At 55.8% G+C, this 57671-nt stretch carries 52 protein-coding genes (2 of these 52 running past the window's edge); 23 read left to right on the top strand and 29 right to left on the bottom strand.

The genetic code is table 11. The annotated features are described in order from the left end of the window. The 4 genes from P3B99_005490 to P3B99_005505 all read left to right on the top strand — a co-directional run. Window positions 1–304: the end of a deoxyribonuclease IV gene (locus tag P3B99_005490; GenBank protein WYJ06665.1), read on the top strand. The gene continues 539 nt to the left of window position 1, outside the view; the window shows 304 of its 843 coding nt (coding positions 540–843); its start codon lies beyond the left edge, outside the window; its stop codon occupies window positions 302–304. Beyond that, window positions 301–1026 carry a hypothetical protein gene (locus tag P3B99_005495; GenBank protein WYJ06666.1) on the top strand — a complete coding sequence of 242 codons (726 nt, stop codon included), beginning with the start codon at window positions 301–303 and terminating at the stop codon, window positions 1024–1026. Before P3B99_005490 ends, P3B99_005495 begins: the two co-directional genes overlap by 4 nt. Window positions 1027–1144: 118 nt before the next feature. After that, window positions 1145–2047 carry a helix-turn-helix transcriptional regulator gene (locus P3B99_005500; protein WYJ06667.1) on the top strand — a complete coding sequence of 301 codons (903 nt, stop codon included), beginning with the start codon at window positions 1145–1147 and terminating at the stop codon, window positions 2045–2047. 24 nt (window positions 2048–2071) lie between these two features. Then, window positions 2072–3139, top strand: a complete 1068-nt coding sequence (locus P3B99_005505) for a Gfo/Idh/MocA family oxidoreductase (GenBank protein ID WYJ06668.1) — start codon at window positions 2072–2074, stop codon at window positions 3137–3139. A gap of 119 nt (window positions 3140–3258) precedes the next feature. Here the strand turns inward: P3B99_005505 and P3B99_005510 are convergent, their stop codons facing one another. Further along, a complete protein-coding gene (locus P3B99_005510) occupies window positions 3259–4467 on the bottom strand; it encodes a C39 family peptidase (protein ID WYJ06669.1) in 1209 nt (402 codons plus the stop codon). Window positions 4468–4659: 192 nt separating this feature from the next. Then, entirely contained in the window at window positions 4660–6204 is a 1545-nt protein-coding gene (locus tag P3B99_005515; protein WYJ06670.1) for a DEAD/DEAH box helicase, read from the bottom strand. 139 nt (window positions 6205–6343) lie between these two features. Between P3B99_005515 and P3B99_005520 the strand changes: the two genes are divergently transcribed. Continuing rightward, complete coding sequence (locus P3B99_005520) at window positions 6344–7384, top strand: hypothetical protein (protein WYJ06671.1); 1041 nt, start codon at window positions 6344–6346, stop codon at window positions 7382–7384. Here the strand turns inward: P3B99_005520 and P3B99_005525 are convergent. From P3B99_005525 to mutS, 3 genes are read right to left on the bottom strand one after another with little or no spacing between them, the layout of a single operon-like run. Beyond that, on the bottom strand, window positions 7353–8234 hold the full coding sequence (locus P3B99_005525; protein WYJ06672.1) for a glutamate--tRNA ligase family protein: 882 nt from the start codon (window positions 8232–8234) through the stop codon (window positions 7353–7355). The genes P3B99_005520 and P3B99_005525 overlap by 32 nt on opposite strands. After that, window positions 8231–9739: an excinuclease ABC subunit UvrC gene (locus tag P3B99_005530; protein WYJ06673.1), complete on the bottom strand. Its 1509-nt coding sequence runs from the start codon at window positions 9737–9739 to the stop codon at window positions 8231–8233. The genes P3B99_005525 and P3B99_005530 overlap by 4 nt, the downstream gene beginning before the upstream one ends. Continuing rightward, window positions 9739–12327 (bottom strand): DNA mismatch repair protein MutS, encoded by a 2589-nt coding sequence (gene mutS / locus P3B99_005535; GenBank protein ID WYJ06674.1) that lies wholly within the window; start codon window positions 12325–12327, stop codon window positions 9739–9741. The genes P3B99_005530 and mutS overlap by 1 nt, the downstream gene beginning before the upstream one ends. 79 nt (window positions 12328–12406) lie before the next feature. Here mutS and P3B99_005540 point away from each other — a divergent pair, with 79 nt between their 5' ends. The 9 genes from P3B99_005540 (at window position 12407) to P3B99_005580 (ending at window position 20305) form a co-directional block, all read left to right on the top strand. Beyond that, a complete protein-coding gene (locus P3B99_005540) occupies window positions 12407–12628 on the top strand; it encodes a zinc ribbon domain-containing protein (protein ID WYJ06675.1) in 222 nt (73 codons plus the stop codon). Window positions 12629–12648: 20 nt separating this feature from the next. Continuing rightward, complete coding sequence (locus tag P3B99_005545; GenBank protein ID WYJ06676.1) at window positions 12649–13590, top strand: hypothetical protein; 942 nt, start codon at window positions 12649–12651, stop codon at window positions 13588–13590. Beyond that, window positions 13569–14234 (top strand): site-2 protease family protein, encoded by a 666-nt coding sequence (locus P3B99_005550; protein ID WYJ06677.1) that lies wholly within the window; start codon window positions 13569–13571, stop codon window positions 14232–14234. Before P3B99_005545 ends, P3B99_005550 begins: the two co-directional genes overlap by 22 nt. A 1-nt stretch (window position 14235) precedes the next feature. Then, a complete protein-coding gene (locus tag P3B99_005555; protein WYJ06678.1) occupies window positions 14236–14502 on the top strand; it encodes an FmdB family transcriptional regulator in 267 nt (88 codons plus the stop codon). A gap of 135 nt (window positions 14503–14637) precedes the next feature. Beyond that, window positions 14638–15030, top strand: coding sequence for a hypothetical protein (locus P3B99_005560; GenBank protein WYJ06679.1), 393 nt, complete (start codon window positions 14638–14640; stop codon window positions 15028–15030). 94 nt (window positions 15031–15124) lie between these two features. Next, window positions 15125–17899, top strand: coding sequence for a preprotein translocase subunit SecA (gene secA / locus P3B99_005565; protein ID WYJ06680.1), 2775 nt, complete (start codon window positions 15125–15127; stop codon window positions 17897–17899). A 51-nt stretch (window positions 17900–17950) separates the two neighbouring features. Then, window positions 17951–18118, top strand: coding sequence for a hypothetical protein (locus P3B99_005570; protein WYJ06681.1), 168 nt, complete (start codon window positions 17951–17953; stop codon window positions 18116–18118). 102 nt (window positions 18119–18220) lie between these two features. Then, window positions 18221–19732 (top strand): sodium ion-translocating decarboxylase subunit beta, encoded by a 1512-nt coding sequence (locus P3B99_005575; GenBank protein WYJ08443.1) that lies wholly within the window; start codon window positions 18221–18223, stop codon window positions 19730–19732. Window positions 19733–19813: 81 nt separating this feature from the next. Beyond that, on the top strand, window positions 19814–20305 hold the full coding sequence (locus P3B99_005580; GenBank protein ID WYJ06682.1) for a DUF2062 domain-containing protein: 492 nt from the start codon (window positions 19814–19816) through the stop codon (window positions 20303–20305). A gap of 244 nt (window positions 20306–20549) precedes the next feature. Here the strand turns inward: P3B99_005580 and P3B99_005585 are convergent, their stop codons facing one another. After that, a complete protein-coding gene (locus P3B99_005585; protein WYJ06683.1) occupies window positions 20550–20774 on the bottom strand; it encodes a DUF4032 domain-containing protein in 225 nt (74 codons plus the stop codon). Between the two features lie 104 nt (window positions 20775–20878). After that, window positions 20879–22030 (bottom strand): glycoside hydrolase family 5 protein, encoded by a 1152-nt coding sequence (locus tag P3B99_005590; protein ID WYJ06684.1) that lies wholly within the window; start codon window positions 22028–22030, stop codon window positions 20879–20881. Window positions 22031–22185: 155 nt separating this feature from the next. Here P3B99_005590 and P3B99_005595 point away from each other — a divergent pair, with 155 nt between their 5' ends. After that, entirely contained in the window at window positions 22186–23184 is a 999-nt protein-coding gene (locus P3B99_005595; protein ID WYJ06685.1) for a LacI family DNA-binding transcriptional regulator, read from the top strand. Window positions 23185–23235: 51 nt separating this feature from the next. Here P3B99_005595 and P3B99_005600 read toward each other — a convergent pair whose 3' ends face one another. From P3B99_005600 to uxaC, 6 genes are all read right to left on the bottom strand, one after another. After that, entirely contained in the window at window positions 23236–23367 is a 132-nt protein-coding gene (locus P3B99_005600) for a hypothetical protein (protein WYJ06686.1), read from the bottom strand. 85 nt (window positions 23368–23452) lie between these two features. Beyond that, window positions 23453–23935 (bottom strand): peptidylprolyl isomerase, encoded by a 483-nt coding sequence (locus P3B99_005605; protein ID WYJ06687.1) that lies wholly within the window; start codon window positions 23933–23935, stop codon window positions 23453–23455. 12 nt (window positions 23936–23947) lie between these two features. Next, entirely contained in the window at window positions 23948–25777 is a 1830-nt protein-coding gene (gene ilvB / locus P3B99_005610) for a biosynthetic-type acetolactate synthase large subunit (GenBank protein ID WYJ06688.1), read from the bottom strand. 128 nt (window positions 25778–25905) lie between these two features. After that, window positions 25906–26844 (bottom strand): hypothetical protein, encoded by a 939-nt coding sequence (locus tag P3B99_005615; GenBank protein ID WYJ06689.1) that lies wholly within the window; start codon window positions 26842–26844, stop codon window positions 25906–25908. Then, window positions 26781–27401: a hypothetical protein gene (locus P3B99_005620; protein WYJ06690.1), complete on the bottom strand. Its 621-nt coding sequence runs from the start codon at window positions 27399–27401 to the stop codon at window positions 26781–26783. The genes P3B99_005615 and P3B99_005620 overlap by 64 nt, the downstream gene beginning before the upstream one ends. 105 nt (window positions 27402–27506) lie before the next feature. Beyond that, window positions 27507–28910 (bottom strand): glucuronate isomerase, encoded by a 1404-nt coding sequence (gene uxaC / locus P3B99_005625; GenBank protein ID WYJ06691.1) that lies wholly within the window; start codon window positions 28908–28910, stop codon window positions 27507–27509. Window positions 28911–29058: 148 nt separating this feature from the next. Here uxaC and P3B99_005630 point away from each other — a divergent pair, with 148 nt between their 5' ends. Further along, a complete protein-coding gene (locus tag P3B99_005630; protein ID WYJ06692.1) occupies window positions 29059–30048 on the top strand; it encodes a LacI family DNA-binding transcriptional regulator in 990 nt (329 codons plus the stop codon). A 22-nt stretch (window positions 30049–30070) separates the two neighbouring features. Next, window positions 30071–31165 (top strand): sugar kinase, encoded by a 1095-nt coding sequence (locus P3B99_005635; protein ID WYJ06693.1) that lies wholly within the window; start codon window positions 30071–30073, stop codon window positions 31163–31165. A 473-nt stretch (window positions 31166–31638) separates the two neighbouring features. Here P3B99_005635 and P3B99_005640 read toward each other — a convergent pair whose 3' ends face one another. Beyond that, window positions 31639–31998 carry a hypothetical protein gene (locus P3B99_005640; GenBank protein ID WYJ06694.1) on the bottom strand — a complete coding sequence of 120 codons (360 nt, stop codon included), beginning with the start codon at window positions 31996–31998 and terminating at the stop codon, window positions 31639–31641. A gap of 1 nt (window position 31999) precedes the next feature. Between P3B99_005640 and P3B99_005645 the strand changes: the two genes are divergently transcribed. Then, complete coding sequence (locus P3B99_005645) at window positions 32000–34438, top strand: beta-galactosidase (GenBank protein WYJ06695.1); 2439 nt, start codon at window positions 32000–32002, stop codon at window positions 34436–34438. 250 nt (window positions 34439–34688) lie between these two features. After that, window positions 34689–35519, top strand: coding sequence for a sugar phosphate isomerase/epimerase (locus P3B99_005650; GenBank protein ID WYJ06696.1), 831 nt, complete (start codon window positions 34689–34691; stop codon window positions 35517–35519). A 74-nt stretch (window positions 35520–35593) separates the two neighbouring features. On the opposite strand, the gene P3B99_005655 is transcribed toward P3B99_005650, so the two are convergent. From P3B99_005655 to P3B99_005685, 7 genes are all read right to left on the bottom strand, one after another. Next, on the bottom strand, window positions 35594–37840 hold the full coding sequence (locus P3B99_005655; GenBank protein WYJ06697.1) for an alpha-L-rhamnosidase C-terminal domain-containing protein: 2247 nt from the start codon (window positions 37838–37840) through the stop codon (window positions 35594–35596). Between the two features lie 138 nt (window positions 37841–37978). Beyond that, window positions 37979–38728: a 5'/3'-nucleotidase SurE gene (locus P3B99_005660; GenBank protein ID WYJ06698.1), complete on the bottom strand. Its 750-nt coding sequence runs from the start codon at window positions 38726–38728 to the stop codon at window positions 37979–37981. Next, complete coding sequence (gene gltA, locus P3B99_005665) at window positions 38709–40151, bottom strand: NADPH-dependent glutamate synthase (protein WYJ06699.1); 1443 nt, start codon at window positions 40149–40151, stop codon at window positions 38709–38711. Before gltA ends, P3B99_005660 begins: the two co-directional genes overlap by 20 nt. Window positions 40152–40161: 10 nt before the next feature. Further along, on the bottom strand, window positions 40162–42600 hold the full coding sequence (locus P3B99_005670) for a sulfide/dihydroorotate dehydrogenase-like FAD/NAD-binding protein (protein ID WYJ06700.1): 2439 nt from the start codon (window positions 42598–42600) through the stop codon (window positions 40162–40164). A gap of 2 nt (window positions 42601–42602) precedes the next feature. After that, complete coding sequence (nuoF, locus tag P3B99_005675; GenBank protein ID WYJ06701.1) at window positions 42603–44459, bottom strand: NADH-quinone oxidoreductase subunit NuoF; 1857 nt, start codon at window positions 44457–44459, stop codon at window positions 42603–42605. A 1-nt stretch (window position 44460) separates the two neighbouring features. Then, entirely contained in the window at window positions 44461–44913 is a 453-nt protein-coding gene (gene nuoE / locus P3B99_005680) for an NADH-quinone oxidoreductase subunit NuoE (protein ID WYJ06702.1), read from the bottom strand. A gap of 450 nt (window positions 44914–45363) precedes the next feature. Beyond that, a complete protein-coding gene (locus P3B99_005685) occupies window positions 45364–46665 on the bottom strand; it encodes a transcription antitermination factor NusB (protein ID WYJ06703.1) in 1302 nt (433 codons plus the stop codon). Between the two features lie 224 nt (window positions 46666–46889). Here P3B99_005685 and P3B99_005690 point away from each other — a divergent pair, with 224 nt between their 5' ends. From P3B99_005690 to P3B99_005700, 3 genes are all read left to right on the top strand, one after another. Continuing rightward, window positions 46890–48917, top strand: a complete 2028-nt coding sequence (locus tag P3B99_005690; GenBank protein ID WYJ06704.1) for a GreA/GreB family elongation factor — start codon at window positions 46890–46892, stop codon at window positions 48915–48917. A 348-nt stretch (window positions 48918–49265) separates the two neighbouring features. Next, on the top strand, window positions 49266–49694 hold the full coding sequence (locus P3B99_005695) for an Rrf2 family transcriptional regulator (protein ID WYJ06705.1): 429 nt from the start codon (window positions 49266–49268) through the stop codon (window positions 49692–49694). Window positions 49695–49810: 116 nt separating this feature from the next. After that, the gene (locus tag P3B99_005700) at window positions 49811–50737 is read left to right on the top strand and encodes a hypothetical protein (protein ID WYJ06706.1); all 927 of its coding nucleotides are present in this window, start codon (window positions 49811–49813) and stop codon (window positions 50735–50737) included. Window positions 50738–50819: 82 nt separating this feature from the next. Here the strand turns inward: P3B99_005700 and atpC are convergent, their stop codons facing one another. From atpC to atpB, 8 genes are read right to left on the bottom strand one after another with little or no spacing between them, the layout of a single operon-like run. Then, window positions 50820–51239, bottom strand: coding sequence for an ATP synthase F1 subunit epsilon (gene atpC, locus P3B99_005705; GenBank protein ID WYJ06707.1), 420 nt, complete (start codon window positions 51237–51239; stop codon window positions 50820–50822). Window positions 51240–51241: 2 nt separating this feature from the next. Further along, complete coding sequence (atpD, locus tag P3B99_005710; protein WYJ06708.1) at window positions 51242–52669, bottom strand: F0F1 ATP synthase subunit beta; 1428 nt, start codon at window positions 52667–52669, stop codon at window positions 51242–51244. 19 nt (window positions 52670–52688) lie between these two features. Then, window positions 52689–53585, bottom strand: coding sequence for an ATP synthase F1 subunit gamma (gene atpG, locus P3B99_005715; protein ID WYJ06709.1), 897 nt, complete (start codon window positions 53583–53585; stop codon window positions 52689–52691). A gap of 9 nt (window positions 53586–53594) precedes the next feature. Then, the gene (gene atpA / locus P3B99_005720) at window positions 53595–55127 is read right to left on the bottom strand and encodes a F0F1 ATP synthase subunit alpha (protein ID WYJ06710.1); all 1533 of its coding nucleotides are present in this window, start codon (window positions 55125–55127) and stop codon (window positions 53595–53597) included. A 19-nt stretch (window positions 55128–55146) separates the two neighbouring features. Beyond that, window positions 55147–55527 (bottom strand): F0F1 ATP synthase subunit delta, encoded by a 381-nt coding sequence (locus P3B99_005725; GenBank protein ID WYJ06711.1) that lies wholly within the window; start codon window positions 55525–55527, stop codon window positions 55147–55149. Between the two features lies 1 nt (window position 55528). Then, window positions 55529–56059: a F0F1 ATP synthase subunit B gene (gene atpF, locus P3B99_005730; GenBank protein WYJ06712.1), complete on the bottom strand. Its 531-nt coding sequence runs from the start codon at window positions 56057–56059 to the stop codon at window positions 55529–55531. 15 nt (window positions 56060–56074) lie between these two features. Next, window positions 56075–56305: an ATP synthase F0 subunit C gene (locus tag P3B99_005735; protein WYJ06713.1), complete on the bottom strand. Its 231-nt coding sequence runs from the start codon at window positions 56303–56305 to the stop codon at window positions 56075–56077. A 24-nt stretch (window positions 56306–56329) separates the two neighbouring features. Next, entirely contained in the window at window positions 56330–57268 is a 939-nt protein-coding gene (gene atpB, locus P3B99_005740; protein WYJ06714.1) for a F0F1 ATP synthase subunit A, read from the bottom strand. A 382-nt stretch (window positions 57269–57650) separates the two neighbouring features. On the opposite strand from atpB, the gene P3B99_005745 reads away from it, so the two are divergent. Then, window positions 57651–57671: the 5' end (the start) of an FAD-dependent oxidoreductase gene (locus tag P3B99_005745; GenBank protein WYJ06715.1), read on the top strand. It continues 1911 nt past the right edge of the window; only the first 21 of its 1932 coding nucleotides appear in the window; its start codon is at window positions 57651–57653; its stop codon lies off the right edge, out of view.

A 57671-nucleotide genomic window follows, 5' to 3' on the forward strand; every position in this document is an offset into this window, starting at 1 on the left:
CACCTGCCACGTCTTTTCCGCGGGCTACGACATCGTAAACGACCTCGACGAGGTCCTCGCAAAATTCGACAAAACGGTGGGGCTTGCGCGGCTCAAAGCAATCCACCTAAACGACAGCATGGCGCCCTTCGCCTCAAAGAAAGACAGGCACGAGACAATCGGCAACGGAAACATAGGTCTGGACGCCATAGTGCGCATAATCAACCACCCGCTTCTGCGGAATCTGCCGTTCTACCTCGAAACGCCGAACGACCTCGACGGCTACGCGCGGGAAATCGCCCTGCTGCGCTCAAAACGCGCATGAAACGCCGACGACGAAAGCCGAAAAACGCCGCGCTTAAAATCGCGCTCTGGGTTTTGAAACGCCGCTTTCTTGCGGCGTGCATTGCGGTTTTTATCGTGTTCGCGTTCGTCGGCAAATGCTCGAAAAACGAATATTCGGCGCGGACTCCCGAAGAAATCGCGTACCTGAAATCGCTCAGGGCGAAGTACGCGGGCGCGGGAAGGCGCGTCGATTTGCGCTCGGCCGAACACTCCATAGCCGAAGCTTGCGCGTTCATAGCCGCCGCCGAAAACGACGTCCCCGACTGGGACACCCCCGACGCCCGCGCCCTGCTCTTGGCGACCGCCGTTGTGGAAAGCGACCTCCGCGCAAGGTATCAGGACGGCGGCGGCGACGCAATCGGGCTGTTCCAAGTGGAGTACGGCACATACCGCGACCTCTGGCACAGGGCGATACGCTACAAACACCCACGACTCTACAAGGCAATGCGCGCGCGTTTCGGCGAGCCGCGCAGCGACGAAATCAGGTTCGAGGATTTGCAAAAAAACGACATTGTGGGCGCGATTTTCGCCCGCGTGAAATATTTCGAAAGCGGCGCGGAAATCCCCTCCGCCGACAATCCCGACGCGCAGGCGGCCGTCTACAAAAAGTATTACAACACGGCGGCGGGCAGGGGAGATGCGGAAATTTTCAAAAAAAAGACGCAAAAATACCTCCGCCCCGCCGCACAGGGCGGCAAATGATTATTCCGTTTTTTTAAATCATTGCACTATTTTGACTTTTTGTTTCGAAGAAAAGTTTTTTTGCTTTCCAAGCCGCGGGTTTCCCGCTTGAATGAACGCCCAGAAAAGGGGAAACGAAATGAACAAACTCGTCACCGAATTTACGGAAGATTCGCACTTGCAGGGCAACCGCTATTTCAGGGTGGTCCACGGCAAAACCGACAGGTCGCATTCGGTCGGGCTTCACAGGCACGATTTCGTGGAAATCATGTGGGTAAGAAGCGGCGGCGGACTCCTGATTTCGGGCGGCAAAACGCGCAAATTTTCGGGCAACTTCCTCTACATTTCGAAGCCCAACGAAGTCCACGTCTTGGAGGCGGCAAACGGGGCGCAAATGCACTTCACATACGTTGCGGTCGCCCGCGGGCTGATGGACAAATTCCTGAACGAAATCCTCGCAGAGGAGGACGAATTTTCGCGCGAAAGGATCAGGGGGCTTTCGCTCAAACTCTCGCCGTTCGAGACCGCGTTTCTCGACAGGGCGGCGTCGGAGCTTGCTTGGCAGAACGACTCTCTTGTGGCGATTATCCGCTTCCTTACAAACATCTACTGGCAGTTGAAAAACACATTCGCCTCGGCCCTCCCCGAAATGCCCGACTGGCTCTCCGACGCCTGCATGCGAATCCGCAACCCCGAAAACCTCGCGCTGGGGCTTCCCAAATTCAGGGAAATCTGCGGCAAGGACATGTCTTACATAAACCGCGCAATGCGCAAATACCTCGACGCAACCCCGACGGAATTTGTGAACGACGCCCGCCTGCGCTACGCCGCGTGGCTGCTCGAAACGTCGTCGTACTCGGCGAGCGAAATTTCCGAAATCTGCGGATTTTCCGACCTCCCCTATTTCTGCCGCAAATTCAGGGAGAAATACGAATCAACCCCAACGCAGTTCAGAAGCAGCGCGCTGGGAGCGGCGGAAAATTCGCACATCAACAACTCGTACAAAATGCGCAACGTAAAAAAAGTGGTGGCGCAGGTGTAAACTTTAACGGTAAGAATCAATATCATGAAAAAACTCAAAGTGCTTGTAATAGGCTGCGGAAACATGGGCGCCTCCCATGCGAGAGTCTACAATAAATTGGACGAATTCGAGCTTGTCGGAATCGTGGACAGAAAGCGCGAGGCGGTGGACGCCTTCAACAAGTCGGTAAACGGCAACTACGCGCATTTCGAAGACGTAGACGCGGCAATCGCCGAAACAAAGCCCGATGTCGTGGCAATCTGCACATACCCCAATTCCCACGAAGCCCTCGCGACAAAGGCGATAGAGGCGGGCTGCCATGTCTTCGTGGAAAAGCCGATTGCATCGACAGTCGAGGGAGCGAAAAGGGTCGCCGAGCTTGCGAAGTCGCGCGGCAAAAAAGTCGTGGTGGGCTACATTCTGCGCCACCACCCGTCGTGGATAAAATTCATAGACCTTGCGCACAAGCTCGGCAAGCCGCTCGTCATGCGCATGAACCTCAACCAGCAGTCGCACGGCAAGGCGTGGGAAACGCACAAAAACCTGCTGCACTCGCTCACGCCCATCGTGGACTGCGGCGTGCACTACGCCGACGTCATGTGCCAAATGACTCAGGCAAAACCGTTGAGGGTCAGCGGAATCTCCGCAAAAGTCTCCGACGAAATCGGCGCGGACGAACGCAACTACGGACAGTTCCAAGTGGCGTTCGACGACGGCTCGGTCGGCTGGTACGAGGCTGGCTGGGGCCCGATGATGTCCACAAACGCGTTCTTCGTAAAGGACGTGATTGGCCCGAAAGGCTGCGCGTCGATTTGCGCGAAGTCGGGCGAAAAATCGTCGGACGACATAGACTCGCACACAAAGACGAACACGATAAAATTCCACTCGGCGGAAGTCGCCGCAGACGGAAGCTTCGCAAAGGAGGACGAGTGGATTGACACGAAAGACGAACCAGTGCACGACGAACTCTGCGCGAGGGAACAGCTCTTCCTGCACAACGCAATCGTAAACGACGCCGACTTGTCGAAGCACATAGAGGACGCCGTAAACAGCCTGAAAATCTGCCTTGCAGCCGACGAAAGCGCAAGAACAGGCAAGGTCGTCGAGCTTTAAGCGCAACTGCCGCCGCCTGCGACGCCGAAAAAATCGGGGCGCGGACGGCTGAAACAAAAGCGGAAACTTCCGAAGCGAAGCTTCCGCTTTTTTTGCGCCGCGCAAAACGCCAAACGCCGCTAACGCGGGGAGACAAAGAAAAGCGGGCAGTCTTGCGAAACCGCCTTGAACGTCTCGAACGAAATCCACGAGGGCGCAACGTCGCCGTCGCTCCAAGAATCGGAAACCGCAAGCTCTTTCGTCGCCCTGTTGTAGCCAACGACAAGACACACATGCGCGGAATCGGCGTTCATGCCGCCTATTTTCGGCTTCCGCTCCTTGCGGCAAAACTTCGCCCACTCTTTGAAGTCGGCGGCTTCGCGCTCCTTTGTGCGAGCGCGGCGGGCGGAAACGTATTCGGCGGGCGAAAACATCAGCCACAGCATGGGAACGCCCGCGTCGATATTCTTGGAAATTTGGGAGAAATCGCGCTTTGCGCCGCCGAATTTCAGCTTGTTCGCGCGGGCGATTTTCGAGATGGCGTCGGCAGCGTTGTCGAGCGTTGTGCCTCCGCCGACGCCCGTTTTGAAGAGGTCGGCAAGCTTGTGCATGTCGATGTCGGCAAGCCCGTTATGGAGGAGCAGCCGCTCGACCGTGGCGGGAAAGCAGTAGCCTTTCGCGCCCTGATTTACCATGGGAACGTTGACCACAACGTCGCCGTTTGCCGACTTTTCGACGGAGTCGGCAAGATTCTTTTTGCCCGAAGCCTGCTGTTTTTCGGCGGGCTTTTCGGCAAGCGCGGCGGGCGGAACGGCCTGCATTATAATGAACTCTTTGTCCTCGAACGCCACGCGGATTGTCGCCGACGGGCAATTCCACTGCTTTGCGCGGATTTTCGCCGCACCGCCGCCGATGTGCGAGTTTTCGGCCGCGCCGAACGCCGCAGAAAGTTTTTTGAAAAGCTCCCTTGCGTCGGAGCGCATTTTTGCGGCGGTCCGGCTGTTCCATTTGCCGTCTTTTACGGAGTCGCCCTTGTTGAAAAAGACGATTTTCACCGACGAAATTTTGCCGTTGGCGTATTCGAATTTTATCTCGTTTGCGTCAACGCCGAATATTTTTTGACCTATGGCGCACGACAAAATTCCGCCGTCGCGCGTCTTGGTTTCGCCGCCGCCGATTTTCAGGCGCGATCTCAATTCTTCGGGCGATTCGCTCCAAATTTTTCCGTCGAGAAAAACGGGAACGCCCGCGACGGCGTCGATAGGCGGCGCGGCGAAAACCCGCGGCGCAAAAGCCGCAAAAAACAAGACAAGAAAAAACGCCGCCGCTTTAAAATATCCGCTTTTCATGGCGCAAAAATTAAACTTCCGCCAAAAAGACGCAAGACTTTTCGGGCAAGCAGCTCCTCCGAATTTCCCGCATTTTCTGACAAGCGCACAAAAACGCAATGGCATTCCAAACGCCGCGCACGACCGCTCGGCACAAAAAAAAGGCGCGTCGGTATTTGCCGATGCGCCCGTTGGGTTAGATGTTTTGCGCCTTTATTTGCGGAGGCTATCTCTTAGTTTTTGCCAGAACGACGCTTTCTTTTTTCCGCCGCGCGTCCTGTCGGGGAGCGAAGTCATGCCCGCCGCCTTCATTTTGCGTTTGAGCATGCCGCCGATTTTTTCGCCGCCGCGTTTGCCGTTTGGCTTTGCGCCTTTCGTTGCGCCCTTGGCGTTCTGCCCCGCGTTTTTGGCGTCGGGCTTCGCCTGTTGGCGGATTTTCTTTGAGGGCACGCTTCCGCCGTAGTATTCGCCGCCGTCGGATTTTTTCTGGCACGAGCCTTTTGTGCGCGCATAATTCTTTTCGGCGTCGCGCTTTTTCTGTCCGCCGCCCGAAAGCTTTGCGGCAAGCGCGGTTTTGAGCGTCGCCGCGTTCTGCGCCGCCTCGGAATGGAAGGGGTTGTCCGCCATCACGTCGATGCGCTTTTTTATGAACTTTTCCACCGACTTGAAAAGCGGAGCGTCGTCGGAGGTGCAGAACGAAACCGATTCGCCGTCCGCCTCGGCGCGGGCGGTGCGCCCTATTCTGTGGACGTATGTTTCGGGGTCTTCGGGGAGGTCGTAGTTGACGACAAGCGACATGTCCTTGACGTCGATTCCGCGGGCGGCGATGTCGGTCGCCACAAGAATGTGCGACTCGCGCCGCTTGAAGCGTTCGAGCGCGTTTTTGCGCGCCGACTGCGACTTGTTTCCGTGTATCGCGTCCGCCTCAATCCCGATTCGGCAGAGACGTTTTGCCAGCTTGTTTGCGCCGTGTTTTGTGCGGCAGAAAATCAGCGCGAGCGAATCCGCCGATTTTTCGAGCCGCGCTTTCATCATGTGTTCGAGCAGGTCGAACTTGTTTTCGAGGTTCACGAACGCGACCTTTTGCGCGATTTTATCGACGGTCGGCTTGTCGGGCGAAACCGAAATTTTTTCGGGGTTGTCCACAATGTTTTTCGCGAGAGCCTCGACCTCTTTCGAGAGCGTCGCGGAAAACAGCAGAGACTGGCGTTTTTTGGGAAGCTCGCGGCAGATTTTCCTGATGTCGTTTATGAAGCCCATGTCGAGCATTCTGTCAGCCTCGTCGAGCACGAGAAATTCCACGCCGCCGAATTCGAGCTTGCGCTGGTTGAAAAGGTCGAGCAGGCGGCCGGGGGTCGCCACAAGAATGTCCACGCCGTTTGCGAGCAGTTTCACCTGCGGGTTTTGCGACACCCCGCCGTAAATTTTGCAGTGGCTTAAATCCATGCTTCTGCCGAAGAGGGCGATGTTCGAGTCTATCTGCTCGGCAAGCTCGCGCGTGGGGGTAAGAATCAGGGCGCGGAACTGTTTGGGGCGCGGATAGTTTCCGCCCTCTTCGAGCATCTGCATAATCGGGAGCGCGAATGCCGCGGTTTTGCCCGTGCCCGTCTGGGCGCAGCCGAAGAGGTCGCGCCGCGCCAAAATCACGGGTATTGCGCGCGACTGTATCGGCGACGGTTTTTCGTAGCCCGCGTTTTCGACCGCGCGGAGCGTTTTTTCCGACAGCCCCAAGCCGCCGAAATTCGTTTTGTTTTCCATGTCTTTCCTTTCGGGGTTGCGCGCCCGAATGATAAATCGGAAACGTTCCGCAATCGGCGCGCCCGCACTCCGCCGCTTTCGGGCGTAAAAAATGCGATTGAACGACCATTTACAATTTGCTATTGCTTGCAACATTATTATGGAAAATTTTTCGGAAAAGATAACGTGGTTCATGCCGCGTCCGCCGCGCAAATTCCTCAAACGCGGCGCGGGTCTGCCGCGCGGGCGCGAGTTTTTTGCGTGCGGCAGGGACGCGTTGCGGAGGGCGTTAAAGCTCGAAAAATTTTGCCGCCCGCGCAGGCTCTGGATTCCCGAATTTTTCTGCCCGAGCGTTGCGCGTACGCTCCGCGCCGACTTCGACGTGCGCTTTTTTTGCGACCTGCCCTCCGAACCGGCTCCGCGCTTCGAAACAATAGGCGCAGAAGACGGCGACGCCGTTCTCATTGTAAATTTTTTCGGGCTTCGCGACGCCGAGACATGGAGCGAATGGCTCTCCGAACACGGCGGGGTTGTGCCGATTTTCGACCACTCGCACGCGCCGTTTTCAAGCTGGGCGGAATCGGAAACGCGCGGGTATTCGTTTGCGTCGCTGCGCAAAACGCTTCCGCTGCCCGACGGCGGCTTTCTGAAATCGGAAAGCCCCGCGAAGATGTTCCTTGCGGGCGGCACTCCCGCCGACTTCGCAGCCGACGCCGCGTCGGGCGAGCTGCTCGACTCGTTCGCGGGCTACGACGCCGCCGAGGCGTTCTACTATTCTGGCGAAAACAAGCTCGACGGACGCAGGGGGATTTCGAGAATGTCGAAGTACTCGCTTGCTGTCCTCGAAAATTTCGACGCGGGAAAGGCGGCGCGCGCTACGTTCCGCAATCTTAAAATTTTTTGCGAAAACCTCAAAGCGTCTAAAAACTACACCGAGCTGAACGCGGCGTTCGGAAACCTATCCGACCCGTTCCGCGCGTTCTCGCCCGCGCTCAAATTCGCCGACATGCGCGCGCGCGACAGATACCACAACGCGCTCTACGCGGCTGGCGCAAAGCCGTCAATCTACTGGGGCGGGCTGGGCAACGCGGTCTCGCCGCGCGCGCGGAAGGAAAGCGACACCACTTTCGTTATCCCGCTCGACTTCCGCCACTCGGAAGACGACGCGTTCAGGCTTGCGGAATTTGTGTCGAATCTCTGAGTTCGCGCAGTTTTGCGGCGTCGAGGTTGCAAATCAGCATTTTGTTTTCGGCGGATTTCGACATAGACGACTTCGAAAGTTTTGCGCCGTCGCCGCCTCGCACAAGCGGGCAGTGGAAAAATTCGGGAACGGAAAATCCCAACGCGCGGTACAGCAAAATTTGCCGCGCGGTCGAAAGAAGCAAATCCAATCCGCGCACGGCTTCGGTGATTTCCATGGCGGCGTCGTCCGCGACAACGGCAAGCTCGTACGACGGCTCGCCGCTTTTGCGCCACACGAGGAAATCGCCGAAATCCGCGCCAGCGGCAAAGGACATTTGCCCGCAGTTGTTGTCGCAAAATCCGATTTCCGCGCCGAACGGCACGGCGAAACGCCAGTTTGCAAAACGCGGATTTTCAATGTCGGCGGTTCGGCGCGGATCGGAGCGCATTTCGGGGGGAAAGATTTTTTCGGGCGAAGCGAAGTCGAATTTTCTTTCGGGGAATTTTCCAGCCGCGGCGATTTCCGCCCGCGACGCTTCGCAGGGATACACAAAGCCCATGTCGGAAAGTTTTTCCACCAAGCTCCAATAATAGCCTAAGCGCAGGCTCTGCTCGTAGGGAGCAAACTTTCCGCCGACGCCCCAGCCCTCGTCCCAATCCAAGCCGATTGCGGAGATGTCCCGCGCGGCGGCGGCGGAATATTCGGGGCGGCAGCGGGCGCGGTCGATGTCCTCCATGCGTAAAACGATTTTCCCGCCGCGCCTGCGGGCGCGTTTCCACGCGGTTATGAACGTTGCGGCGTGCCCGACGTGCAGAAGCCCCGACGGCGTGGGCGCGATTCTCCCGCGGTATGTCGCGGAACGGCTCATTGTTTGGGCGGGGAGGAGTCGGGAAAATTCGAGTCGAGAAATTCGCGCAGTTCGCGGGCGGTCTCGAAGCCTATTCCGTCAACCTCGCGCAGCTGCGCGATTGTCGCGGTCTTGATTTTCGCAATAGAGCCGAAATGTTTCAGGAGGGCGACTCTGCGCTTTTCGCCCAAGCCGCTGAAATCGTCGAGAATGCTCTCGCGGATTTTGCGCGAGCGCAGGGACTCGCTGAACGAGTTTGCGAACCTGTGCGCCTCGTCGCGCACGCGTTGCAGAAGCTTCAAGCCCTCGTGGCGGCGCGACAGCAGGATTTCCTCGAAATTGTCGGTTATAATTGTCTCTTCGCGCTTGGCAAGCCCCGCGATTGTCGGCGGCTTTATGCCCGCCTCGTCAAAGGCTTTCATCGCAGAAAACACCTGCCCCTTGCCGCCGTCGATTAGCACGAGGTCGGGCATGGGGCTGCCCTGTTCGGCGAGGCGCGAATACCGACGCCCGACGACCTCTTTCATTGCGCGAAAGTCGTCGTTGCCGACGAACGACTTTATCTTGAAGCGGCGGTATTTATTCTTTGCGGGCTCGCCGTCGTCGAAATGCACCATCGACGCCACGCAGAAGCTTCCCGAAATGTGCGAGATGTCGAAGCATTCTATGCTGCGCGGCTCGCGCGGAAGTTTGAGCGTCTTTTTGAGCGAGTCCATCGCGAGAATCGCGACGTCTGCCGACGAGCGCGAGATGTCCGCCGAAACTCCGCCGCGGGCGTTTGCCTCGCGCGTTTCGAGCACCGCGGAAACGAGGTCGCGCCACTTCGCCGCCTTTTCGTATTCGAAGGCTTCGGCTGCCTCGCGCATTTTCGCGGTGGCGTTTTCTATGATTTCGCCGTTTTTATCCTCCAAAAACGCGAGGGCGGCGGAGACGCGCTGCTTGTATTCCTCCTCCGACACCACGTTTTCGAAGCCCGAAATTTCTCCGCGGGCGTCGTCGTACAAAAGCCAGCGGCCGTCGTCGAGCCGCTTGGGGTGGGCGTCGGAAAGCAGAATGCCGAACTTCTTTTTAATTTCGTTGAGCGCGCCGCGCAACGCGGTCGTGCCGAGGTAGGGGCCGAAATACAGCGAGCCGTCGTCCTTGCGGTTGCGGGCGAACGTGAAGCGCGGGAGCTTCGAAAACATTTCGACGCGCAGGTGCAGGAAGTTTTTGTTGTCCTTTTCGAGCGTGTTGTAGCGCGGCTTCCACTGTTTGATTAGCTTGCTTTCGAGGATTAACGCCTCGGCTTCGGAGCGCGTGTTAACGAAGTCGAAGTCGGCAATGCAGTCTATCAGAGAGGAGACTTTCGGGTTGGACGCGCGGGTCTTGTACGACGCCGTGAAATACTGGCTCACCCTGCGGCGCAGATTCAGCGCCTTGCCGATGTATATCACGTTTCCGAGCGAGTCTTTCATGATATACACGCCGCTTGTGGTAGGCAAACGCCTGACCTTTTCCGAAAGGGTATGCCTGCCGTCGGAGTCCATCAGAAAAACGAGAGCTGTTTGAAGTTGCTTTCGCCGTCGGGCGGAGTCTGGCGCGGGCGGCGTTTTGCCTTGGGCTTGCGGACGCCGCCGAGGTTGTCAACAATGCCGTCGCCCTCGGCTTCAAGCTCGGAGAGAATGCGCTTTGCGCGGTCGATGACCTTTTCGGGAAGCCCCGCAAGCCGCGCGACCTGAATGCCGTACGACTTGTCCGCCGCGCCCTTTTCTATTCTGCGCACGAAAATTATTTCGTCGTTCCACTCCTTGACGCAGACGCGGTAGTTTGCCAGTCGCGGCAGGGTTTCCTCCAGCTTCGTGATTTCGTGGTAGTGCGTTGCGAAAAGCGTTTTCGGGCCCTGCGCGCCGTCGCCGTGAATGAACTCCGCGACAGCCCACGCGATGCTAAGGCCGTCGTAGGTGCTTGTGCCGCGCCCGATTTCGTCGAGAATGATTAGCGAGCGGTCGGTTGCGTTGTTCAAGATGTTCGCGGTTTCGTTCATTTCGACCATGAACGTGGAGTTGCCGCGCGAGAGTTCGTCGGACGCGCCCACGCGGCTGAAAATTCTGTCCACAACGCCCATGCGGCAACGCTTTGCGGGCACGAAACAGCCCGTCTGCGCCATGAGCGCGATGAGCGCGATTTGCCTGATGTACGTAGATTTGCCCGCCATGTTCGGCCCCGTAATCAGGGCAATCTGCTCGCCCGACGACGAAAGGAAAGTGTCGTTGGGCACAAAGGAATCGGTGCGGGCAAGCCCCATGCCGTCGCGGCGGAGCATTTGCTCCACGACGGGGTGGCGGCCGTCGTAGATTTCTATTGCGTCGGACTCGTCGACATCGGGCTTGCAGTAGTCCCACTCGCGCGAGAGCTCCGCCCAGCCCCTGAAAACGTCGATTTGCGCGAGCAGCTCGGAGGTCGCGGCGAGCGCGTCGGAATATTGCAGAACGTCGGAGACAAGCTGCTGGAAAATCGCCTCCTCGCGCCGCTTGGAAAGCTCCTCCGCGTGCAGGATTTCGCGCTCCTTTTGGCGGAGCGACTCCGTCGTGAAACGCTCGGCGTTTGTCATCGTCTGCTTCCTGATGTATTCGGGCGGGACTTGCGGGAGATAGGATTTTGTTATCTCGATAAAATACCCGAACGCGCCGTTGTATTTTACGCGGAGGTTTTTTATGCCCGTGCGGTTTTGCTCCTCGCGTTCGAGGTCGGCAAGCCACGTCATGTTGTCGCTCGAAAGCGAGCGCAGGCGGTCAAGCTCGGCGTCGAAGCCCTCGCGGATTGCGCCGCCGTCCTGAATTTTCGACGGAACGTCGTCGGAAAGCGCGCGCGAAAGAAGAGATTGCAGGGCGGAGAAATCGCCGATTTCAGCCGCCGCCTTTGAGCACAAAGAGCCGCCAACGCGCGACAAAATCTCCCTTATGGGCTCGAACTGCTCGACCGTCGTCTGTATCGCGGAAAGCTCGCGCGGGTTGCGCACTTTATTTTGCAGGCGCGAGAGTATCCTCGGAATGTCGCGAACCTGCGAAAGTCTTTCGGCAAGGCGCGAGCATTCGGCGGGGGCGGCGTAAAGCTCCCACACGGTGTCCTGCCTGCGCTTAATCTCGGCGGGTTCGATTGTAGGCGCGGAAAGGTACGCCTCCAAGAGCCTTGCGCCCGCCGCGGTCTGGGTTCTGTCCATGACGGAAATCAGGCTGCCCTCTCGCCCGCCGGTCGTCGCCCTGAAAATTTCGAGGTTGCGCTGCGTGGAAGGGTCGATAAGCACGCACTTTTTGCCCGAAAACTTGCGGAGAGTCCTTAGGTTTTGCGGACGCCCGCGCAGGTTCTCGGTTGCGTAGAAAACGAGCGCGCCCGCGGGGCCCGTCAGCCGCGAGCCGCGGGCTATGCCGAAGCCCTCCAAGCCCAAGACTCCCAAAGTTTCGCGGATTTGCGCCGCCCCCCACGCGGGTTCGAAGCGGTAGTCGTGCAGAAGCGTTACGGGGGTGATGTCTATTATCCCCCTGAACAGCGAGTTCCACATCGAAAGCGCGGGGTCATCGCCCCAGCGGCGCGACGCGTCCTCGGGCAAAACTATTTCCTTGGGGCTGCACGCCGAAAGTATCGGAAGGAAGTCGGCGGGTGTGTCGAACTCGGCGCAATAGAATTCGGCGGTGCTCAAATCGAGCCACGACGCGTAGAGTTTGTGCGCGGCGTCGATGTCCAACGCCATGACGAAGTTGCCGTGGCGGCTGTCGAGCTGGCTGTCTTCAATAGTAGTGCCGGGGGTGAGGATTCGCGAAAGCGAGCGTTTTACAAGCTGTCCGGGCTTGGGAATTTCGTTCTGGTCGCAGATGGCGACTTTCCTGCCCGCCGCGAGAAGCTTCGGAATATATTGGTCGGCGGCGTGGTAGGGAATGCCCGCCATGGGATAGTTCTGCCGCTTTGTGAGCGTTATGCCGAGTATGCGCGAGCCCTCCACGGCGTCGTCGTAGAACATTTCGTAGAAGTCGCCGAGCCTGAACAGCAGGATTGTGTCGGACGCAAGCGAGTTGCGCACGCTCCAATACTGCTCCATCATGGGGGTTTGTTTGTCGGACTTTTTTTCGCTCTTTGCCATTGAACTTTCCGTCGCTTATTATAGTCTGTATATTTAAAATTAATCCCCCGAAACATTCAACCATTGTTTCAACAAAAAAATGCCAATCTACGAATACAAGTGCAAAAAATGCGGCGAAAGCTTCGAAGCCCTCGTCCGCGGAACGCAAAAACCCGCATGCCCCAAATGCGGGTCGAAGAACCTTTCGAAGCTCGTGTCGGGCTTTGCGGTGTCGGTAAAATCGTCGGCGGCGTGCAAACATTCGGGCGGCGGCGGACACTCGCACGGCTGCTGCTGCGGACACTGCGGCTGCGGACACTAAGCCCAAACACCCGCCGCGCAATGCCGAAACTTTCCGACATCGTTCCCGCGCTTGCCGCCGCCGCGATTGCGACGGCCGGGCTTTGCTCGTGCTCGTCGGGCGACGCACCGCGCCCCGACAGGTCGGAATACGCCTACACGCTGTCGCAGAAAAAACTTCTCGACATCATCGAGGAGCAGGACAGGTTTTTCGAGCGCATAAGGGGAAAATCGCGCATGAGCCGCTCCGACGCGCTGTCGCTCAAAAGCAAAATCGACGCGCTTTGGGCGGAATATCTGGCTGAGTTTCCCGACGACGTGGACGCGCTTGTGCTCAACGGAAAATTCCTCCGCGCCACGGGCGACGACGAGCTTTCGTACAAGCAGTTTTCGCATGCCGACGCGCTGTCGCCGAACCTGCCCGTCGTAAAACAGCAGCTTGCAAACTACGAAGCCGAACACGGGCTTGCGAAACACGCGTACGACAATATCCGCGCGGCGGTGTCGCTCGCGCCCGAAAATTCCGTCTACCGACTGCAACTCGCGCAGCTGATTCTATTCTTCCGCGAGGAGCTTATCGCAAAACACGGATTTTCGCAAGCCGCGCTCGACGCCGAGCTTTCGCAGTCCTACGCGCGCGCGGCTGAGCTTGAACCCGAAAACGGGGAAATCCGCAAAAAATACGCGCTCTCTTTCTACGACCTCGGCAGAGCGGACTGGAACGAAGCCCTGCGCCAGTGGGAGATTGTGCTTGAAAAATTTTCGCCCCTCAACATAGACAAACAAACCGCAAAGGCAAACAGGGCGCGGGTACTCGTCGAGCTTGGGCGCGATGCCGAGGCGCGGGAAGCTCTCAAAACAATCGACGCGCCAGCCCTCCAAGCCGACAAACGCAAACTTATCGAAATCATAGACTCCGCAAAAAACGGCGCGGAGCAAACCAAGACGGAAAGCGACTTTCAATGGACCTTCTTTCGGAAATAAGAACGGGCGGAATCCTCTACATTCTGCTTCTTATTGCAATCACCATGCACGAATACGGGCACGCAATCGTTGCCGACAAGCTCGGCGACAGGCTTCCGCGCATGGACGGGCGCACGACGCTCAACCCGATTGTGCACATGGACATGCTGGGAACCGTAATCCTGCCGATTCTTACAATCGCGCTTACTATGCGAAGCGGCTTCCCGATGGTCTTCGGCTGGGGAAAGCCTGTGCGGATTATGCTCGACAACCCCGCGACGCGCAAACGCGTAGACTTCCTTTCGACGCTCGGCGGGGTATCGATGAACCTTGTTTTGGCGGGCGTGTCGGCGGCGTTGCTTGCGGCGTTCGAAATCGCGAAACTCCCCGATTTTGCGGAGGTCGCCGCGCTTTCGATTTACGTCAACTGCGTGCTTTTCGTCATAAACATGATTCCCGTGCCGCCGCTCGACGGCAGCGTATTTTTGCGCCGTTTCACGAACATTTCGGAGGAGACGCTCGCGGCGGTGTCGCGCTGGGGAATCGTGATTCTGCTCGTTCTGCTGAACGTGCCGCTTACGTCGAAAATCATAATGTCGGCGGTCGGATACCTCGCCGCGCTGTTTTTCGCGGGGGCGTCGCTTGCAATTTCAATCTTCAAATAACATGCCGATTTACAAATACGCAACAATAGAGGCGGACGGCTCGGACGGCGAAATTTTCGAGGTCGAACAGTCCATCTCGTCGAAGCCGATAACAAAGCACCCCGAAAACGGCAAGCCCGTCAGGAGGATTTTCGACAAGCCCAACATCAATATAGAATATACCGCAGGCAAAGAGAAATCGCTTTCCGACATGGGGCGCATACGCGCCGCGGGCTTCCGCGTGCTGAAAAAAGACAAAATTTCGGGCAAATACTACGAGGAAAAATAGCCCCGACTTTCGCCGCGCAAGACGCCGCGACAGCTGGAAGCCGAGCCCCGACAAGCCCAGCCCTTCGCCGCGCCGCCGCAAATTCCCCAATATTGGGTTGACAAGTCGCGCCGCCGTGATTGAAAAATTACAGAAATGAAATCCGCATTTGCCGCACTGTTTTTCCTGCTGTCGGGAATATATTTCCTGACGGGCGCGGCATTGTGCAACCCCGCCACGGCAAGCTCCGCGCCGCAGTCGGACTCGGCGTTCGTCCTTTCGTCCGAAGCGGGCGAGCTACACGCCGTAGCTCCGATAGTAAACTATTCCGTGCCCGACAAACTGAGGGGCAAAAGGCGCGACGTCTTGGGAGACTCTTCGCTTGCGTCGGCTTTCGTTTTATGCGCGCTGACCGCGGTAATTTCGGCGGCGTTTTACAAAATATTTCTGTCGGCGGCGGCGCATGCCCAAACGCGCCTGTCGAAATCCCCGAATGCGAACATTCCGTTGGACGCGTTCAGAACGCGCCCGTTCGCGCTGCTAATCTGAATTAGTTTGCAAGCCCACGCACTCGCTCCGCATCGGCGGAGCTTGGCACAAATGCTGGCGCATTCCGCCCGCGCAACACTTGCAAACTAAAAAAATGGCAAACATTACATCGCTGTTCGCGCGGTTGAAAAACGCGAATTTCATGCGCAAAACGGCAAAAATTATCCGCAACATAGAGCGGTTCGAAAAACAATACGCGGCTTTCGGAAAGCCCGACCTCCCCGCGAAGACGGGGGAATTCAGGCGCAGAATCGCGGGCGGCGAACGTCTTGAAAAAATCCTGCCCGAAGCGTTCGCGCTCGCGCGGACGGCGGCGCGGCTGATTTCGGGCGAAAGCTTTTCGGTCTGCGGACGCGAAGAAAAATGGGACATGGTGCATTACCGCGTCCAGTTGCAGGCGGGCATTGCGCTCGCCCGAAACTCCGTCTGCGAAATCGCGACGGGCGAGGGCAAAACGCTAATCGCAACTCTCCCCGCGTTCGTCTACGCGCTTTTCGGCAGGGGCTGCCACATCGCGACGGTCAACGAATACCTTGCGCGGCGCGACTGCGAGTGGATGCGCCCGCTCTACTCCGCTCTCGGGCTTTCGTGCGATTTCGTCTACGCGGGGCAGTCGGCGGAGGACAAAAAACGCGCCTACTTGGCAGACATAACCTACGGCACTGCCGCCGAATTCGGCTTCGACTATTTGCGCGACAACTCCACGACCCAATCCGCCGGCGAAAAGGTGCAGCGCGGATTCTTCTACTGCCTTGTCGACGAGGCCGACTCCGTACTTGTGGACGAAGCCCGCACGCCGCTCATAATTTCGGGCGGCGACGACGAAGCCTCGGAAAACCCCTTCGAAAAAATCCTGCCGAAAATACGCGCGCTCGTCGCCGAGCAGAACAAGCTATGCGGGGCAATCGCAGGCGAAGTCCTCGCAAAAATCACGAAAGCGGGCGCGTTCGACGAGTCCGACTTGGGGAAAATCGCGCAGGTAAAATACGGTGCGCCGCGCAACAAAATGCTCAAACGCATTCTAAAAACGGGGCTTGCCAATGTCGCGCTCGAAAAGCTCCAAACCGCGCTCGACACGAACTTGGGCGAATTCAAAAAGCGCGAAATCTCCGAAGGGCTGTTCTACTGCGTTGACGAAAAAAACAACACAGCCTCCCTCACGAAAAATGGGCAGGATTTCCTCGAACCCGACAACCCCGACGCTTTCACATTCCCCGACGCCGAAGCGAGGCTGCGGGCAATCGACGCCGACGCGTCGCTTTCGCCCGCCGAAAAGGCGGCGCGGAAATCCGAAACCGCCGAAGCCGTCTCGAAGACGGCGGAACGCCTGCAACTCGTCTCGCAGCTGCTCCGCGCGTTCTCGCTCTACGAGCGCGACGTAGACTACATTGTCCGCAACGGGAAAATCGAAATAGTAGACCCCAACACGGGCAGAGTCATGGAGGGACGCCGTTGGAGCGACGGGCTCCATCAGGCGGTGGAGGCCAAGGAGGGGCTGAAAATCGGCGCGGAAAACATCACCTACGCCACGGTTTCAATCCAAAACTATTTCCGCATGTACGCGTACCTTTCGGGCATGACTGGCACGGCGTCGGAGCTTTCCGAAGAATTCGCCGAAACCTACAAAATGTCCGCGCTCGAAATTCCGCCGAACAAGCCCTGCGTGCGAATCGACAACCCCGACATCGTTTTCCTAACGCGGGCGGAAAAATTCGCGCGGATTGTCGAAACCGTAAAATCGGTGCGGGCGCAGGGACGCCCCGTGCTCGTGGGAACGTCGAGCGTGGAGGAATCCGAAACGCTTTCGCGCATGCTGAAAATTGCGGGCGTACCCCACAACCTGCTCAACGCAAAGCACGACGCCCGCGAGGCGGAGCTTGTTGCGCGCGCGGGCGGGCGCGGCATGATTACGATAGCAACCAACATGGCGGGGCGCGGCACCGAAATCAAACTCGGCGACGGCGTAAACGAGCTTGGCGGACTTTTCGTGATAGCCTCCGAGCACAACTACTCGCGGCGAATAGACAGGCAGCTCATGGGCAGATGCGCCCGGCAGGGCGACAACGGGCAGACGCAGTTCATCGTCAGCTTGGAGGACGAAATTTTCCGCAAGTACGCCGACGTTTCGCCATTCCAGAACGCGCTTCAAAAAAGGCACCGCAAGGGCGTGCCGTTCTACCACCCGCTCTTTGCGCGGCTCGTCGAAAAGACGCAGGACAAATTGGAGGGCGACTACTCCGCCGCCCGCAAAAACATGCTTCGCTTCGACAATCCCGCCAACAAACAGCGAGCCGCCACATACGCCGCGCGCGACGAAATACTCTCAGACGAACAGCTCGGCGCGTTCATGTCCGACGCCCTGCGCCGCGCGGTATCCGACGCCGTTTTTGAGGCGCTCCCCGCCGAAGACATGGACATTTCCGACGCCGACATCGCGGCTCTCGAAATCTCCCTGCGCTCCGGGTTCGCGTTCGCCGCGGACGCGTTCGAATTCGGAGTCCGGCGAAAGGCGGACATCGCCGAAACGCTCGCAAGTCGGGCGGAGGAGTCGCTCGAAAAATCGCTCGAAATTTTCGGCGCGGAAAACGCGCTTAAAATCAAACGCTACGCCGCGCTGTCCGCGCTCGACTCGGCTTGGCGCGACCACCTTGCGCGGCTCGAAAACCTGCGCGAGGCAATCTACCTGCGCGGCTACGCCCAGAAAGACCCCTACTGCGAATTCGAGCGCGAGGCGTTCGACTCGTTCACGGAATTCTGGGGCGGTTTCAGAAAGTCGCTGTTCGGGCGCATAAAGCGGTTCGCCGACAACGCGGCGGCGGCAATCCCCGACTCTACCTCGCGCGAACGCCGAAAGAGCCTTGTGCGCTGACGCATTTCAACCCCAAAAACGAAACTACAACAATACAAAAAAGGAAACAAAATGAACATTCTTGCAGGCGCAGTCCCGCTCAACATGACGCTATCGCAAATGGCGTCGTTTTGCGGAGTGGGATTTTTAATAGTAATGGTTATTCTATCAGTACTTGCAATGTGCACTACGATAATCGGAAAGTTTTTCGAGTCGATAGACAACAAAAACAAGCAATAGAGCGCAACAAAAAGTTAATGGGAAAGAATTATTATGATTGACAGTTTGTGTGAACTTTTCCTCGAAACGGGATTTCTGTATGTAGACTGGCGCATGATTGTGATGTGGGCGATCGTGTGCGCGCTCTTCTACCTTGCGGTTTGCAAGGAGTTCGAGCCGCTTCTTCTAATCCCCATCGCGTTCGGCGCGCTGCTTGCCAACCTCCCCACGGAGGGCGTCGTGAACAAGCCCGCGGGGGCGGTAATTTCGCCCGAAGCCGCGATTGTAAAAAACGTTTTCGTCTCGAAAGGCGACGCGGTTTTCGTGCCGCGCGTTGTAAAGCATTTGCCGAAAACCGTCGGGGAAATAGCGGCGGAGTCGGGGCTTCCGCCGGATAAGGCGGGACGCGCGGTCGCCGACTATTTCGAAGAACTCGCCGACATCACCTCGCCCGAAGGGCGTTCCGACGTCTTCAAAAAGGCGAAGGGCATTCCGGATTTGCTTGCGGTAGTTTCGCCCTCAAAGAGCGCGGGAACACAGGCGGCGTCCGAAAAATTCGAAGTCGATTTCAGGGGGCAAAAGCTCCTGCTCGGCGCGGACGACATTCTTGTCTGGGCGTCGGCGTCGGGCGACGTCGTGGAAGTCGCGGCGTCGGCTGGCGACAGGCTCGAAAACGGCGAGACAATCGTAGACGTGTACAGCCCGCGCACGGGCGGTCTGTACTACTACCTGCAAATGGGCGTGCTGCTCGAAATCTTCCCGCCGTTGATTTTCCTCGGCGTCGGCGCGTTGACGGACTTCGGCCCGCTTATCGCAAACCCCAAGACGCTCATTCTCGGCGGCGCGGCGCAGTTCGGGGTTTTCGCGACGTTCATCGGCGCGATGTTCCTTAAATTCACCGCTCCCGAAGCCGCGTCAATAGGCATTATCGGCGGCGCGGACGGGCCGACTTCGATTTTCATAACCAACAAGCTCGCGCCCGATTTGCTTGCGCCGATTGCCGTCGCCGCGTACAGCTACATGGCTCTTGTGCCGATTATCCAGCCGCCGATTATGCGCGCGCTCACAACCGAGGCGGAACGCAAAATCAGAATGAAGAGCATGCGCAAGGTAGGAAAAGTGGAAAAGCTCGTGTTTGCGCTCGTGGTTTCAATCACCTGCATTCTGCTTGTGCCCGACGTCTCCGCGCTTGTCGGCATGCTCATGCTCGGCAATTTCCTGCGCGAATGCGGCGTCTGCGAACGCCTCAGCAAGGCGGCGCAAAACGAGCTTATAAATGTAACGACGATTTTCCTCGGAACGTCGGTCGGCATCACGATGACGGGCGACAGGTTCATACGCGTCGAAACGCTTTCGATTCTCGCGCTGGGCGTCGTGGCGTTCGGCTTCTCCACGGCGGCGGGGGTCGTCATGGCAAAGTGCATGAACCTGTTCCTCAAAGACAAAATCAACCCTCTCATCGGCTCGGCGGGAGTCTCGGCGGTGCCCATGGCGGCAAGAGTCTCGCAAATCGAGGGACAAAAAGCCGACCCGTCGAACTTCCTGCTCATGCACGCAATGGGCCCGAACGTCGCGGGGGTTATCGGCACCGCGCTCGTCGCGGGATACTTCATTTCGACGATAGCTGCGAAATAAATTGACACGCGCCCGCCGATATTCGATTTTTCCACTTCAAATATCGGCGGCTTGCCGCAAAGTCAAACGGGAGAAACACTCTTGAAAAGATACATAAAAAGGAAATACCTCCAACTCTACCGCAAAATCGTGCACGAAAAGGCGTCGCCCGAATACATCGCGCGCGGCTGGGCGGTGGGAATGTTTTTCGGCTGCCTGCTGCCGTTCGGCGTGCAGCTTTTCTTCTCCGTGCCCGCGGCGTTTCTGCTGCGCGGGAGCAAAATCGGGGCGGTCGTGGGAACGTTCATCACAAACCACTTCACGATTTTCCTGATTTACCCGCTGCAATGCTATTTCGGCTCGATGCTGATCGGCAACCCGCTTTCGTACGGCGACATCACAAGCGCGATGTCGGAAGTTCTCGACAAGCAGGATTGGAACTCGCTGCTCGCGCTCGGCGGAAACCTCGTTGCGGCTTTCTTTGCGGGAGGCTTCGTGTTCGCGGCGGCGACGACGCCGATTACATACTTCGGCATAAAAAAGCTCGTCGAAAAATACAGAAACAAAAACGCAAAGCAGGCGGCGGCAAAATAACCGCGCAAAGCCAAGGCGTTGAAAAAGGCAATTTCCGGACAATTCCCGACGGCAAAAGCTGTCGGGATTTTTTGTGCTGCGGGGGAAATCCGCCCCGTCCTGTTTGCCTATTCCTACCGCGCGGAAACGCCGCAAAAGAGCGCGGCAAACTTCACCCCACATCAAAAAAAACGTCGGCGCAAACTTGCAAAACCGCCGCGCAAAGACACAAAAAAACACCCGATTTCGGGCGTTTCATTTGTTTTTATTTCGACTCCGCGCGGTGTGCGGCGCGCCACTTTTCGCGATGGTTCATAATCCAATCGAGAAGGGCTCTGTCGTAGCCGATGTCATGCCCCGCCTTTTCGGATTCGAGCCATTTGTGTTTGAGAATTTCCTCGCGCTCCGCGAGAAATTCGCGGTAAACGCTCGAACGGCGCAACGACGTATCGTCGGGAGTAGTCGATTTCAGCCTTGTTCGTTTGGTCATAAATTGGGGTGTCCTATAATCCTTGTTGTAGGCAAGAGTGTGCCACGCCCGCCCCCGACTGCAAGCAAATTCTAACGCCGAGAAAAACCGCCGACTGCGGCGAATCACTTTGCGCGACCGACGAGAATTTCCGCAAGCTCCGGCGAAAGAATTTTCCGCGTGTCGTCGTCCACAAGGCTGAACCTGTTGCCGTCGTTGGGCGTGCTAAGATAATTCCAGACGCAATAGGAAATTCCGTTTTCTTTGAGGATTGAAATTACGTCGCGCATGTAGTTTTCGCGCGACTCTTTCGGCGCGTGGCGGATTGTCCCGAATTCGCCGCACCACAAAATTTTTTCGGGGTGTTTTTTTGCGAACGCGATTGCCGGCGAGAGCATTTTTTCGAGCCACGCCCTGTCCATGCGCTCCGCGCTTCCGTAGGGGTTTTTGTCTCCGCAAAATTCGGAAAACTCCGCATACGGCTTGATGTCGGACGGATAGCGCATAACCCTGTTGTAGGCAAGCGGCTTTGCCTGCAAAACGCCGCGCTGGTGGGTGAAGACATACGGCTCGTAAAAATGAAATGTGTAGATTACGTTGGGGTCGTCGAAGAGCCGCAGGTCTTTGAGCCGCCACGCGGAATTCCACGACGTGGAGCCGACGATTATTTTGCGCGTCGGGTTTTCCGCGCGGATTGCCGCCACCGTTTCCGCCGCAAGCGAATTCCATTTTTCGGGCGGCACGTTCAGAACCTCGTTGAGAAGCTCGAACGCAACCTGCGGCTCGGACGCAAACCTGCGCTCCATCTCAACCCACAACGCGACAAAGCGCGCGCGCAGTTCGGGAGAATCGAGGAGCGTCGCGCTCTCGGGAACGTCGCAATAGTTGCCGACCGCCTTGTGCAAGTTCAGCACGACGTTCAGCTTGTGCGCCTTTGCCCATTTTACAAAATTCTGCATCTGCCGCATTGCGGACTCGCGGTAGACGCGCGGCGACTCCTCCACGACGATTTGGTCGAAGCCCAAGCGCACATGGTCGAAGCCGAGCGACGCTATGTATGCGACATCGGCTTCGGCAATGTACGATTCGAAATGTTCGAGGTCGCCGACGGTGATTTTAAACTTTTGGTCGTCGGGCAGAACATTCGGACGCTTGTAGTTTGTCAGCCAGCCGCCTACGCCCATGCCGCAGCGAAAGCCGTCAAACTCGGCGGCACAAAGCCCCGCAGCAGACAAAAGCAAAAATGCAAAAAAAACGAGTGTCGTAAATTTCATCATAACGCAAAACCTTTCTTCAAGCGAGAATCGCACCGCCGACGCGCGGCGTCAAACTTTTCAAGGCTTAAAAATATGCAACCGTTGCATATTGCATTTGACGCATTTATAATTTTTTGCAAAATTGAATTTAAAATTGCGCTAAAAAAAATACCGACATGCCCAGTAAGAGAAAAAACCTCGAAGCCGTTGCCGCGCTTGCAAAATGCTCCGCAAGCAGCGTGTCGCGCGCGCTGTCGGGTTCGGGATATGTGTCCGAAAAACTTCGGGCAAAAATACGCGCCGCCGCCGACAAGTGCGGATACAGGCGGAACGAGCCGCTTTCACGCACAATGTCGGCGGTGAGGTCATCGCGCCCGAACATCGAGACGGTCGCATTTGTAAACACAAAAAGCGTGCGCGACGTATCGAAATCGTATTCGGCAATAGCAAGGTATGTGGCGGCGGCAAAGCGGCAGGCGGAGCGGCTCGGTCTGAATGTGTGCGACATTTGGCTCGGCGAAAAAAATTTCACGCCAAGCAAGTTCGAGAAAATCATGTCGGCGAGGGGCATTCGCGGCGGGATTATTTTCGGGCACTACTACAAGGACAGCATTCCAGAAAACTTCAAAAAGGTTCTCGGCAAATTCAAGTTCGTATCGATGGGCGTGCGGGCTAACGCGCCCGTGGAGAAGTCGGTCTACATGGACAGGTTTTTGATTACGCGCGGCTTCACAGAGCGCATAATCCGCGCGGGATACAGGCGCGTCGGGTTTGTCGTGGAGCGCTTTGCCGACAGCTACGAAAACGGGAAATTTTCGGGCGGCTTTTTGCGCGCGCAGCTTGCGCGCAAAAACGCGCATCCGATTCCGCCGCTGTTTTTCGGGCGCGACGAAAAAAACAACTTGAAGCGGCTTGAGGAATACATAGGCAGGCATTCGCCCGACGCGGTTTTCAGCTATTCGACGGATATTTCCGACACAATCGAAAGCGCGGATTTGCGCCCGTCAAAAAAGCCGAAATTCTTCCACTACGACGAACGCTATTTTTCGCCCGAAACGGGAGCGATAAAAAATCAAAGCGAAGTCGGGAAGCTTGCGGTTCTTACGCTTGCAGAAATTTTGCGCGGATACGCCGCGCCCGTCGCCGAAACCGCAATAGAGCCGAAGTGGAAATAAAAAGCCGCCGAGCGTTTTTTTGCTTTGGAGTCGGGGCGCGCGGAGAGCGCGTTAGAAGAATATCGAGAATGTTTTGGGGTCGCCGCTTTTGAAGTTGCCCGCGCCCGACATATCGCAGACTTTCGTCTTCACGGTGCCCTTGGTCTTCACGGTGCCCTTGGGCGACTTGCCCTTAACGCGCATTGTATTGTCCGCGTGTAATGGCAAAATATAAAAAAAGCGGCGCGGGAAAAACGCCCGACGCCGCTTCAAAACGGAAAAATCCGCGCTACGCTTCGACGACTTCCGCCGAAAGAATTTTCTGCTCTTCGACGGGTCTGTCCATGAAGCCCGTTTCGCAGTTTTCAATCTTCTTTACGACTTCGTAGCCCTCGGCGACTTCGCCGAAAATAGTGTGGTGCATGTGCAGCCACGGCGTGGGAACTGTCGTGATGAAGAACTGGCTGCCGTTTGTGCCGGGGCCTGCGTTCGCCATTGCAAGAAGTCCCTGCTTGTCGAAGCCGACGTTGGGGTCGCACTCGTCCTCGAACGCGCGTCCCCAGACGGACTGTCCGCCGCAGCCGCTTCCCGTGGGGTCGCCGCCCTGAATCATGAAATCCCTGATTACGCGGTGGAAGATGATGCCGTCGTAGTAGCCCTTTTGCGCGAGCTTAACGAAGTTTTCGCACGCCTTGGGCGCGATTTTCGGGAAGAGCTTCAGCTTGATGTCGCCCTGTGTTGTTTTAAGAATTACGAAAGTGTTTTCGTTCATTATAATTCCTTTCTATTTGTGTTTTGCAATTTCGCAGCCCCTGAATTTCGGGCACGACTGGCATTCAACGATGATGTCCTGCGCCGACTTGCCCGGGGGAATGAAGGGCAGAACGTGTTCGTCGTGCTCTACGACCACTTCGAGCAGGTAGGGCTTCTTTGAGGCGAGCATTTCGCGCATTGCCGAATCAAGCTCTTCGCGCTTCGACACGCGTTTGCACGCCCAGCCGTAGCCCTCGGCTATTTTGCGGTAGTCGGGGTAGATTGCATCGAGGTTGTCGGGCCCGCCCTGATTGTTCGGGTCGAGGGAAAGGTCGGTATTGCCGCGCGTGCCGCCGTACATCATGTCCTCCCACTGCATGACCATTCCGAGGAACTGGTTGTTGAGCAGAAGCACCTTGACGGGCAGCTTTTCCGCGACCGCCGTCGCCATTTCCTGAATGTTCATCTGAAACGAGCCGTCGCCGTCAACGTCCACGACGTTCGCTTCGGGACGCGCCGCCTTTACGCCGATTGCCGACGGAAGCCCGAAGCCCATCGTGCCCGCGCCGAGCGAGCTGATGAACTGGCGCGGCTTCGAGAACACGAAGTTCTGCGGAGTCCACATCTGGTGCTGCCCGACGCCCGTCGTAACCACGACCTTGTCGTCCGACGCCTTGTAGAGCGCGGAAATCGCCTCCTGCGATGTGAGGTTTCTGCGCTTGTTGAAAGAGAACGGATAGGGGTAGCGCGTTTTCCAGCACTTGATTGTATTGAGCCATTCGGAGAGGTCGGGCTTGGGTGTCCTGCCTTTTTTTGCGAGCTCAAGCAGGCGTTTGAGCGCGTACTTGACTTCGCTGTGGACGCCGAGCGCAACCTTTACGTTCTTGTTCTGTTCCGCGAAATCTATGTCGAGGTGCACGACTTTCGCGTGGGGCGCGAATTTGGAAACCGTGCCCGTAATGCGGTCGCTAAAACGCGTGCCGAACGCAAGCAGGAGGTCGGAATTGAGAACCGCGCTGTTGCCCGCGAACGTGCCGTGCATGCCGAACCAGTAGAGGTTTTTGTCTTCGAGCGGGTTTACCGAGCCTATGCCCATGAGCGTGTTCGCCACGGGTATGCCGAAATATTTCGAGAACGCGTCAAGCTCTTTCGACGCCTCCGCCGCGATGATTCCGCCGCCCGCGTAGATTACGGGCTTCTTCGCCTGCGAGACCATTTCGAGAAGCTTTACAAGCTCTTCGTCGGAGGCATGCGGAATTTTCGGCAGTCCGGGGAGGTCGGGCTTTGCGTCGAAATCGGGCGAGACCATCTGCTGCTGCACGTCTTTGGGAATGTCGATAAGCACCGGCCCGGGGCGTCCCGACTTCGCGATAAGGAACGCCTCCCTGATTGTCTGAGGAAGGTCGTTTGCGTCGAGCACCAAGTAGCTGTGTTTGACAACCGGCAGCGTCATTCCGAAAACGTCGGTTTCCTGAAACGCGCTTTTGCCGATGAGCGACTGGAACACCTGCCCCGTGATTGCCACAAGCGGAACGCTGTCCATGTACGCGTCCGAAATCGCCGTAAGCAGGTTCATTGCGCCGGGGCCGCTTGTCGCCATGCAGACGCCCACTTTGCCCGTCGAACGCGCGTATCCCTGCGCCATAAAGCCGCCGCCCTGTTCGTGGCGCGGAAGCACAACCCTTATTTTTTTCGTGCGCGTAAGGGCGTTGTGCATGTCGATAATCGAGCCGCCGGGGTATGCGAAAATCGTGTCCACGCCCTCGTTTTCGAGACATCTTACGACTACGTCCGTACCCTTCATTAGTTTGGGCGCGGGTGCGGATTTCTTTGCAGTCGTTTTATTTGCCGTTTTTTTCATATCGCTGTCTTTACTTTATTAAACATTTCAAGATAACACACAATCGGGCGGCTTCAACAAAAAAAGTTCGCGTCTGGCGTGCGCCCTACGCGAACTTTCGGTTGTCGAAAAAAATCTTCAACCAGCGGCTATTTTTTTTCGCGGACAAGCAGCACATAGGCCTCCGTCCGGTCGCCATTGCGGCGTTTGACAATCTTCTTGCCGAGGCTTGCGGGAATGGTAAGTTTGCCGTCCGAAATCTTTACAGAGTCGCTTACGTCGATTGCCTCTTTTTCGAGCAAATCCTGTGCGAGAACTTCCACTTTCTTGTCGGTGCCGAGTTTGAAGCTTATGTCGCCGTTGACATCGAACAGGCAGATTTTTCTGTTAAGGCAGTCGAGGTTCACATCGACATCCGCGCATGGCGTGTAGATTCTGTCGGAATCCGCCGTCATTCGCGGAGTCATAGAAAGGGCGAACGAACCATTGGGGTGGAGCGTAGCCTGAACGTAGGGCTGCATTCCGTTGCGGGGCTTGACTTTCGGATTTTCGATGCCGCGCGAAACTACCGCGGGCGCGCTCTGCTTTACGGGCTTGCCCCACGCCGCCACGAACCAAACGGAATTGGGCTTGAATGTCCACACATCTTCGAGGCGTTCTTTGGAAACGAAAATTTCGAGGTCTTTCATCGGCACTGCGGGCGCGATTCGCTGCCAAAGCACCGCGCGGATTGCCCCCCAGCGCACGCCGCTATCGTGGACGACATTATCCCAGTCCATAATGCCGACAGCCGCCCCGAGGCCTACCGAAAGCGACATATTGTTCTCGACGGAAAGAATCGCCCGCGAGCCGGATTTTCGGCCGCTCAAAAGCTCGTACGCCGCGCGGTCGACAGTGGTTGTAGATTCAATCGGGGGAAGCACGTCGTAGGTTCTGAATACGTTCGAGAATTTTACCGTGCCGTCCACATTCGACAAAACATTGGGCTTTGTCTTCGAAAATTCGCCGCTACCCCGCATTTTCCTTACGTCGAAATCGTTAAACGGCGCGGTGGGAACGGCATGCTCCACAAAACGCGCTCTTTCCAATATTTGCGCAACGCTTCGGGCGAAAGTTTGCTATTGCGGTTTTCTCCCTTTGCCTGCGCGGAAACCCAAACACCCGCGCCGCGCCAGCCGCGCTCTTTCAGCATTTTGTTGAGTGTTTTGAGCCGCTGCGCGGGATTGCCCGTGCAAGACGGGAATTTTTTCTCGTCAAGTTCGAACGAGCCGAATGCGTCGGATTTTTTCGCGGGCGTGTTGTACGGAACGTCCCAGCCGTCGTCGAGAAGCATATAGACATCTTTGCGAATTTCGGGCCAAAAATTCGCCCAGCCGTTTTCTCCGAATATCAAATCTTCGTTAATGCACGAGCGGGCAAAGTCAGCGCCGCCGCCTTGGTCGCCCTCGAACGCTATTTCGCGCTTTACGGTTTCGCGCACTTTTTCCGCCTGTTCTCCGCCGATTCCGTTCTGTATCCCCCAAGTGCACCAGATGTTCGGGCCTTTCGAAGGCTTGTCCGGCACGAGATTTTCGGCAAACGCCGTTGCCGAAAGTATCGACAATGCGGCAAACGCCGCTACTTTGATTTTGTTTTTCTTCTCCATAATATATAAAAGTTAAAATAAGCAACATTTGGCGATTCTCCGCCGCATTGTCAAAAAAAAAGTCCGCCCCAATGGAACGGACTTTCAAAGAAATTTCAAAAAATACTACAAATTGAAATACGACTTTGCGTTGTAGTAGGAAATGTCGGAAACGAGCTTGCCCACAAGCGCCATGTCCTTCGGCAAAAAGCCGCTTTCCATTTCCTTTCCGAGCATGTTGCAGAGTATGCGGCGGAAATACTCGTGGCGGGCGTACGAAAGGAACGAGCGCGAGTCCGTAAGCATTCCCACGAACCTGCCCAGCAGCGACAGGCTGGAGACCGCTTCGAGCTGTCTGCGCATGCCGTCGAAGCTGTCGTTGAACCACCACGCCGCGCCGAGTTGCAGTTTCCCGGGGCAGAGGGAGTCCTGAAAATTGCCGAGCATTGCGCCAATCATCTCGTTGTCTTTCGGGTTGATGTTGTAGATGATTGTCTTTCCGAGCGTACCCGTTTCGGCGATTTTGTTGAGGTGTTTTGCAAGCGGCGTCGCGTAGTTCGACTCTCCGATTGAGTCGAAGCCCGCGTCCGCGCCGAGCTTCTCGAACATCGGCTTGTTTGCGTTGCGGATTGGCCCTATGTGCAACTGGCGAACCCAGCCCCTTTCGTAGTCCATCGCCGCGCATTCGTTGAGGATTGCCGACTTGAACGCAACCACTTCTTCGTGCGCCAGATGTTCGGGCGACGAAATCGCCTTTTTGAAAGTGTCCTCCACCTCGTAGTAGAACGAGTTTTTGTACCAGACGGTCTCGATGCCGTAGTCGGAGACGCGGCAGCCGTGTTCGTGGAAATAGTCGTGCCTGATTTTGATTGCCGCAATCAGGTCGTAGTAGGATTTAATTTCCACGCCCGACACTTTTTCGAGCGCGTCGAGGTATTTTATGTACGCCTCGTGCCCCTCTATTGCGAACGCCTTGTCGGGGCGGAAAGTCGGGCGCACCTTGACGGGGAAGCCTTCGTCCTCCAATTTTTTGTGGTAGGAAAGGTCGGAAACGATGTCGTCGGTCGTGCAGACCGCCTCGACGTTGCTTTGCGCCATGCACTCGCGCGCGCCGAGCCCCGAAAGGAGAACTTCGTTCGCCCTGTTCCAGACTTCCTCGGCGGTGTCGCCCGAAAGGAGAATGTCGTCTATTCCGAAGAAGCGGGCAAGCTCCAAGTGGCACCAGTGGTACATGGGGTTGCGGAGCATGTAGGGCATTGCCTCGGCGAATTTCTGGAATTTTTCCCTGTCGGACGCGTCGCCCGTGCAGTATTTTTCCTCCGCGCCGTTGCTGCGCATGAGACGCCATTTGTAGTGGTCGCCGCCCAGCCACACTTGGGCGATGTTGTCCCAGTGTTTGTTTTCGGCAATCTCCTTGGGGTCGAGATGGCAGTGGAAGTCGATAAGGGGAAGCCTCTCGGCGAATTCGTGGTACAATTCGCGCGAATACTTGTTCTCCAAAAGAAAATCGTTCGAAATAAATTTTTCCATTGACTTCAAGCGTCTCAAACGTTTGAGTTTTGGTCAAGTAATTTCTTGCGCTTCGAACGACTTTTCGCCCGCGTTTTTTCGGTAGAATCGGGTTGAGAAAGTTGCGCACCGCAGGCTTAATTTTTCCTCAACACACAGAAAGCTCCCCATGAAAGTAACCCAGCGCGACATCGCAAAAAAAATAGGCGTTTCGACTTCGCTCGTTTCGAGAGTGCTGTCGGGACAGGCGCACAAAATCGGCGTCCACCCCAAGAAGATTGAAGACATCATCAGAACCGCGAAGGAAATGAACTACGTTCCGTCGCCTGCGGCTCTCATTTTGAAGGGCAAGAAGAGCCGCACGGTAGGCATTGTCGCCTACGACTTCTACGACCCCTACTTCTCCTTCCTCATCAGCGAGCTTCAGGAGCTTTCGCACGGCAACAACTATTCGCTGCTGCTGGTGGGCTTCCTCAACAGAAAGCCCTGCGAGTCAGACCTGCTTCCGCTCTACAAGCACTCGGTTGACGGCATAATCGTCCTCGGCTCCTACGGCGACCTCTCTTGGACTGAGGCGTTCAAGGACATTCCGATTGCGCGCATCGGGCACGGCTCTCACCCGAACCTCACGCTTTCAATCAGCATCGACGAAAACGACGCCATGCGCAAAATCTTCACGCACCTCGTGCGCGACTTGGGTTTGAAGAGAATCGCGTTCGCCTCGCGCGAAATCCCCGCGCACCACTTGCGCTGCGCCGCCGCCGAGGAAGTCGCAAAAGACTTCGACTGCCGCTTCGACTCGCTCTCGCCGTCCTCCGACACGAACGACTTCAAGGTCGGTCAGGAAATCGCGCGCGACCTCCTCAAAACCGGCAGGGACAAGCTCCCCGACGCAATCATCTGCGCGACCGACACAATCGCCATGGGCGTCATCAAGAAGTTCTACGAAGTCGGCGTGCGCGTCCCCGAGGACGTCGCAATAACGGGCTTCGACGACATTCCCTCCGCCGCAAACTACATTCCGTCGGTCACGTCTTTCAGGCAGCCCGTCAAGCAGTTTGCAAAAGAGTGCTTCAACGCCGTCATGGAAAACTCCGAGCCGAAAGTAGAGCACCTTGAAGGCGAGCTTATCATCAGAAAAAGCACAATGAAAATTTAACAAAACAAATACGCATTATCAAATGAAAACAAAATCGAAAGAATCGGTAAAATTCGACATAGTATCACTCGGCGAAGTCATGCTCCGCCTCGACCCCGGCGACGACCGCATCAGAACCGCCCGCTCGTTCCGCGCTTGGGAAGGCGGCGGCGAGTACAACGTGGCGCGCGGCCTCCGCAAATGCTTCGGGCTCCGCGCGGGTCTTGTGAGCGCGTTCGCCAAGAACGAGGTCGGCTACCTCCTCGAAGACTTCATCATGCAGGGCGGCGTGAACATGGACTTTGTAAAATGGGTCAAGGCAGACGGCGCTGGGCGCAATGTCCGCAACGGGCTGAACTTCACCGAGCGCGGCTACGGTATCCGCGGTGCGCTCGGCTGCTCCGACAGAGGCCACTCGGCGGCGTCGCAGCTCAAAGCGGGCGACATTGACTGGGAGGAGCTTTTCGGCAAGCAGGGCGTCCGCTGGTTCCACACGGGCGGCATTTTTGCGGCTCTCTCCGAAACCACGGGCGAGGTCGTTCTCGAAGCCGCGAAAATCGCAAAAAAATACGGAACCATCGTCTCCTACGACCTCAACTACCGCCCCTCGCTTTGGGCGGACATCGGCGGGCAGAAGCGCGCGGTCGAAATCAACTCCGAAATCGCAAAGTATGTCGATGTGATGATTGGCAACGAGGAAGACTTCACCGCGTGTCTCGGCCTCGAAGTAGAAGGTCTTGACGAAAACATTTCCGACATCAATGTCGAAGCCTTCAAGAAGATGATAAACAATGCCGTTGCGAAGTATCCCAACTTCAAGGCGACTGCCACTACCCTCCGCAAGGTTCGTTCCGCAAGCTCCAACGATTGGAGCGCGATTTGCTGGTGCAACGGACAATTCTACGAGTCAAAAAAACGCGACGCCCTCGAAATTTTCGACCGCGTCGGCGGCGGCGACTCTTTTGCGTCGGGCTTCATTTACGGCATGATGGAGCTTGATTCTCCCAAGCTTGCGGTCGAATACGGCGCGGCGCACGGCGCGTTGGCGATGACAACTCCCGGCGACACGAGCACGGCGCGACTTGAAGAAGTCCGCAAGCTCGCCGAGACTAACGCAGGCGCTCGCGTTGTAAGGTAGCGGGAACCTGCGGGACTTGTTTGTTCCGTAGCAGAGTCATACTCGAAAACGAAAGGGGGCAGTACTCAAGTACAGCCCCCTTCCTTTTTCTCCGTGTGCCTCTCCTACGGAAGCAAACCGTTCCCCGCAGAACCCCGCTGGGAAGTTGGCGGATTGCCGAGAGGTTTTTATTTTTGGGCGCGAGGCTTTCGCGCGGGTAGATTTTGATTTTTCTTTTAGGATACCTCGCGGAAGAAGTTTTTGGGTGCGAGCTTTCTGTTTTATTTTTTTGTGGAGCAGTATTGTTCTTCGGTTTCTTTTTCTCCGTGTGCCTCTACTACGGAAGCAAACCGTTCCCCGCAGAACCCCGCTGGGAAGTTGGCGGATTGCCGAGAGGTTTTTTATTTTAGGGCGCGAGGTTTTCGCGCGGGTAGATTTTGATTTTTCTTTTAGGATACCTCGCGAAAGAAGTTTTGGGGTGCGAGTTTTCTGTTTTATTTTTTTGTGGAGCAGTATTGTTCTTCGGTTTCTTTTTCTCCGTGTGCCCCTACTACGGAAGCAAACCGTTCCCCGCAGAACCCCGCTGGGAAGTTGGCGGATTGCCGAGAGGTTTTTTTTATTGAAATAACCCCGAGTGTCGTTTTTAATTGGTGAATGAAAGCGAATTCTGTGTGTGTGGCATTGATGTCCGCGTTTTTTTTGTGCGGGTGTAATTTTTTCTCCAAAGGAGTGGAGGACGGCAACGACGCAAAGACAACCTGCAAAGTTCGGCAAGTCAACGGCGTGCCGCAGATTGTTTTAAACGGCAAGCCTGTGCGGCCGCGAATGTTGTACGTTTCGCCGTTATATTTCAAAATGGGGTCGCCGATTAAAAGAGACGCGTATCCAGAGCTTACGGAAACGTTCGTCGAAATCTTGCCGCTTGAAAAAAACGCGGACGGGGTGCGGATTCAGCTCGAATTCGACGGACGGTTCGACTGCAAAATCTACGCGCTGGAAGTTTCGCAAGCCGACGGCGGCGCAAAGGTTTTTTCGCTCGAACGCGGCGCTTCGATTGAGAAAAGCGGCGGCAGGAATTTGAATGCGGAATTCGTTGCGGAAACGGAGGGAGAGCAAAGCTATTTACACGCGAAATCCGACGCGGGAGTTTCGAAAATCGCATTCGGAAACGTCGATTTTAAGGCGGGCAAAAAATACCGCATAGACATAAAAATAAAGTCCGACAAAAAAACGGACTTCAAATTGTATACGACTCTCGGAGGGGATTTCTTCGAGCCCGTGCACCGTTCGTTTGTCGGGCTTCAAACCAAATTGGCAAAAGACGCCGGCGTCGATTTTATAACCTTTCCCGTTCAGGCCGCGGATTTTATGCCGGAAGACGGCAAGTCTTATAACACGGAAAACCTCAAAGGCGCGCTCGACGAGATATTGGGCGCGAATCCGAATGCGAAAATCATTGTGCGCGTTCGTTGTTATCCGCCAGACTGGTGGATGAAAAAATATCCGCAGGACGCGCTTCAATCCATAGACGGCAAGGTTTGCGACAAGTTTCCCGGCATGGGCAGCCCGTTCTCTCCGCGTTTTAGAGCCGACATCGCGAAGGCTTTGGGCGCGGTTATCGATTTTTGCGAAGGATACTGCGGCAACAACATTGCGGGGTATCACCCGGGCGGGGCAAATTCGTGCGAATGGTTTTATCCCGATACCCGCGATACGGATTGGGTGGGCTACGAGCCGTCGGCTCAGCAATCCTGGCGCGAATGGCTGACGCGAAAATACGGAACCGACGCCGCGCTGCAAAAGGCTTGGAACGACCCGTCGGCAACCTTGGCAACCGCGAAAGTTCCGTCGCCGAAGGAGCGGCTTTCGGCGTTTTGCATTGTCGATCCGAAAACGCAGATGAAACTTTTCGACTGCAATATGTTTAGGCAGGACTCTATGGTTGAGACGATTCTTACTCTCGCAAAAATTATTCGCCAAAAAACGCCGGAAAAGTTGTCGCTTGCTTTTTACGGGTACATAACGATTGGCGAATGGAAGGGCGCCGCCAACCCCGGACACTTCGGGTTGATGAAGGTTTTGAACTCGCCCGATGTCGACATTTTATGCGGCCCTCTTTCGTATCACGATACGCGCAATCTCGGCTATGGCGGAATGACTCCGAGTTCGACAGAAACAATAACGCGTTCGGGCAAGCTTTGGATTTGGGAGGACGACATCAGAACGTATCGCGTGCCTCCAACGCAGCAAAAAATAACGGCGTTGGGCAAAGAGCTTAGGACGCTCGAAGACACGCTTAGCGTTCTCCAGCGCGATATGGCTCAGCAGGTTGTGCGCAACAACGGATGCTGGTGGATGGATCTCGCAGGCACCGGCTGGTTTGACGACCCAAAGCTTTGGACGCTTATGCCCGAGTTTGCCGCAGTCGACAACGACTTGCTTGAAAATCCCGTCGAATACAATCCCGACATCGCGATTATTTTGGACGAGCGTTCCGTCTGTTTCGGCGGCGCGAATTATACGAATTTGCGCACGATGTTGTCTTCGACCGATTCCCGCAAGATTCTCACCGACTGTGCGGTCTCGTTCGGAAGTTTCCTGCTTGACGACGTTCTTTTCGGGCGTCCGTATGCGCCGCGTCTGTCGATTTTTGCGGTCTCGTGTGCGCTCGACGCGAAACAACGCAGGGCGATTCGCCAAAAGGTTGCCGACTCGGGCGCGATTTTCGTTTGGGCGACGGGATTGATTGACGTGGAAAAAAGCGAATTCTCGCTTGCGGGCGTCTCGGAAGCCACGGGGTTTGATGTCGAATATGTAAAGGGAGGGTTGCTGCCGATGTTGGTTGAACCCACTGCCGAAGGCCGCAAAATGGGGCTTGTTAAGTTCGGAAGCAGCGCGAAGACTTCGCCGCTGTTGACGCCGATTCTCAAAGACGGCGATAAGGTTTTAGGCGTCTATCCCAATGGGCAACCCGCGCTTGTTTTACGCGGAAAACATTTGTTCTGCGGCAGCGGGGTTCTTCCCGAGGAAGCCATAAGGCTTATGTTTAAGGTTGCGGGAGTTCGCGAATATTCGAATCAAAAACTGTCTGTTTTTGCCAATGAACCGTATATCTCAATAACATGCACGGACGACGACAGAAATCCGCACGATATTGCGCTGAATTTGCACTCCGACAAGGAAGTTTTTGATGCGCTTTCGGGCAAGCGTTTAGGCAAAGGTCCGTTCATTACGCTAAAAATGAAACGCGGCGACAACAGGCTTCTCCGCCTCGGCAATTTAAAATGTCGGTAATTGGCGCGATTGGCATTGCCAATGCGCTTTGCACGCGCGTTCTCGCGCTCAAGCCCGCGAAAGCAAACCGCCCTCCCCGCAATACCCCGCCGAAATATTGGCGGATTGCCGAAGTTTTTTATGATGCCTCGCGGGGGGGGGCGAGAGATTTAAAATCTTATTTTTTTATTGTCCATTTTTATTTCCCTCTGCTATCGCTTTTATTTTTGCGTTGCATAAACGGGGCAATGGGAGTTCATTCGGAGACATCATGAGAAGGACATTTTTTTTGTTTCTTACGGTTTCCGTTTTATTTGCCAATTTGCTTCACGCCGAGCGCGCCGAGAGAAAGGTCGGCATTCAGACTTTCACGTTTGCAAAGCAGACGATAGAGGAGCTTTTACCGCTTGTCCGCGAATGCGGTGTTGACGCTATCGGGCTTTCGCGTCATGCGCTCTCGAAGAAGTATCCCGACGCGATGGTTGAGCCGTCGATGTCGGACGAACAAAAGGCGTTCCTCAAAAAGATTCTTGCCGACAACAAAATCAAGGTGGTTTCCTACGGCGTTTCGACTCCCACGACCGAAAACGCAATCCGCAAGCTGCTTTCGTTTGTCAAGGAGTTCGGCGCGGACACCGTCATTGCCGAGCCGTCCGCCGACAAGCTTCCCCTCTGGAACAAGCTTTGCGCCGAGTACGGAATGAAAGTCGCCGTCCACAACCACGGCAAGGACGCCAAGCGCAATGCGGCGTTTTCGGACCCGAAGTTTGTGGCATCGATGATTGCCGACTATCCCAATGTCTACGCCTGTCCCGACACAGGGCACTGGGGGCGTTCGGGCGTCAATGCGGTCGAGGGTTTCAAGACGTTCGAAAACAAAATCGGCATCGTCCATTTCCGCGACATGAGTGCGTACGGGCTTTCCGCCTACGACGTTCCCTTCGGCACGGGCGCGATGAACGTAGACGCCATGCTTGCCGAACTTGACCGCCAGAAGTTCGACGGCTGGCTTTTGCTTGAATACATCGGCTGGTGGAAGAACACGCCCGCGCAGAAGCTCGACGAGGTAAAGCGGAGTGTCGAGTATCTCAAAGCGCATTAAGGCGTCGGCGGAATTTGCGAAAGCGGGGGAGCGGCGAACCGTTCCCCCGTTTTTTTGCGGCGTTTGCGCGTGCGTTATTTGACGATTATCGAATAGTCGCCTTTGGGCAGTTCGAAAGTGCGTTTGCCGTTTACGGTTTTTTCGGAAACGGTTTTGCCGTTTACGCGCAGGGTTTTGCCGCTGCAAAATTCGGGGAGGGAAACGACTGCGAGCGTCGGCACCGACACGTCCATGATGAACGCCGAACCGTCGCGCACGAATGACGATTTCACTTCGCCCGAAACGGTTTGGAAGCCCAGCGACGCCCGTTTGAAATTTGCGGGCTGCGGTTCTACCGCAAATTTTTTCCATGCGGGTTCGAGCGGGCGGAGTCCGCAGAGTTCCGACGAAATCACCGTGATTGCTCCGCCGCTCCATGCGTGGTTTACTGAGCCGCCCCCGAAGCCGTCCTTTTCCCAGCCCTCGAAGAGCGTTGTATAGCGCGGGTCGTCCACCATTTTCTTGAAGCGTTCCTCCGCCCTGTCGAGCGCGTAGCCGCCGTGTCCCATTTTAAACAGAGCCTCCATGACGTATTTTTCCATGTAGGGGCTTGCGTGTTTTTGGGTTTTGAAGACCTTGAAAATTGCGTCGTATTTCGATTTGTCGGCGATGCCCGAAATCACGGCGAGCGCGTGGACGCGGTCGTCGGTTTCGCCGTTGTATTCGGGGTGTCTGTACGCCGTGCCGTTCCAGCATTTTTCGAAGCCCGCCTTAACTTTTTGCATTGTTTGGCGGTAGGTTTTTGCGTCGTCGGGTAAGCCCAAAAGTTCCGCCATGTTCGCGGCGGCGGCGAGTGCGATATAATGCCAGCCCGCAAGAATCAGGCGTTTGTCGCGGTTTTCGCCCCAGTCGCCCCAGCTCCAGCCGCCTTTGCGGAATTCGGTAAGCCCAGTGGAATCGAGCGTCCAGAGGGAGAGGTATTTTTTGACTGCGGGATACGCGAATTTGACAGTGTCGGCGTCGCCCGTGTTCATGTAGTAGTTCCAGAATCCGTATTTGCCGATTGACGCGAGCATTTGTCCGGGAAGTTCGCTGGTGTAGTTGCCGGGAATCGGCGCGAACAGCGAGCCGTCGGGCCTTTGCCAGCTCACGAGCTGGCGGATTGCCTTGCGGGTGAGCGCGTTTACCGACGGCGTGTAGGTGTAAAAGCTTTCGCCCGAAAGAATCACGACGTCGCCCCACCACTGGGCGCGTTCGCGGTCGGGGCAGTCGAAGTATGTGTCGCGCATGTTGACGTACAGAGTGTTCAGCCCCTTTTGCCAGAAGCGCATGAAGAACGGGTTGTCGCACGAAAATTTACCCGAAACTTCGGTGTCGTAGCCCGATTCCCGCGCCTCGATTTTTTTCACGTCTACATACCGCGGAAATTTCAAGACTATTTCGTGCCCGTTGAGCCAGCCCACCGATTCGTATGTCTGCAAGCCTTTCTTTGTGATGTATTCGGCGCGGAGACAGTTGTCGCCGCCCGTGAACGCGTGGTCGGTTTCGACGGACACGAGCGAGTTTCCGACGGGGTCGTAGACGGTGATAATCGGCGTCATCTGCATGTTGTACGGAAGTTTTGCCACTGCCGTGCCGCCAAGCCACGATTTCTTGGCCGTAAATTGAAGCTCTATCGGCTTGCGCAGTTTCCATTGCGGAATGGGGCGTTTTTCGGCGGCGTTCCACGGAGCGCAGCCCAATTTGCCGTACTCGCGCGATTTTTTGAAGGCGAATTTTTCGGAAAGGTCGTCGCGCGTTTGCCAGTTTTCCATATCCCTGTTTGCGTCGAACTGCAAGTTTGATTCCGACAGCCGGAAGTTCGGGAACGGCGCGCCCGCTGTGCCGTAGGCGGGGTGGACTCGCGAAAGCCAGTCCGCGGAGGTGTCGAAATCGGCAATTTCGCCGCCGTCAATGTACAGCCCCGATTTCCCGCTGCTTTTGTGCGAGAATCCGTCTTTGCCGAAGTACCAAAGCAGAACGGCGACGCGGTTTTTGCCCGATTTCAGGAATGGCGCGATGTCGATTTCGTCGTAGTAGCCGTCGGCGGGATTCGGGCCGCGTTTTAGCCCGCCCTCGAAGACCGCGAGCTTGCCGTTTACCCAGAGCCAGTATTTGCTGTCGGCGGCGATTTTGAGTTTTGCCGACGCGGGCGTTTCCGCAAGTTCCGCGTCTTTTCTGAACGCAATCCAAGTGTTGAACGCGTCGGCGGTGAAATCGTCGGCGGAAATCCATTTTGCGGACTCGCCTCCGAAAATAGCGCACGCGGAAAGAAGCAGAATGCATAAAAACGTCTTTTTCATTTTTTGTAAGAAATTATTGATATTTGTTGGATAGCCGAAAGTCTACACCGCTTCTCGGATATTAAAAGAAAAAAATGCGCGGCAGGCGTCGGCGGCGTTCTGCGCCCCTCCGAAAGCGGGACGGGAAAAGAAGCGCGTCTACCTTATTTTGATTTTCGAGAAGCAGGCAATCGACTTGTCGAGGCATTCGACATCGGTGAGTTCCCCGTTTGCGCCGACAGAGCCGAGGCTGTACGAGAACCTGAATTTTCCGTCGTCGCCGCGCGTGTAGACCGAGCGCAAATCGACGCCCGCAGGCTTGCACTCCGCAAACGGCGTCTGCCGCGTGTATTTTATCGGGTAGTTGACATTCACTACAACCCCCGCGCCGCATTCGCCCTTTGAAAGCATGTCCACAATGAACTGCGCGGCGTGTTCGGAAGCCGCCTCTATGTTGCGCAAAAGCGGTTCGGGAGCCGCGCCGTGGCGCAGTCTGCAATATTCGTAGTAGACTTTTTCAAGCCGCATCGAAAACGCGAACGCGGGCAGTCCCCAGCCCGCGCCCTCGACGGCGGCGGCAAATGTTCCGCTGCTCCAAAGAAGCGGCATCGCCACATTCTGCCCGATATTCAAGCCCGAAATTACGGCGTCGGGAGGCTCGGCGCAAAGGTGTCCGAGGGCTATGTTTACGCAGTCGGCGGGCGTGCCCGAAACCGTCTGGCAGTCGAGTCCGAAGAAGTCGCGCGGTTGGGCTTCAAGCTCGGAATGGCGGCTGTACGCCCTGCCTATCCAGCTGCGCTCGCCCGACGGCACGACTATTTTCAAGTCGGCAACTTTTGCGAGGGCGCGCGCGAACGCGGGCAGAAAGGGCGAGTCAAGCCCGTCGTCGTTAGATAGCAGCAGTCTCATCTTTCAGAGGCTCGCCTTTCAAAAACCTGTTTATGCTTCTGACCGCCTTTTTTGCCTGACCCATCGCGCTGATAACCGTAGCCGCGCCGCTTACGATGTCGCCGCCGGCGAACACTTGCGGAATGGAGGTTTGGAGCGTTTCGGGGTCGGCTTCAAGCGTTCCCTTTTTCGTGGTTTTGAGGGAATGGCAGGTCATGGGAAGCAGCGGGTTCGGGCGGTTGCCGATTGCCGCGACAAGCGCGTCGCACGGAATCCTGAATTCGCTTCCGGCGATTTCCGAAACGCTCCTGCGCCCCGAAGAGTCAGGCTCGCCAAGCTCCATCTTAACGCATTCGAGCGCGACGATTTTCCCGTTTTCGTCGGCGATAATCCGCTTGGGGTTTGTGAGCATTTGGAAGTTCACGCCCTCCTGTTCGGCGTGGTGCACCTCTTCGGCGCGGGCGGGCATTTGCTCGCGGGCGCGCCGGTAGACGAGCGTTGATTTCGCGCCTATGCGAAGAGCCGTCCGCGACGAGTCCATGGCGACGTTCCCGCCGCCTACGGTAATGATGTGCTTTGCCGAAACGGGAGTCGTTGCGTGGTTGGGGAAGTCGTAGGCTTTCATCAGGTTGAAGCGCGTGAGGAACTCGTTTGCGGAGAACACTCCGACGCTGTTTTCGCCCTCGATTCCGAGGAAAATCGGAAGCCCCGCGCCCGCGCCGATGAACACGGCGTCGAAGCCCTCCGCCAAGAGAGAGTCTATCGTGCGGAGCTTGCCCACAATGTAGTTAAAGTGGATTTTCACGCCCAGCTTTTTGAGAGACTCCACTTCGTGCATGACGATTTCCTTCGGAAGCCTGAACTGCGGAATGCCGTACATGAGCACGCCTCCGGGGAGGTGTAGGGCTTCGAAAATTTCCACTTCGTGCCCAGAAATAGCCAAGTCGGACGCCGCCGTAATGCCAGCGGGTCCGCAACCGATGACGGCAACCCTCTTGCCCGTGGGTTCCGCCTTTTGCGGAAGCTCTTCCAGATTGTTTATGCGCACGTAGTCCGCCGCAAAGCGTTCGAGAGTTCCGATTGCCACGGATTTCCCGCGGATTCCCAAAACGCAGCTGCCCTCGCACTGGTTTTCCTGCGGGCAGACGCGGCCGCAGACGGCGGGGAGCGCGGTCTGTTTTTTGAGTTTAAGCGCGGCGGCTTTCGGGTCGCCCTTCGCGATTTCTGCGATGAATTCGGGTATCCTGATGTTTACGGGGCACGCCGCAATGCAGCGCGGTTTGGGGCACTGCATGCAGCGGCTCGCCTCGTCCATTGCGGCTTCGAGGGAAATTCCGTAGGGGACTTCCTCGAAGTTCGTCGCCCTGCGGGCGGGATCCTGCTCCGGAACGCTTATGCGCGGAAGTCCCGACGCCTTCAATTTTCTCGGTTTTTCTTCTGACATTTCAAGCTCCTTACGAATGGCATTTCCCGCCGATGTGGCGCGGCATTGCCTCTATTTCCAAAAGTTTGTACGCAGTTCTGCGCTTGCCGAGTTCGGCGAAATCGACCTCCGCGAGCGGGAAGAACGGCCCGTCTACGCACGCGAATTTTGTGCCGCCGCCGACGCTTACGCGGCACGCGCCGCACATGCCCGTGCCGTCCACCATAATCGGGTTGAGGGCGCACTGCGCGTTCGAAACGCCCGACGGCAGAGCCGCCGCGCACTGCTTCATCATAAACACGCAGCCGATGGCGACGACGGAATCAAAGCCCGCGCCGAAATTTTTCAAAACGTCGCGGCAGCCGCCCTTCATGCCTTCGCTACCGTCGCGCGTGGCGACATAAAGCTTTTCGCAGACTTTCGAAAGCTCGTCCTTGAAGAAAAGCATGTACGACGACGAAGCCTCTATCGCGCATTCGACCTTCACGCCCCGCGCGGTAAGTTCGCGGGCAATCGGGTAGATTGCTCCTATGCCGTAGCAGCCGCCCAAAAGCAGGGCTTTCGAGCCTTTTTCGAATTTGTCGAGGTCTACGGGCGTGCCGAGCGGCCCGCTTGCGACGGATAGTTTGTCGCCCGCCGAAAGCGCGCCTATTTCCGCGCTCGACCTGCCGACCTCCTCTATTATGAATTTTACCCAGCCCTCTTCGGCGTTCCAGTCGGCAATCGTGAACGGCGAGCGTTCGCTGTCGGCGTTCGCCATGAGGATTGCAAAGTGCCCCGCGCGGGCGTATTTCGCCATGTCGGGAGCTTTTATTTTCAGCGAGTGGAAGTTTGGCGCAAGCTCGATGTTTTCGAGAATTTCGAAGCCGCCCTCCTCTTTCGCCTTGCTTTCCGCCGTCTTTTCGGGAGATTTTTTGAGGCCGAGCAGTTCCAAATCGGGAACGTAGTCGGCGAGGAAATGCCCGAACGCCATTTCGGGCAGATTGCGCTTGTCGGAGCGGGGGTCGGCGAAATCTTCGGGGATTTTTTCAAGCTCGAAGTCGAACGCCTTAACGTCTATTCCGCATTTCACGCAGACGTCGGAAAGGTATCCGCTTATCGGGCGTTGGTCGAGGCGCGTTGCGACGGCTGCCGCCGCCGCGAATTTCGCCCCGCCTGCGTCGGCAAACGTACCCGCGCTCTCCCCGAAAACCGCGATGGGAAGCACGAGTTCCGCTTTGTCCTGCAATGGCGTTTTAAGGAAGTCCGCAACTATGAGATGCGGAATTTTAGCGGCAAGCTCCGCGGCAAGATAAGAGCCTACGGTGAATGCGGCTTCGTATTTTCCCTCGGAAATTTCGCGGAGGGTTTCGGCGTCGAGGGAAGCGTCGTTGACCGCCGCCTTTACGAGTTTTGCCCCGAATTTTGCCGCCAACGCCCGAACCGCCTTGCGCGATTCGTAAAAGCCCCCGACGTGCTCGACCATCAGGATTTTTCCGCCCGCGTTTTCGAGGATTTCCGCGAATTTGCCGGCAATCTCCTCCGCATGCGCGGGAACCTGCTCGCCGTTTCGCATTATCTTCGCGCGCAAAAGGCGTTTTCTGCTGTTCATTATCTGCGGAATGGCAAAACGGCCGAGGGCGCAGAGAGCGTCGCCCTTTTCGAGCGACACCGCGTGCGCCGAAACTATCCTGCCGTCCTTGATTGCTACTTTTACGCGGCAGTGGCGCGGGCAGAGAGCGCACACGGTCTCCGCGGTTTTTTCGGGTTTGCCGAACCACTTTGCCCAGCGGTCTGTAAGGCAGCCCGTGGGACAAGCGTCTACGCACGCGCCGCAAAATCTGCACTCTTCCGAGCTCCACGACTTTTCGAATTCCGCCGAAATTTTCGCGTTCTTTCCCCTGTTGGCAATACCGATTGCGGGCTTGCCGTGCACCTTTTCGCAGACGCGGAAGCACCTGCCGCAAAGTATGCACAGGTTGTGGTCTTTGTCGATAAACGGGTCGTTGCGCTCCGCTTTGCCTTCGTCGTAGATGAGCGGAAGCCCGATGTCCGACTCGAATCTCGGAAGCGCGACTTGCCGCAGCTCGCAGTCGGGGCGGTTTGAGCACGTTCCGCAGCGGGTTGTGTGCCCCGAGCGCGTGGGCTGTTTTTTTTCCGACTCGCACTCTTCGCGCGAATCGCACGAAAAGCACGGAGACGGGTGCGAGCTCATCATAAGCTCTATCGTGCGCTTGCGCTGCAATTCGAGCTTTTCGGTGTTCGTGCGCACCGTCATTCCCTCGGCGGCGGGCGTCGTGCACGACGTCGGCGTGCCGCGCATTCCGTCTATTTCGACAACGCACAGGCGGCACGCGCCGTAGGGCGAAAGTTCGTCGTGGGCGCAGAGCGACGGTATGAAAATACCCGCGTTTTTCGCCGCATCCAAAACCGTCATGCCGGCTTTCGCCTCCACGGTTTTTCCGTCTATTGTAAGTTTGAAAGTATCCATAATTATCGCCTTGTGATTGCCCCGAATTTGCATGTCTGGAAGCACGCCCCGCAAGAAATGCACTTGGACGCGTCTATTGAATGCGGCTTTTTAAGCCCGCCCGAAATCGCGCCCGTGGGGCAGGCGCGTTCGCACAGCGTACAGCCTTTGCATTTGTCCCGCTCGACAGCGTAGACCACGAGTTTCGAGCACGCAAGCGCGGGGCACTTTTTTTCCTCTATGTGCGCCTTGTACTCGTCGCCGAAGTAGCGCAGAGTTGTGAGAATCGGGTTCGGCGCGGTTTGACCCAAGCCGCACAGCGACGACTCTTTCATTGTCTGCGCGATTTTTTTGAGGCGTTCGATGTCGCCCTCTTCGCCGTGTCCCGACGTTATTTTTTCGAGAATGCGGTGGAGGTGCTGCGTTCCCATTCTGCACGGAACGCATTTTCCGCACGATTCGTTTTCGGTGAAGTTGACGAAGTATTTTGCGACTTCGACCATGCACGAGTCTTCGTTCATTACGACCATGCCGCCCGAACCGATTATCGAGCCTACCGCGGCAAGGTTTTCGTAGTCTACGGGCAGGCCGAAGTGCTCTTTTGTAAGACAGCCGCCCGACGGACCGCCCGTCTGCACGGCTTTGAAGTTTTTGCCGTCGGTACAGCCGCCGCCGATTTTGTTTACGATGTCGCCGAGCTTTATGCCAAGCTCCACTTCAATAAGCCCAGTGCGCTTGATTTTCCCCGCGAGCGAGAACGTCTTTGTTCCCCTGCTCTTTTCGGAGCCGAACGCCGCGTATTTGTCCGCGCCCATTCTCATTATGGAGCTTGTCGCGGCGAGCGTTTCGACGTTGTTGATGTTGGTGGGTTTTTTGAAAAGTCCGCTGTTTGCGGGGAACGGCGGCTTTGGGCGCGGCATTGCGCGGACGCCCTCTATGCTCGCCATGAGCGATGTTTCCTCGCCGCAGACAAACGCGCCAGAACCTTTTTTTATTTTTATTTCGAACTCGAAGCCGTTTTCGAGCTTTTTGCGCAAAAGCCCCGCCTCCTCCGCCTGTTTTATTGCTGTTTTCAAGCGTTCGATTGCAAGCGGATATTCACTTCTAACGTAAATGTAGGCGTGTTGCGCGCCGATTGCGTAGCCCGCAATCATAAGCCCCTCCACGATTGCGTGGGGGTCGCCTTCGAGAACGGAGCGGTCCATGAATGCGCCAGGGTCGCCCTCGTCGGCGTTGCAGATTATGTATTTTTCGTCCGACTTCGACGCGCGGGCGAAGCTCCACTTCATTCCCGTCGGGAAGCCCGCGCCGCCCCTGCCGCGCAGTCCGCTCTTTTTCATCTCCTCGATGACGTCTTCGGGCGACATCGAAAACGCGCGTTCAAGCCCTTCGTATCCGCCGCGGGCGAGATAGTGCCAGAAATCGTCGGGGTTTATCACGCCGCAATTACGCAAAACGACGCGCTTTTGAAGCTCCACCATCGGGTGCTTTTTAAACGGAACTATGCCGTCGTATTCGGCGTCGGACATCACTGCCTCAGCCTTTTCGCGCACCGCATTTCCCCCCACAACGTGCTCTTTTACAAGCTTTGCGACGTCTTTGGGCGACACGTTCGAATACAGAACCGACGGCGTTCCGCAAGCCCTGATTTCCACGAGCGGCTCGGCATAGCAAAGCCCCAAGCACCCCGTTTCGACGAGTTCAACCTTGTCCGAAATTCCCGCAGCGGAAAGCTCTTTTTTGAACTCCTCCATTACGTCGAGCGCGCCCGCGGCTCTGCCGCAAGTTGCCGCTCCCACCAAAATGCGGGGTTTGTCGGACTCGAAAAATTCGCTCCACCGCTTTTTTGCGGACTCCCTTTGGGATTTCAAAATTTCCATGTCAGCGCAATCCTTCCAAAATTTTTTCGAGTTGTCCGAGGCTTATCCTCGCGTGGACTTTGTCGTCCACAACCATCGCTGGCGCGAGGGCGCACGCTCCAAGACATGCCACTCTTTCGAGGCTTATGAGTCCGTCGGGGGTTGTTTCGCCCTCCTTGATTCCGAGCCTTTCCTCCAAGGCGGCAAGAAGCGTTCCGGAGCCTCTTACGTGGCATGCCGTGCCCTTGCACACTTTTATTGTGTGCTTGCCGGGTTTTTTGAATTTGAATTGCGCGTAAAAGCTGACTACCGAATAGGCGTCGGCTTTCGATACGGAAAAGTATTCGGCGGTGTCGGCGAGAGCCTCCTCCGAAACGTATCCGTCCCTTTCCTGAATGTCCTGAAACGCCGTGACGAGATTCTCGCGTCGCGGCGTATATTTTTTCAGTATTTCTTCGTTCTTCTTGCTAATCATAAAAGCTGTCCTTTGACCGAGCGGCAAAGCTTCGGCAGGTTTTGGGGCGTTTTCAGTCCGCAATGAAACGCCGCCTTTTTAAATTATTTCAAAATTTTCCCCGTTTTGGCAAACACTTTCGTCTTTTTTTCTTAAAAAAACAAAATTCAATCGATTGAGTACCTTTGGAGCGAATATTTTACGCCATGCCGCGCCCGCTTTTTTTTTGCCGCGCAAATGCGGTGTCAACAACGTGTTTATAAATTGTAAAAATTCGGTTTAGACATTGTAGATGGATTGTAAAGATGTAAATAACCCGCATTTTTCAACAAACCGGTAAACAGTTATGAACATTAAAAATATCCGCAATATTCTTATTTTCAAAAAGCTGCAAAGTTATTGCACTTTTTTACACCGAATAAGAATACGGAGTATTTTTTAATTTAAATTTAACTTAATATTATCCGAAACCTAAAAGAGCCTTTCAAAGAGCGCAAAGCCCGCGCCGTCATTTTGGGCGTCTGGAAGCAGAATCCTATTTTCTTTAAGGGCGAAATTTTTGTTTGCTGCAAGGAATTTTTCCACAACGCAGTCGTTTTCCTCGCGCTCGATTGAGCATGTGGAATATTCAAGCTTTCCGCCCGCTTTTACAAAGTTCTTTGCAACTTCCAAAATTTCGCCCTGTTTTTTTGCGCAGTTTGAAATATCTTCGGAATTTAGCCTGTATCGGGCGTCGGGCCTGCGCCTCAAAACGCCTGTATTCGAACACGGAGCGTCTACAAAAACGCCGTCGAACGAAGTCGAAAGATTCCGCTCGGATAGCTTCTTTTGCAAGTCGTCTTTCAAAATGTCGCATTCCAAAACAACGGTTTTCATGAAACCGACTTTTTGCATGTTCTCGACGAGCGGCGCGGTTCGTTCGGGAACGTCAACGCTCACGAGCGAGCACTTTTTTACGTCGGCGGAATTCGCAAAACATATGTCGGCAATCGCGCGGGACTTTCCCCCCGGAGCGGCGCAGAGGTCGAGGAAGTCGCCGTCTTTCGGGGCGAACTGCGACGGCGCAAAAAACGTCGATGGGTCCTGTACATAAAAGTACGGAGTTTCGAGCAGACGCTTTGCGTCGCGCCAGTGCCCGCTTTTCAGCTTGAAGAAATTTTCGTATTCCGTTTTTTCGAAAAATTTTTCGAAAGGAACGAACGCGGCGTCCGCTTTCGGGTCGGGCGACTTTCTGAAAAAAACGTCCGACGGCCTTTGGTTGGATTCCAAAATGCGAAGCGTTGTGTCGCTCCCGAATTCGCCGAGCCATTTTTCAACGAGCCATTTCGGGTGGCTGTATTTTATAGAGAGATGCTCCGCGCCGTCGCCGCCAGATTCGAGAGTTGCGATGTTTGTTTCGAGCTTTCTCAAAACGGCGTTGATGAAAGAGCTTTCGTTTTTTGAGAGCTTGCGCTTTGAAAACTCAACCCAGCTGTGGATTGTCTGCGCGTATTTTCCGCTTTCGGCCGACATCGCCTCGGCGGCCGCGCCTTTTAGAACGGCGAACACCGCGTTTTTGGGGCGCTTTCTGCACGCCGCCAAAATTGCCGACTCTATCAGAGTCTTGTTCCGCAGCCAGTGGAGAACCACCGCCTCTACCGCGCCCCTGTGCGGACACTTGCAAGTTGCGAAATACTCGTACATTACGACATCGAACTTCGCCGACGTAGATTCCGCCATTCTGATAATATCGACAACCGCCGATTTTAAATCCGCACTTTTTTCCTTTTCCATTGGTTTTGCCTGTTGCGCTTGAAATTGTTCGGCGCGCAGAATAATTTACCCGCGAAAAAAGTCAAGAATTACCTTAAAAAAATACGCAACTTATTAACAAAAAAGAAGCAAAGATAATTTGACAAACCCGGTTTTTGCGCCACATTGTGTATTTAAATATTAATGCGCAGAACGGACAAACTTAAAATCCGCGCGCGCAAAATTTAATTAAATGGAAATATAAAATGAATCCGGAATCTATCGAAAAGCTTGTAAAGAATCCTAAATTGCGCAACAAGCGCGAAGCGCTCGAAGCAATGAAAGACGGCGCGTATTGCATGCACGGCAGCTGGGGCTTCGGCCAGATTAAATCGTACGACGCCGCGGCGAACAGACTCATTATAGATTTCGAAGGCAAACCCGCCCACGCAATGGACCCCGCGTTCTGCGTAGACAAGCTCGAAATCCTCCAGCCCGACAATCTCCTTGTCCGCTACCGCACCGACAAGGCGAACCTCGAAGAGGAAATGAAAGACGGCGGCGCGTTCGTCGTAAAATACATAGAGTCGAAGTCCGACCAGAGCGCGAGCCAAATAGAGCTTGAAAGGGTATTTAAACAGCTTTTCGGCTACATGCCCATCAATGCGCGCAACATTCCGCAGGCCGATTTCGACAAGGCTAACAAGGAGGCGGAAAAGAAATACCGCGCGTGGTGGAACAAGGCAAAGGAATCGCTCTTCCGCAACCCCCGCGTTGCTTGCCCCAAAACAAAGAACGAATCCTACGTTATCCGCGAAGAGGAAGAGGCAATGAAGCCCGAACAGGAAGTTCTGCGCGAATACTTCCTCAATCGCGAACCCAAGAAGAAAATCCTTCTTGCGGAAAAACTCTACAAAACGGCGACGGGCGAAGGCGTTGAGGAAATCAAATCCTCGCTCGAAAAAATCAAGGAGGAGCTTACCGAGGCAATTAAAAAGGCTATGGACAGCTCCAAAACCCTCAACGACGCAGACTGTCTCCACGGCATTTGGGTTAGAAACAACCTTATCCGCTACCTCTACGAAGGCGACGAAGCCAAGGTTGACGAAATCGCGCCGCAGAGCAAACAGATTATCCTCAAAGCGGTAGCGAAAGACCCGAAGGACGGCCTCAACAATCTGGCGAAAAACCTGCCGACGTCGTACATCGAAAGATTCCTCGACCTTCTTACGCGAATCTACACGGAAGACTGGCGCGAACGCATTCTCGACCTCCTCAAATACAGCGACGGCCGCCTGACAAAAGAATGCATAGACTTCCTCCTTTCATGGGACGACAACAAAAAATCGCACTATGTAAAGGACGCGCTAATCGCCGACGACGGCCGCGGCCCGTCGAGAAAGCTCATCAAGGAATACCTTGAAAAATGGCTTTCCGAACAGACACTGCACGGCCCCGTTATCCTCTGGATTGTAAAAAACCGCAACGAGCCCAAATACAAGGACATGCTCGAAGACCTCATTGGAGAGGATCTTTTCAGCGCACTCCTTGCGGCGGTAGACGATTGCGCGTTGCAGCGCGACACGGTTGTGACCACGGCGAAAATCCCGCTCGCGGAAGAGCTTGACGTTGACAGGGAACTTGTTGGCGACCTGCTCGACAAATCCACGGCGGAAACCGCGCGAGACCTAGCGCAGACGCTCTTGCTCAACCAGGGTTTCGAAGAACTTACAAAGAAATCGATTCTTGCGCGTTTCATCAAGAAGTTCCCGTCGGTGCAGTCGCTTGTGGCGTCGAAGTCGGACACTCAGGACCACAGAGTGCTCGTTTCGGAATGGAGCTTGGCGGCGCGCCGCGAAGAGTTGGAAGACATCGTCAAGAACCAGCTGCCCGCAAGCAAAATCGCAATCGAGGCGGCGAGAGAACTCGGCGACTTGCGCGAAAACTCCGAATACAAAATGGCGAGAGAACACGACGAACTGCTCTGCGCCCGCCGCGCGCAACTCGAACGCGACATTTCGAGCGCAACGGTTTTCGACTTCAACACGACTCCCGCAGACAAGGTTGGTATCGGTTCAATCGTCTCCCTCAAATCGGACAAGGGCGAAAAGCTCACATGCTCCATCATGGGCGCGTGGGACAGCAACACGGAAAAGAACATCTTCTCCTACCAGACACCCTTGGCGCAGGCTCTTCTCGACCACAAGGAAGGCGAAACGGTGGAAACGAACATCAACGGCCACATCACAAAGTGGACTATCGAAAAGGTTTCGCGCTACGCCGATTCCAAGTAAATCAAAGCTTTATACCACCGAAAAAAGAGACTTCGGAAAAACTTTTCAAGGCGGCTTGAAACAAATAAAAGCGGAAATTCCCCAAGCGGACTTTCCGCTTTTTGTTTTCCGCGAAAAACTCGATTGTTTTCAAAAAGTTTCTTTTTTACGATGAACAATTCTAACGCCGCAAGTAATTGGCAAAGCCAATACGAACTTATCGGGAAAAGGCGCAGGTATACCCGCGCCGCATAAAAACTATAAGGAGCGAAGCTCCGACGACCGGCGCACCTTGCGCCCGCACCTTGCGCCCAGCCTGCATTTGAGACTTGAAATGTGGTAAATGTAGTACTTTAATACTGTTTTTAAATGGACGGAAGACTTTTAAATATACCGGAGTCAGTGTCGTTGGCACTGCACGCATTGAAAATGCTCGCCCGCGAGGGGGGCGGCACACTCACATCGAAAGAGATAGCGGCGCGCACGGGAATGTCGGCAAACCACCTGTCAAAGGTTTTGAGGAGGCTCGTGGTGGGCGGCGCACTGAGCGCGTCAAAAGGCCCTGGGGGCGGATTCTACCTTTCGGCGGAGCAGGAAAAACGCAAACTAATCGACGTCTATTTGCTCTTCGAGCCGTTTCCGTTTAATAACGGGTGCATATATGAAACTTCGCCGCACTGCGATAAACGTAAATGCGTTTTCGGCACATTGATTTGCGACCTGAATAAAAAGTTCTTCGAACACTTCAATAACACGACAGTCGGGGATTTGCGGGATAGCGACTGTCGGAAAAAATAGGTTTTCGGACGCGACGGTCGAAGAATTTTATTGTTTGACTTTTAGCGGGTCGCGAAAAATAATCAATTAATTGAAGCGGCAAATACTCCCGCCGCCTCGTGTAAATTATAAAAATTATGAAAAAATCGTTTTTTACCCTCTCCATTTTATCCGCGGCGATTTCGGCAATGTCGATGCAATTCTACTGCGGCGAATACGACGCCGCAAACAGGAATGTAAAGTGGTCGAATTGCATTTGGGGCAACAACGTAAACTTCAAAACCGAACCGCTGAAAGGCAAGCCGGGGCCTGCGGACTCCGTCACAGTGCGCCCCGGAAACTGGAATTTTGAAATAGACGGCAACTATAACGTGGGGACTTTCCATACGGGCGACGGCTCGACAAGCATCGCCAAGGGAAGAAACTTCAAGGTAAAACGCAGAATAGGGATTTCCATAGCGTGCTATAACGCCGGCATGACAAAACAGAAATGGGAACGCTGTTCGGTTGAGGGCGGCTCGTACGAAGTAACATTCTGGACGGAGGCAAAGAGCGCGGGCAAGGCGCACCTTTCGCTTTCCGACACAAAATTCAACATTAAGGGCGACTTCATTTGCACAATTCCCGCAAACCCGATTATCAAAAACGCAATCAGGGCGGGCGTGGAGGTTTTGCTCGAAGGCGCAAGCGACATGCAGTTCGGCGGCGGCGCAATGATAGACTCAATCATCGCCGACGAAAACGACCAGTGGTTCTTTAAGTGGACATTCAAGGAAAAGGACGGAAAAGTTCCGCACGCGCTCTTCAACCGCCGCGCGCAGTTCGCGAAATGCGATATAGAAGTGGACGTTTCCGACAAAGTCAAAAGCGGCAAATACGGTCTTATCGAATTCGCGGACAAGCGTTCGGGCATTACCGCGCCGCGCAGCGTGGTAGTAAACGGAGCGGAAGTGAAGCTCGGCGACACTTTCAAAGTGGGCAAACGCACGGGCAAGGTCTACTTGGGCGCGTTCGGCAAAGACTCCAAAACGGAAAACGACCTCGTTCTGGAAATCTCCAAATAGGAAAAAATCAAGCTTCGCCGCCGTCGGGCGGACACAAAAAAAACCGCAGTTTTTTAACTGCGGTTTTTGCTTTTTTGCAAAGCTACTTGTGCTTTGCCTTCGCAAGCATTTGGGCGATTGCAAAACGCGCAACGGCTTCAAGCCGCTCCATTTCGTCGTCGTCGACAACCCTGTTTTTCTTGGCGTCTTCGACCGCCTTCAACGCCTGCGCCCTCGCCTTTTCGATGTCGCCCATGTCGAGATGCTCGACATCTACGGCTGCCTCGGTGAGAACGGAGACAGTGTCGCCCATTATCCGCGCATAACCCCTGTCGATTGCTATGTCTTCCTCGCGCCCGTTTATGACCGCGCCGACGCCGCCCGCTTCGAGCATTGTAATGAGCGGAATGTGCCCAGCCAGAATCTGGATTTCGCCGCTTGTCGTGGGCAGCGTAATAGACTCTACGTTGTCGTTGTGCCAGACAACGCCGTCGGGAGTTATTATTTCCAGCGCGAGTGCCATTTCTATTTGCCCCTGTTCTTTTCGGCGGCGGCGAGAACGTCGTCGATAGTTCCTTTGAGAAAGAAATCGTTTTCGTTCACATGGTCGAGCTTGCCGTCGAGAATCATGCCGAAGCCGCGCACCGTTTCCGAAACGGGAACGTAAACACCGGGGACGCCGTTGAACACTTCCGAAACGAACATCGGCGCGGAAAGGAACTTCTGCACCTTTCTTGCGCGCGATACCACAAGCTTGTCTTCGTCGGAAAGCTCGTCGATGCCCAAAATTGCGATGATGTCCTGCAAGTCCTTGTACTTTTGGAGTATCTGCTGGACTCCGCGCGCAACCCTGAAATGCTCTTCGCCGACGATGTCGGGCGAAAGCGCGTTGGAGTTCGACGCAAGCGGGTCGATTGCGGGGTAAATACCCAATGCGGCAATCGAGCGGTCGAGAACGATTGTCGAGTCGAGGTGCGCGAAGGTGTTTGCGGGCGCGGGGTCGGTGAGGTCGTCCGCGGGAACGTAGACGGCTTGGAACGACGTAATAGAGCCTTTTTTAGTGGAGGTAATGCGCTCCTGCAACTCGCCCATTTCCTGCGCGAGGGTCGGCTGGTAGCCGACCGCCGACGGCGAGCGTCCGAGCAATGCGCTGACTTCGCTTCCCGCCTGCGAGAATCTGAAAATGTTGTCGATAAACAGAAGAACGTCCTGCCCTTCGCCGTCGCGGAAATATTCCGCCATGGTAAGGGCGGTGAGCGCCACGCGCATACGCGCTCCCGGAGGTTCGTTCATCTGCCCGTAAACGAGCGAAACTTTCGACTTTTCCGGCTCTTTTTCGTTGATGACGCCCGACTCTACCATTTCGTGGTAGAGGTCGTTGCCCTCTCTCGAACGTTCTCCGACGCCCGCGAATACCGAGAACCCCCCGTGCGCCTTTGCGATGTTGTGGATAAGCTCCATGATGACGACGGTCTTGCCGACGCCCGCGCCGCCGAACGCGCCAACCTTGCCGCCTTTGAGGAAGGGGCAGATGAGGTCGATTGGCTTTATGCCCGTTTCGAGGATTTCCGCCCGCGTGCTCTGCTCGGTAAGCGGCGGTGCTTTGCGGTGAATGGGCAGGCGTTCCTTTGCGGAAACCGCGCCCTTTTCGTCTACGGCGTCGCCCGTGACGTTGAAAATTCTGCCGAGCGTGCACGAGCCAACGGGAACGCTAATCGGAGCTCCCGTGTCCGCTGCCTTGCCGCCGCGTTTGAGACCTTCGGTGGAGGTCATCGCGACCGTCCTCACGACGCCCCCGCCCAGCTGCTGCTGGACTTCGAGCACGATTTCCGACTTCTTTCCGCCGACTTCGATTTCGGCTTTCAAAGCGTTGTAAATTTGCGGAATGGCGTCCGTCGGGAACTTTACGTCAACGACTGCGCCTATGACTTGTGTGATTGTGCCGATTGTCATTTTTGCCTTGTTTTAAATTTTACCCGTTGTTGTTTTCCATAGCCTGCGCGGCGGAGGCGAGTTCGAGAATTTCCGTCGTAATGGCCTCCTGTCTCGCCTTGTTGTACTCAATGGTGAGCGAGTGCACGAGCGCGTCGGCGTTGTCGCTTGCCGACTTCATCGCGACCATTCGCGCCGAGTGCTCCGACGCCTTTGCGTCCAACGCCATGTGGAAGAGCGCCTGCTTTATGTAGTACTGCGGAAGCTCGTCCAGAATGGCTTTCGGCGACGGCTCGAAAAGGATTTCGCGCGAGTCCTCCGCCTTTTCGGCGGTGTCGAGCTTGTAGCTCTTTCTGAGCCTCTTCACGAAGTCGTCTATATTGTCGACGGGCGCGATTTTCACCAGAGTCGGCTCCTGTTTGAGCGTGTTGATGTAGAGCGGATACAGCACTTCGAGCGAGCCGATGTCGCCCTGCTCTTTCGCGAGTTTCATTGCAAACTCCGCGATTTTCCTGACCTCCGAGAATTTAACGTGGTCGCTAATCGAAAACTGCGCTTTCAGCGGCTTGCCGATTCGGGCAATGAACCGCGCCGCGCGGTTGCCCACAGCAATGTATTCGGCGTCGCCGCCGAGTTCGAGAATTGTTTTGAAGAGGTTTGTGTTGAGCGCGCCGCAAAGCCCCTTGTCGGTCGAGAAAACGATGATAAGGCGTTTTGTGCGGTTCTTGTCGGGGTTGTTTCCGTCCAAAACCGAGCCGATTTGCTTTATTACGGTTTCGGTCATGTCCATCAGAAGCGTTGCGTAGGCGCGGCCGTTTTCGGCGGCCTGCTGCGCCCTGCGCATTTTGGAGGCGGCGACAAGCTCCATGGCGTGGGTAATCTGTCCCGTCCCCTTCACCGCTTTAATGCGGTTTCTGATTTCCCTCATTCCTTTCATGGCGTGCCTTTACGCGAATGTTTTGCGCCAGTCGTCGCACATGGCTTTAAGTTCGGCGGCGAGGGCGTCGGAAATTATCTTTTCCTTCGCGATTTTCGCGACCGTGTCTTTGCCGCGCGTCGCGGCGAAATTTTCGAGGCTCGTTTCGGCGTCGGAGATTTTCTTTACATCGATTGAGTCGAAATATCCGTTCTGCAAAGCCCAGAGCACCGCGATTTCAATTTCGACGGGCTTCGGCGAGTTGTTTTTCTGTTTGAGGATTTCGACGAGCCTGTCGCCCTTGTCTATTATCGCCTTTGTGCGGGCGTCGAGGTCCGAGCCGAACTGCGCGAACGCCGCAAGTTCTTTGTACTGCGCGTATTCGCCTTTGAGCTTGCCCGCGACCTGCTTAAAAGCCTTCATCTGCGCCGACGAACCCACGCGCGACACCGAGATGCCGACCGAAATTGCGGGGCGGACGCCCTGGTTGAAAAGGTCGGTTTCAAGGAATATCTGGCCGTCCGTAATCGAAATTACGTTTGTGGGAATGTACGCGCTGACGTCGCCCTGCTGCGTTTCGATGATGGGAAGCGCGGTGAGCGAGCCGTTGCCGTTTTGCTCGTTAAGACGCGCCGAGCGTTCGAGAAGTCTCGAATGCAGGTAGAAGACGTCGCCGGGGTAGGCTTCGCGCCCCGACGGGCGTTTAAGCAGAAGCGAAACTTGGCGGTATGCCGCCGCGTGTTTCGAAAGGTCGTCGTACACAACGAGCGCGTCCATGCCGTTTTGCATGAACCATTCGCCCATGGCGCAGCCCGAATACGGCGCAATGTAGAGATTTGCGGCGTTTTCCGACGCGCTTGCCGCAACGATAATCGTGTACTCCATCGCGCCGTGCTTTTCGAGAAGCTGTATGGTGCGCGCGATGTTTGCGTTTTTCTGCCCGATTGCCACGTAAATCGAATAGACGGGGCGGAAATCGGGGTCTCCCGACGCAAGCCCCTCCCTGTTTATCCGCGCCTGATTTATGATTGTATCGAGCGCGATTGACGTTTTGCCCGTGCAACGGTCGCCGATGATGAGTTCGCGCTGTCCGCGTCCGACGGGAATCATTGCGTCCACTTCGAGAATGCCCGTTTGGAGCGGCTGGTTGACCGAGCGGCGCGGGAGAATTCCGGGGGCGATTTTCTCCACGGGGTAGAATTCGGAGCTTGCGATGTCCCCCTTGCCGTCAATCGGGCGTCCGAGAACGTCCACGACTCTGCCCAACAGAGACTTGCCGACGGGCACGCTGAGCAGTTTGCCCGTGGTTCTCCCCTCGTCGCCCTCGTTGAGGTTCGACGCGTCGCCGAGCATGACGCAGCCCACTTCGTCTTCGCCCAAGTTGAGCGCGATTCCGAAAATGCCGTCCTTGAAGCTTATCATTTCGTTGTACATGGCTTCGCTCAGACCGTCCAGACGCGCCACGCCGTCGGCGATTGCGACAATCTTGCCGACGTTGCTCTTGCGGTTTTGGCTCTCGATTTTCTCGATGCGCGAGCTTATCTCGTTAAGTATCTCATTCATCTTTTCTTGTAAATTAAAGTTATCGGAGGCTTTCGAGGTCGGACTTCACCGAACGCTCCCAAATGTCGTCGCCGCAGGTGATTCGCACCCCGCCCAAAAGGCCGCTGTTTTCGACTTTCCTGAACACGATTCCCGCCCTGCCCGTCTGCTCGGCGACAAATTTTTTTATGCCGTCGAATGCTTCGTCCGAAATCGCTCCCGAAGATTCCACAAGCGCCTCGCCGCGCCCGATTGCGGGTTTTAGCAGCGTTGCGTATGTGCGCAAAAGCGGAACTTTGCGGGCTTCGGGCACGTTCGCTTCTACATAGTCGCAAACCGCCGAGACGCGGGCGGAGTCCACCCTCCCGTCCGTTCCGAGCGATTCCTCTACGAGTATTTTTGCGAGTGCGCGTGTTTTCACCTTATTTCTTCAACTCCTTTGCGGCAAGATTGGCAAGTTCGGCGCGCTGTTTGTCGTCGAGGATTTTGCCGACGACCGCCTCCGCTGCTTCGGCGACAAGCTCCGACAGTTCCGACTTCAATTCGTCTTTCATGCGGACTTTGTCGCGGGCAAGCTGTTCGTCGTTGCGCTCGCGGATTTCCGCCGCCTTTGCCGACGCCTCGCGCGCGGCGCGTTCGACGGTCTCCTTTGCGTCGTCGCGCGCCGATTTCAGGATTTCCGCGGCTTCGGCAGTCGCCGCCGCCGTTTTTTTGTCGGCCTCCGACTGCGCCTTGGCGAGTTTCTGTTTTGCGTCTTCGGCGTCTTTCAAGCCCTGCTCGATTTTCGCCTTGCGCTCGTTCGACGCGGCGATTACCGGCTTGAATACAAACCTGTACAACGCCGCCGCAACAATCGCAAACGACACCCCTTGGCTGACCAGCAACTGCCACTCAACCCCGAACTGCGACAGAAAACCGAGCGGGTTTCCGCCCGACGCTAATATTGCGGACATATTCCGACGTCCCTTTTATTTGCCGAGGAAGAGCGCGTAGAACGCAACGGCTTCCGCCAGAGCCATTCCGAGAATGCCCAAAACCATGATTTTACCGAACGCCCCCGGATTGCGGCCCACCGCGTCAACCGACTTCATGCCGACCAGCGCTACGCCGAGAGCCGCGCCCATGCAGCCGAGCGCGCCCTGTATGCTGCCGCTTATCGAGCCCATTTGATTTACCGCATCTGCCAATATGTTCATCATTGTCTTTTTCTTTTGTTTGGTGTTTTAATGTTCCTCCTCCTGCCCTGTCAGCAGTCCGATATAGACGGCGGTCAGCAGTGAGAAGAGAAAAGCCTGTATCAGCCCTATCAGCATTTCGAGCAGATAGAACGGAATCGGAATCAGCCACGACGCCCAGCGCGGCAGTCCTATCGCGAGGTTGTGCATGTTTTCAAGCAGAACTTCGCCGCCGAAATTGTTTCCGTAAAGTCGGAACGAGAGCGAAAGAAGCCTCATGAGAATCGAAACTACGTCTATGCAGCCGACCGCGAAAAATACTAAAAACAGCGAGAAGTAAATCGGCAGGGCGATTTCCTTTTTGTCCGCCTTGTTGCCGAATGTGTCTTTCAAAAACCCTTTGACGCCCACATACTTGCCGACAAAATATATCCACGCGCAAAACGAGATTATCGCCAGCGCAAGTGTCGTGTTGAGGTCGGTGTTTGCGGGTCTTAAAAACGGCACGAATTTCTTGAACGTGCCCGCCTCTCCCTCGACCGCGCGGAAGCCGTCCGCCAGATATTCCGCCGACTGCGCCGCGGCGTTTGTCGCAATCTGCTCTTCGCCTATCGAGCCGACCCCCGGGAGGAGTCCGCTCCAATTCATGATGAGAATGTAGGCAAAGAAACCCAAGAGCAGCGGGAATGCGCCCTTGAACGCCTTTTCGCCCATGAGCGGCTCGAAAATCGAGCGAAGCCCGTCAACCATGCTCTCTATTATTTGCTGTCCGCACCCCGGGACGGTTTTCGCCCCGCCGCGAATCAAAAGCCTGAACAAAACGATAATCACGAGCGTGAAAATCCACGTTGTGAGCATTGAGTTTGTAACGGGAAAGCCGCCGATGTCGAAGAGGTATTCGCCCTTTATTGAAGAGGCGAAAGCGGGTGTCGTGCCGAAAAGGACGGCGCACACAGCCATAACGGAAATCTTTATTGTTTTTCCCATATCCGCTCTATATTTATTGGTATAAAACTTGCCGACGGGCGAACATTGTCAACATTTTTTTCCGCCCCAAGCTTGCTGAATCTCGGTTTTTTTTGTTTTTTATCGGCAAACTCGGGCGTGGAGGGGGTCTGTCGAGCCGCCTTTCTTTGATTCCGAAGACGGCGTTCCCGCTTCAATCTTTTCGTCCGCCGCCGTCCCGCGCCTCCTCGGGCTTGCCGCGCCGGCAATGTTCCACATGGAACATTTTTTGCTCCCGCGCGGGCGGTTCGCTCTATTATATAATAGAGCGGCGCCGCCGAGGGCGCTTGCTTGTTCCGTTTGCGCCGCTTCCGCGGCGCAAAAAATTCTTGCGCCGAAGCCCAAAACGTCGAAAATTCCGAAAATGCTTAATTTAAGTAAAGAA

The sequence above is a fragment of the Opitutia bacterium KCR 482 genome, assembly GCA_029269845.2.
GTDB lineage: Bacteria > Verrucomicrobiota > Verrucomicrobiia > Opitutales > Intestinicryptomonadaceae > Merdousia.

Coding starts and splice junctions, on each gene's coding strand:
- P3B99_005545 (WYJ06676.1), top strand. CDS start 12,649: ATGCCGAAACTTTCCGACATCGTTCCCGCGCTTGCCGCCGCCGCGATT.
- atpA (WYJ06710.1), bottom strand. CDS start 55,127: ATGAATGAGATACTTAACGAGATAAGCTCGCGCATCGAGAAAATCGAG.
- P3B99_005690 (WYJ06704.1), top strand. CDS start 46,890: ATGAATCCGGAATCTATCGAAAAGCTTGTAAAGAATCCTAAATTGCGC.
- P3B99_005685 (WYJ06703.1), bottom strand. CDS start 46,665: ATGGAAAAGGAAAAAAGTGCGGATTTAAAATCGGCGGTTGTCGATATT.
- atpF (WYJ06712.1), bottom strand. CDS start 56,059: ATGTCCGCAATATTAGCGTCGGGCGGAAACCCGCTCGGTTTTCTGTCG.
- P3B99_005700 (WYJ06706.1), top strand. CDS start 49,811: ATGAAAAAATCGTTTTTTACCCTCTCCATTTTATCCGCGGCGATTTCG.
- ilvB (WYJ06688.1), bottom strand. CDS start 25,777: ATGAAAAAAACGGCAAATAAAACGACTGCAAAGAAATCCGCACCCGCG.
- P3B99_005630 (WYJ06692.1), top strand. CDS start 29,059: ATGAAAGTAACCCAGCGCGACATCGCAAAAAAAATAGGCGTTTCGACT.
- P3B99_005540 (WYJ06675.1), top strand. CDS start 12,407: ATGCCAATCTACGAATACAAGTGCAAAAAATGCGGCGAAAGCTTCGAA.
- uxaC (WYJ06691.1), bottom strand. CDS start 28,910: ATGGAAAAATTTATTTCGAACGATTTTCTTTTGGAGAACAAGTATTCG.
- P3B99_005500 (WYJ06667.1), top strand. CDS start 1,145: ATGAACAAACTCGTCACCGAATTTACGGAAGATTCGCACTTGCAGGGC.
- P3B99_005520 (WYJ06671.1), top strand. CDS start 6,344: ATGGAAAATTTTTCGGAAAAGATAACGTGGTTCATGCCGCGTCCGCCG.
- nuoF (WYJ06701.1), bottom strand. CDS start 44,459: ATGGAAATTTTGAAATCCCAAAGGGAGTCCGCAAAAAAGCGGTGGAGC.
- P3B99_005655 (WYJ06697.1), bottom strand. CDS start 37,840: ATGAAAAAGACGTTTTTATGCATTCTGCTTCTTTCCGCGTGCGCTATT.
- P3B99_005695 (WYJ06705.1), top strand. CDS start 49,266: ATGGACGGAAGACTTTTAAATATACCGGAGTCAGTGTCGTTGGCACTG.
- P3B99_005600 (WYJ06686.1), bottom strand. CDS start 23,367: ATGCGCGTTAAGGGCAAGTCGCCCAAGGGCACCGTGAAGACCAAGGGC.
- mutS (WYJ06674.1), bottom strand. CDS start 12,327: ATGGCAAAGAGCGAAAAAAAGTCCGACAAACAAACCCCCATGATGGAG.
- atpB (WYJ06714.1), bottom strand. CDS start 57,268: ATGGGAAAAACAATAAAGATTTCCGTTATGGCTGTGTGCGCCGTCCTT.
- P3B99_005505 (WYJ06668.1), top strand. CDS start 2,072: ATGAAAAAACTCAAAGTGCTTGTAATAGGCTGCGGAAACATGGGCGCC.
- P3B99_005660 (WYJ06698.1), bottom strand. CDS start 38,728: ATGAGACTGCTGCTATCTAACGACGACGGGCTTGACTCGCCCTTTCTG.
- P3B99_005515 (WYJ06670.1), bottom strand. CDS start 6,204: ATGGAAAACAAAACGAATTTCGGCGGCTTGGGGCTGTCGGAAAAAACG.
- P3B99_005570 (WYJ06681.1), top strand. CDS start 17,951: ATGAACATTCTTGCAGGCGCAGTCCCGCTCAACATGACGCTATCGCAA.
- P3B99_005605 (WYJ06687.1), bottom strand. CDS start 23,935: ATGAACGAAAACACTTTCGTAATTCTTAAAACAACACAGGGCGACATC.
- P3B99_005735 (WYJ06713.1), bottom strand. CDS start 56,305: ATGATGAACATATTGGCAGATGCGGTAAATCAAATGGGCTCGATAAGC.
- secA (WYJ06680.1), top strand. CDS start 15,125: ATGGCAAACATTACATCGCTGTTCGCGCGGTTGAAAAACGCGAATTTC.
- atpC (WYJ06707.1), bottom strand. CDS start 51,239: ATGGCACTCGCGCTGGAAATAATAACTCCCGACGGCGTTGTCTGGCAC.
- P3B99_005530 (WYJ06673.1), bottom strand. CDS start 9,739: ATGGACTCCGACGGCAGGCATACCCTTTCGGAAAAGGTCAGGCGTTTG.
- P3B99_005550 (WYJ06677.1), top strand. CDS start 13,569: ATGGACCTTCTTTCGGAAATAAGAACGGGCGGAATCCTCTACATTCTG.
- P3B99_005575 (WYJ08443.1), top strand. CDS start 18,221: ATGTGGGCGATCGTGTGCGCGCTCTTCTACCTTGCGGTTTGCAAGGAG.
- P3B99_005560 (WYJ06679.1), top strand. CDS start 14,638: ATGAAATCCGCATTTGCCGCACTGTTTTTCCTGCTGTCGGGAATATAT.
- P3B99_005670 (WYJ06700.1), bottom strand. CDS start 42,600: ATGGATACTTTCAAACTTACAATAGACGGAAAAACCGTGGAGGCGAAA.
- atpG (WYJ06709.1), bottom strand. CDS start 53,585: ATGAAAGGAATGAGGGAAATCAGAAACCGCATTAAAGCGGTGAAGGGG.
- gltA (WYJ06699.1), bottom strand. CDS start 40,151: ATGTCAGAAGAAAAACCGAGAAAATTGAAGGCGTCGGGACTTCCGCGC.
- P3B99_005525 (WYJ06672.1), bottom strand. CDS start 8,234: ATGAGCCGTTCCGCGACATACCGCGGGAGAATCGCGCCCACGCCGTCG.
- P3B99_005595 (WYJ06685.1), top strand. CDS start 22,186: ATGCCCAGTAAGAGAAAAAACCTCGAAGCCGTTGCCGCGCTTGCAAAA.
- atpD (WYJ06708.1), bottom strand. CDS start 52,669: ATGACAATCGGCACAATCACACAAGTCATAGGCGCAGTCGTTGACGTA.
- P3B99_005590 (WYJ06684.1), bottom strand. CDS start 22,030: ATGATGAAATTTACGACACTCGTTTTTTTTGCATTTTTGCTTTTGTCT.
- P3B99_005585 (WYJ06683.1), bottom strand. CDS start 20,774: ATGACCAAACGAACAAGGCTGAAATCGACTACTCCCGACGATACGTCG.
- P3B99_005650 (WYJ06696.1), top strand. CDS start 34,689: ATGAGAAGGACATTTTTTTTGTTTCTTACGGTTTCCGTTTTATTTGCC.
- P3B99_005495 (WYJ06666.1), top strand. CDS start 301: ATGAAACGCCGACGACGAAAGCCGAAAAACGCCGCGCTTAAAATCGCG.
- P3B99_005635 (WYJ06693.1), top strand. CDS start 30,071: ATGAAAACAAAATCGAAAGAATCGGTAAAATTCGACATAGTATCACTC.
- nuoE (WYJ06702.1), bottom strand. CDS start 44,913: ATGATTAGCAAGAAGAACGAAGAAATACTGAAAAAATATACGCCGCGA.
- P3B99_005510 (WYJ06669.1), bottom strand. CDS start 4,467: ATGAAAAGCGGATATTTTAAAGCGGCGGCGTTTTTTCTTGTCTTGTTT.
- P3B99_005645 (WYJ06695.1), top strand. CDS start 32,000: ATGGGGTCGCCGATTAAAAGAGACGCGTATCCAGAGCTTACGGAAACG.
- P3B99_005620 (WYJ06690.1), bottom strand. CDS start 27,401: ATGGAGAAGAAAAACAAAATCAAAGTAGCGGCGTTTGCCGCATTGTCG.
- P3B99_005555 (WYJ06678.1), top strand. CDS start 14,236: ATGCCGATTTACAAATACGCAACAATAGAGGCGGACGGCTCGGACGGC.